General features: G+C 33.7%; 73 protein-coding genes, 1 other RNA gene and 3 pseudogenes. 7 read left to right on the forward strand and 70 right to left on the reverse strand.

What is annotated here, in order from left to right:
* Positions 1-780: 780 nt before the first annotated feature.
* The 57 genes and pseudogenes from CD116_RS00305 to CD116_RS00580 form a co-directional block, all read right to left on the reverse strand.
* Positions 781-981, reverse strand: coding sequence for a hypothetical protein (locus tag CD116_RS00305; RefSeq protein ID WP_047551481.1), 201 nt, complete (start codon positions 979-981; stop codon positions 781-783).
* Between the two features lie 13 nt (positions 982-994).
* Positions 995-1,201, reverse strand: coding sequence for a hypothetical protein (locus tag CD116_RS00310; protein ID WP_047425008.1), 207 nt, complete (start codon positions 1,199-1,201; stop codon positions 995-997).
* 464 nt (positions 1,202-1,665) lie between these two features.
* A complete protein-coding gene (locus tag CD116_RS00315) occupies positions 1,666-3,120 on the reverse strand; it encodes an N-acetylmuramoyl-L-alanine amidase (protein ID WP_047551478.1) in 1,455 nt (484 codons plus the stop codon).
* A 10-nt stretch (positions 3,121-3,130) separates the two neighbouring features.
* A complete protein-coding gene (locus CD116_RS00320; RefSeq protein WP_031872328.1) occupies positions 3,131-3,433 on the reverse strand; it encodes a phage holin in 303 nt (100 codons plus the stop codon).
* Positions 3,434-3,559: 126 nt separating this feature from the next.
* Positions 3,560-3,934, reverse strand: coding sequence for a hypothetical protein (locus tag CD116_RS00325; RefSeq protein WP_000340977.1), 375 nt, complete (start codon positions 3,932-3,934; stop codon positions 3,560-3,562).
* A gap of 55 nt (positions 3,935-3,989) precedes the next feature.
* Positions 3,990-4,277, reverse strand: coding sequence for a hypothetical protein (locus CD116_RS00330; protein ID WP_031763773.1), 288 nt, complete (start codon positions 4,275-4,277; stop codon positions 3,990-3,992).
* A gap of 46 nt (positions 4,278-4,323) precedes the next feature.
* Positions 4,324-4,476, reverse strand: coding sequence for a hypothetical protein (locus CD116_RS00335; protein WP_047447729.1), 153 nt, complete (start codon positions 4,474-4,476; stop codon positions 4,324-4,326).
* Entirely contained in the window at positions 4,469-9,076 is a 4,608-nt protein-coding gene (locus tag CD116_RS00340) for a phage tail spike protein (RefSeq protein ID WP_047551475.1), read from the reverse strand. Before CD116_RS00340 ends, CD116_RS00335 begins: the two co-directional genes overlap by 8 nt.
* 15 nt (positions 9,077-9,091) lie before the next feature.
* Complete coding sequence (locus CD116_RS00345) at positions 9,092-10,576, reverse strand: phage distal tail protein (protein ID WP_047551472.1); 1,485 nt, start codon at positions 10,574-10,576, stop codon at positions 9,092-9,094.
* Positions 10,576-15,102: a phage tail tape measure protein gene (locus CD116_RS00350; RefSeq protein ID WP_047551469.1), complete on the reverse strand. Its 4,527-nt coding sequence runs from the start codon at positions 15,100-15,102 to the stop codon at positions 10,576-10,578. Before CD116_RS00350 ends, CD116_RS00345 begins: the two co-directional genes overlap by 1 nt.
* 56 nt (positions 15,103-15,158) lie before the next feature.
* On the reverse strand, positions 15,159-15,296 hold the full coding sequence (gpGT, locus tag CD116_RS13790; protein WP_001549167.1) for a phage tail assembly chaperone GT: 138 nt from the start codon (positions 15,294-15,296) through the stop codon (positions 15,159-15,161).
* Positions 15,297-15,346: 50 nt separating this feature from the next.
* The gene (gene gpG, locus CD116_RS00355; RefSeq protein WP_001096355.1) at positions 15,347-15,697 is read right to left on the reverse strand and encodes a phage tail assembly chaperone G; all 351 of its coding nucleotides are present in this window, start codon (positions 15,695-15,697) and stop codon (positions 15,347-15,349) included.
* A gap of 49 nt (positions 15,698-15,746) precedes the next feature.
* Positions 15,747-15,986: an Ig-like domain-containing protein gene (locus tag CD116_RS00360; protein WP_103325144.1), complete on the reverse strand. Its 240-nt coding sequence runs from the start codon at positions 15,984-15,986 to the stop codon at positions 15,747-15,749.
* A gap of 26 nt (positions 15,987-16,012) precedes the next feature.
* Positions 16,013-16,654 carry a major tail protein gene (locus CD116_RS00365; protein WP_047551463.1) on the reverse strand — a complete coding sequence of 214 codons (642 nt, stop codon included), beginning with the start codon at positions 16,652-16,654 and terminating at the stop codon, positions 16,013-16,015.
* Positions 16,655-17,062: a hypothetical protein gene (locus tag CD116_RS00370; protein WP_047551460.1), complete on the reverse strand. Its 408-nt coding sequence runs from the start codon at positions 17,060-17,062 to the stop codon at positions 16,655-16,657.
* Positions 17,059-17,463: an HK97 gp10 family phage protein gene (locus tag CD116_RS00375; protein WP_047551457.1), complete on the reverse strand. Its 405-nt coding sequence runs from the start codon at positions 17,461-17,463 to the stop codon at positions 17,059-17,061. The genes CD116_RS00370 and CD116_RS00375 overlap by 4 nt, the downstream gene beginning before the upstream one ends.
* The gene (locus CD116_RS00380; protein WP_047551454.1) at positions 17,460-17,822 is read right to left on the reverse strand and encodes a head-tail adaptor protein; all 363 of its coding nucleotides are present in this window, start codon (positions 17,820-17,822) and stop codon (positions 17,460-17,462) included. The genes CD116_RS00375 and CD116_RS00380 overlap by 4 nt, the downstream gene beginning before the upstream one ends.
* Positions 17,806-18,090, reverse strand: a complete 285-nt coding sequence (locus CD116_RS00385) for a hypothetical protein (RefSeq protein ID WP_047551451.1) — start codon at positions 18,088-18,090, stop codon at positions 17,806-17,808. Before CD116_RS00385 ends, CD116_RS00380 begins: the two co-directional genes overlap by 17 nt.
* The gene (locus CD116_RS00390; RefSeq protein ID WP_047551449.1) at positions 18,080-18,364 is read right to left on the reverse strand and encodes a Rho termination factor N-terminal domain-containing protein; all 285 of its coding nucleotides are present in this window, start codon (positions 18,362-18,364) and stop codon (positions 18,080-18,082) included. Before CD116_RS00390 ends, CD116_RS00385 begins: the two co-directional genes overlap by 11 nt.
* Before the next feature lie 20 nt (positions 18,365-18,384).
* A complete protein-coding gene (locus CD116_RS00395; protein ID WP_047551446.1) occupies positions 18,385-19,530 on the reverse strand; it encodes a phage major capsid protein in 1,146 nt (381 codons plus the stop codon).
* Between the two features lie 23 nt (positions 19,531-19,553).
* Positions 19,554-20,291, reverse strand: a complete 738-nt coding sequence (locus CD116_RS00400) for a head maturation protease, ClpP-related (protein WP_047551443.1) — start codon at positions 20,289-20,291, stop codon at positions 19,554-19,556.
* The gene (locus tag CD116_RS00405) at positions 20,275-21,462 is read right to left on the reverse strand and encodes a phage portal protein (protein ID WP_047551440.1); all 1,188 of its coding nucleotides are present in this window, start codon (positions 21,460-21,462) and stop codon (positions 20,275-20,277) included. The genes CD116_RS00400 and CD116_RS00405 overlap by 17 nt, the downstream gene beginning before the upstream one ends.
* Before the next feature lie 15 nt (positions 21,463-21,477).
* On the reverse strand, positions 21,478-23,139 hold the full coding sequence (locus tag CD116_RS00410; RefSeq protein ID WP_047551437.1) for a terminase large subunit: 1,662 nt from the start codon (positions 23,137-23,139) through the stop codon (positions 21,478-21,480).
* Entirely contained in the window at positions 23,136-23,480 is a 345-nt protein-coding gene (locus CD116_RS00415; protein WP_000402904.1) for a hypothetical protein, read from the reverse strand. The genes CD116_RS00410 and CD116_RS00415 overlap by 4 nt, the downstream gene beginning before the upstream one ends.
* 129 nt (positions 23,481-23,609) lie before the next feature.
* On the reverse strand, positions 23,610-23,909 hold the full coding sequence (locus CD116_RS00420) for an HNH endonuclease (RefSeq protein ID WP_000988332.1): 300 nt from the start codon (positions 23,907-23,909) through the stop codon (positions 23,610-23,612).
* Between the two features lie 231 nt (positions 23,910-24,140).
* Entirely contained in the window at positions 24,141-24,557 is a 417-nt protein-coding gene (locus CD116_RS00425; protein WP_000590126.1) for a hypothetical protein, read from the reverse strand.
* Positions 24,558-24,584: 27 nt separating this feature from the next.
* A complete protein-coding gene (locus CD116_RS00430; protein ID WP_047551428.1) occupies positions 24,585-24,785 on the reverse strand; it encodes a DUF1514 family protein in 201 nt (66 codons plus the stop codon).
* Complete coding sequence (gene rinB, locus CD116_RS00435; RefSeq protein WP_047551425.1) at positions 24,785-24,934, reverse strand: transcriptional activator RinB; 150 nt, start codon at positions 24,932-24,934, stop codon at positions 24,785-24,787. The genes CD116_RS00430 and rinB overlap by 1 nt, the downstream gene beginning before the upstream one ends.
* Entirely contained in the window at positions 24,931-25,317 is a 387-nt protein-coding gene (locus CD116_RS00440) for a phage protein (RefSeq protein WP_047551422.1), read from the reverse strand. The genes rinB and CD116_RS00440 overlap by 4 nt, the downstream gene beginning before the upstream one ends.
* The gene (locus tag CD116_RS00445) at positions 25,310-25,513 is read right to left on the reverse strand and encodes a hypothetical protein (RefSeq protein WP_047551419.1); all 204 of its coding nucleotides are present in this window, start codon (positions 25,511-25,513) and stop codon (positions 25,310-25,312) included. The genes CD116_RS00440 and CD116_RS00445 overlap by 8 nt, the downstream gene beginning before the upstream one ends.
* Positions 25,510-25,716 carry a DUF1381 domain-containing protein gene (locus CD116_RS00450; RefSeq protein ID WP_047551416.1) on the reverse strand — a complete coding sequence of 69 codons (207 nt, stop codon included), beginning with the start codon at positions 25,714-25,716 and terminating at the stop codon, positions 25,510-25,512. The genes CD116_RS00445 and CD116_RS00450 overlap by 4 nt, the downstream gene beginning before the upstream one ends.
* The gene (locus CD116_RS00455) at positions 25,713-25,958 is read right to left on the reverse strand and encodes a hypothetical protein (RefSeq protein WP_001282074.1); all 246 of its coding nucleotides are present in this window, start codon (positions 25,956-25,958) and stop codon (positions 25,713-25,715) included. The genes CD116_RS00450 and CD116_RS00455 overlap by 4 nt, the downstream gene beginning before the upstream one ends.
* A 36-nt stretch (positions 25,959-25,994) precedes the next feature.
* The gene (locus CD116_RS00460) at positions 25,995-26,531 is read right to left on the reverse strand and encodes a dUTP diphosphatase (RefSeq protein ID WP_001066447.1); all 537 of its coding nucleotides are present in this window, start codon (positions 26,529-26,531) and stop codon (positions 25,995-25,997) included.
* Complete coding sequence (gene higB, locus CD116_RS00465; protein WP_047551412.1) at positions 26,531-26,773, reverse strand: type II toxin-antitoxin system toxin HigB; 243 nt, start codon at positions 26,771-26,773, stop codon at positions 26,531-26,533. The genes CD116_RS00460 and higB overlap by 1 nt, the downstream gene beginning before the upstream one ends.
* A gap of 304 nt (positions 26,774-27,077) precedes the next feature.
* Positions 27,078-27,389, reverse strand: a pseudogene (locus CD116_RS13745) (hypothetical protein); the annotation flags it as partial.
* Positions 27,386-27,895 carry a hypothetical protein gene (locus tag CD116_RS00475; protein ID WP_047551409.1) on the reverse strand — a complete coding sequence of 170 codons (510 nt, stop codon included), beginning with the start codon at positions 27,893-27,895 and terminating at the stop codon, positions 27,386-27,388. The pseudogene CD116_RS13745 and the gene CD116_RS00475, both read right to left, overlap by 4 nt.
* Entirely contained in the window at positions 27,892-28,281 is a 390-nt protein-coding gene (locus CD116_RS00480; protein WP_047551407.1) for a YopX family protein, read from the reverse strand. The genes CD116_RS00475 and CD116_RS00480 overlap by 4 nt, the downstream gene beginning before the upstream one ends.
* Entirely contained in the window at positions 28,278-28,748 is a 471-nt protein-coding gene (locus CD116_RS00485; RefSeq protein WP_047551405.1) for a class I SAM-dependent methyltransferase, read from the reverse strand. The genes CD116_RS00480 and CD116_RS00485 overlap by 4 nt, the downstream gene beginning before the upstream one ends.
* Entirely contained in the window at positions 28,745-29,149 is a 405-nt protein-coding gene (locus tag CD116_RS00490; RefSeq protein ID WP_047551402.1) for a hypothetical protein, read from the reverse strand. The genes CD116_RS00485 and CD116_RS00490 overlap by 4 nt, the downstream gene beginning before the upstream one ends.
* A 13-nt stretch (positions 29,150-29,162) precedes the next feature.
* Complete coding sequence (locus CD116_RS00495) at positions 29,163-29,405, reverse strand: SAV1978 family virulence-associated passenger protein (RefSeq protein ID WP_047551397.1); 243 nt, start codon at positions 29,403-29,405, stop codon at positions 29,163-29,165.
* Positions 29,406-29,408: 3 nt separating this feature from the next.
* Positions 29,409-29,768: an SA1788 family PVL leukocidin-associated protein gene (locus CD116_RS00500; RefSeq protein ID WP_047551395.1), complete on the reverse strand. Its 360-nt coding sequence runs from the start codon at positions 29,766-29,768 to the stop codon at positions 29,409-29,411.
* Positions 29,769-29,954: a DUF3113 family protein gene (locus CD116_RS00505; protein WP_047551394.1), complete on the reverse strand. Its 186-nt coding sequence runs from the start codon at positions 29,952-29,954 to the stop codon at positions 29,769-29,771.
* Positions 29,955-29,958: 4 nt separating this feature from the next.
* The gene (locus CD116_RS00510; RefSeq protein WP_047551388.1) at positions 29,959-30,363 is read right to left on the reverse strand and encodes a DUF1064 domain-containing protein; all 405 of its coding nucleotides are present in this window, start codon (positions 30,361-30,363) and stop codon (positions 29,959-29,961) included.
* A 9-nt stretch (positions 30,364-30,372) separates the two neighbouring features.
* Entirely contained in the window at positions 30,373-30,594 is a 222-nt protein-coding gene (locus CD116_RS00515) for a DUF3269 family protein (RefSeq protein WP_047551385.1), read from the reverse strand.
* A 13-nt stretch (positions 30,595-30,607) separates the two neighbouring features.
* Positions 30,608-30,766 carry a hypothetical protein gene (locus CD116_RS00520; protein ID WP_000256589.1) on the reverse strand — a complete coding sequence of 53 codons (159 nt, stop codon included), beginning with the start codon at positions 30,764-30,766 and terminating at the stop codon, positions 30,608-30,610.
* Complete coding sequence (locus CD116_RS00525; RefSeq protein ID WP_047531224.1) at positions 30,760-31,539, reverse strand: ATP-binding protein; 780 nt, start codon at positions 31,537-31,539, stop codon at positions 30,760-30,762. Before CD116_RS00525 ends, CD116_RS00520 begins: the two co-directional genes overlap by 7 nt.
* Before the next feature lie 9 nt (positions 31,540-31,548).
* The gene (locus CD116_RS00530; RefSeq protein ID WP_047551383.1) at positions 31,549-32,352 is read right to left on the reverse strand and encodes a phage replisome organizer N-terminal domain-containing protein; all 804 of its coding nucleotides are present in this window, start codon (positions 32,350-32,352) and stop codon (positions 31,549-31,551) included.
* The gene (locus tag CD116_RS00535; RefSeq protein WP_047551377.1) at positions 32,324-33,019 is read right to left on the reverse strand and encodes a putative HNHc nuclease; all 696 of its coding nucleotides are present in this window, start codon (positions 33,017-33,019) and stop codon (positions 32,324-32,326) included. Before CD116_RS00535 ends, CD116_RS00530 begins: the two co-directional genes overlap by 29 nt.
* Before the next feature lie 11 nt (positions 33,020-33,030).
* On the reverse strand, positions 33,031-33,465 hold the full coding sequence (gene ssb, locus CD116_RS00540; protein ID WP_047551373.1) for a single-stranded DNA-binding protein: 435 nt from the start codon (positions 33,463-33,465) through the stop codon (positions 33,031-33,033).
* Positions 33,465-34,088 (reverse strand): Sak single strand annealing protein, encoded by a 624-nt coding sequence (locus CD116_RS00545; protein ID WP_047551372.1) that lies wholly within the window; start codon positions 34,086-34,088, stop codon positions 33,465-33,467. The genes ssb and CD116_RS00545 overlap by 1 nt, the downstream gene beginning before the upstream one ends.
* Complete coding sequence (locus tag CD116_RS00550; RefSeq protein WP_047551369.1) at positions 34,081-34,302, reverse strand: DUF2483 family protein; 222 nt, start codon at positions 34,300-34,302, stop codon at positions 34,081-34,083. The genes CD116_RS00545 and CD116_RS00550 overlap by 8 nt, the downstream gene beginning before the upstream one ends.
* A complete protein-coding gene (locus CD116_RS00555; RefSeq protein WP_047551366.1) occupies positions 34,274-34,546 on the reverse strand; it encodes a hypothetical protein in 273 nt (90 codons plus the stop codon). The genes CD116_RS00550 and CD116_RS00555 overlap by 29 nt, the downstream gene beginning before the upstream one ends.
* A 9-nt stretch (positions 34,547-34,555) precedes the next feature.
* Positions 34,556-34,816: a DUF1108 family protein gene (locus tag CD116_RS00560; RefSeq protein ID WP_047551363.1), complete on the reverse strand. Its 261-nt coding sequence runs from the start codon at positions 34,814-34,816 to the stop codon at positions 34,556-34,558.
* Positions 34,817-34,820: 4 nt separating this feature from the next.
* Complete coding sequence (locus CD116_RS00565) at positions 34,821-35,123, reverse strand: DUF2482 family protein (protein WP_047551362.1); 303 nt, start codon at positions 35,121-35,123, stop codon at positions 34,821-34,823.
* Between the two features lie 93 nt (positions 35,124-35,216).
* Entirely contained in the window at positions 35,217-35,378 is a 162-nt protein-coding gene (locus tag CD116_RS00570; protein WP_047531239.1) for a DUF1270 family protein, read from the reverse strand.
* A 12-nt stretch (positions 35,379-35,390) separates the two neighbouring features.
* On the reverse strand, positions 35,391-35,600 hold the full coding sequence (locus CD116_RS00575) for a hypothetical protein (protein ID WP_000455728.1): 210 nt from the start codon (positions 35,598-35,600) through the stop codon (positions 35,391-35,393).
* Positions 35,601-35,612: 12 nt separating this feature from the next.
* A complete protein-coding gene (locus CD116_RS00580) occupies positions 35,613-36,350 on the reverse strand; it encodes a BRO family protein (protein WP_047551357.1) in 738 nt (245 codons plus the stop codon).
* A gap of 56 nt (positions 36,351-36,406) precedes the next feature.
* On the opposite strand from CD116_RS00580, the gene CD116_RS00585 reads away from it, so the two are divergent.
* Together CD116_RS00585 and CD116_RS14135 are read left to right on the forward strand one after the other, a co-directional pair.
* Positions 36,407-37,039 (forward strand): hypothetical protein, encoded by a 633-nt coding sequence (locus CD116_RS00585; protein WP_047551354.1) that lies wholly within the window; start codon positions 36,407-36,409, stop codon positions 37,037-37,039.
* Positions 37,030-37,122: pseudogene (locus CD116_RS14135) on the forward strand (DUF2513 domain-containing protein); the annotation flags it as partial. The gene CD116_RS00585 and the pseudogene CD116_RS14135, both read left to right, overlap by 10 nt.
* On the opposite strand, the gene CD116_RS00590 reads toward CD116_RS14135, so the two are convergent.
* The 4 genes and pseudogenes from CD116_RS00590 to CD116_RS00605 all read right to left on the reverse strand — a co-directional run bounded on the left by CD116_RS00590 (position 37,109) and on the right by CD116_RS00605 (position 38,110).
* Entirely contained in the window at positions 37,109-37,306 is a 198-nt protein-coding gene (locus CD116_RS00590; protein ID WP_001148861.1) for a hypothetical protein, read from the reverse strand. The pseudogene CD116_RS14135 and the gene CD116_RS00590 sit on opposite strands and share 14 nt — an antisense overlap.
* Before the next feature lie 40 nt (positions 37,307-37,346).
* Positions 37,347-37,655, reverse strand: coding sequence for a hypothetical protein (locus CD116_RS00595; protein WP_047551351.1), 309 nt, complete (start codon positions 37,653-37,655; stop codon positions 37,347-37,349).
* 14 nt (positions 37,656-37,669) lie between these two features.
* The gene (locus tag CD116_RS00600; protein ID WP_047551489.1) at positions 37,670-37,939 is read right to left on the reverse strand and encodes an SA1804 family transcriptional regulator; all 270 of its coding nucleotides are present in this window, start codon (positions 37,937-37,939) and stop codon (positions 37,670-37,672) included.
* Positions 37,936-38,110: pseudogene (locus CD116_RS00605) on the reverse strand (transcriptional regulator). The gene CD116_RS00600 and the pseudogene CD116_RS00605 overlap by 4 nt, the downstream one beginning before the upstream one ends.
* Between CD116_RS00605 and CD116_RS00610 the strand changes: the two are divergent.
* The 5 genes from CD116_RS00610 to CD116_RS00630 all read left to right on the forward strand — a co-directional run bounded on the left by CD116_RS00610 (position 38,073) and on the right by CD116_RS00630 (position 41,541).
* A complete protein-coding gene (locus tag CD116_RS00610) occupies positions 38,073-38,786 on the forward strand; it encodes an XRE family transcriptional regulator (protein ID WP_047551348.1) in 714 nt (237 codons plus the stop codon). The pseudogene CD116_RS00605 and the gene CD116_RS00610 sit on opposite strands and share 38 nt — an antisense overlap.
* A gap of 17 nt (positions 38,787-38,803) precedes the next feature.
* On the forward strand, positions 38,804-39,418 hold the full coding sequence (locus tag CD116_RS00615) for a hypothetical protein (RefSeq protein ID WP_047551346.1): 615 nt from the start codon (positions 38,804-38,806) through the stop codon (positions 39,416-39,418).
* A gap of 168 nt (positions 39,419-39,586) precedes the next feature.
* Positions 39,587-40,069 (forward strand): hypothetical protein, encoded by a 483-nt coding sequence (locus CD116_RS00620; RefSeq protein WP_047551344.1) that lies wholly within the window; start codon positions 39,587-39,589, stop codon positions 40,067-40,069.
* Positions 40,069-40,413, forward strand: coding sequence for a DUF3969 family protein (locus CD116_RS00625; RefSeq protein WP_047551341.1), 345 nt, complete (start codon positions 40,069-40,071; stop codon positions 40,411-40,413). Before CD116_RS00620 ends, CD116_RS00625 begins: the two co-directional genes overlap by 1 nt.
* A gap of 78 nt (positions 40,414-40,491) precedes the next feature.
* Positions 40,492-41,541 carry a tyrosine-type recombinase/integrase gene (locus tag CD116_RS00630; protein ID WP_047551338.1) on the forward strand — a complete coding sequence of 350 codons (1,050 nt, stop codon included), beginning with the start codon at positions 40,492-40,494 and terminating at the stop codon, positions 41,539-41,541.
* A gap of 59 nt (positions 41,542-41,600) precedes the next feature.
* Here CD116_RS00630 and ssrA read toward each other — a convergent pair.
* The 9 genes from ssrA to tpiA all read right to left on the reverse strand — a co-directional run bounded on the left by ssrA (position 41,601) and on the right by tpiA (position 50,624).
* Positions 41,601-41,962, reverse strand: a transfer-messenger RNA (tmRNA) gene (gene ssrA, locus CD116_RS00635).
* A gap of 90 nt (positions 41,963-42,052) precedes the next feature.
* Positions 42,053-42,517, reverse strand: coding sequence for an SsrA-binding protein SmpB (gene smpB / locus CD116_RS00640; protein WP_047551331.1), 465 nt, complete (start codon positions 42,515-42,517; stop codon positions 42,053-42,055).
* Between the two features lie 21 nt (positions 42,518-42,538).
* Entirely contained in the window at positions 42,539-44,911 is a 2,373-nt protein-coding gene (rnr, locus tag CD116_RS00645) for a ribonuclease R (protein WP_047551328.1), read from the reverse strand.
* 33 nt (positions 44,912-44,944) lie between these two features.
* Positions 44,945-45,685 (reverse strand): alpha/beta hydrolase, encoded by a 741-nt coding sequence (locus tag CD116_RS00650; RefSeq protein WP_047551325.1) that lies wholly within the window; start codon positions 45,683-45,685, stop codon positions 44,945-44,947.
* 115 nt (positions 45,686-45,800) lie between these two features.
* Positions 45,801-46,034: a preprotein translocase subunit SecG gene (gene secG / locus CD116_RS00655; RefSeq protein WP_000556760.1), complete on the reverse strand. Its 234-nt coding sequence runs from the start codon at positions 46,032-46,034 to the stop codon at positions 45,801-45,803.
* A 66-nt stretch (positions 46,035-46,100) separates the two neighbouring features.
* A complete protein-coding gene (locus tag CD116_RS00660) occupies positions 46,101-46,559 on the reverse strand; it encodes a hypothetical protein (protein WP_047551323.1) in 459 nt (152 codons plus the stop codon).
* A gap of 349 nt (positions 46,560-46,908) precedes the next feature.
* Entirely contained in the window at positions 46,909-48,213 is a 1,305-nt protein-coding gene (gene eno, locus CD116_RS00665; RefSeq protein WP_047447852.1) for a surface-displayed alpha-enolase, read from the reverse strand.
* A gap of 129 nt (positions 48,214-48,342) precedes the next feature.
* Entirely contained in the window at positions 48,343-49,860 is a 1,518-nt protein-coding gene (gene gpmI, locus CD116_RS00670; RefSeq protein WP_047551319.1) for a 2,3-bisphosphoglycerate-independent phosphoglycerate mutase, read from the reverse strand.
* A 2-nt stretch (positions 49,861-49,862) separates the two neighbouring features.
* A complete protein-coding gene (gene tpiA / locus CD116_RS00675; protein WP_047430080.1) occupies positions 49,863-50,624 on the reverse strand; it encodes a triose-phosphate isomerase in 762 nt (253 codons plus the stop codon).
* Between the last annotated feature and the right edge of the window lie 60 nt (positions 50,625-50,684).

Here is a 50,684-nt window from a genome sequence, read left to right on the forward strand (position 1 = left end):
ACTAGCATTAATCTTTCAATCACCACCTTGACTTACTACCACAAGTCTTATTTTATTTGCAAAATTTTATCAAATGATAGTTATATCTTATATTATCATCTATATAATTTTGGTAACACCTGAACTTAAAATTTATAATCCCTTTTAAGTAAGCTACTATAATACAAGTATGAAATCGTCATTCTTAAAATGACTCGGATAAGCCTTTACGCATAGCATGGAGACTTTTTACGCAGAAATCTTTTTTATTCAAGAAATATATAAACTTTTAGTTAATGTAAAAGACAACATTATATATGTGAAATGATTTCTACTAATTAAATACTATTTAGTTAATTTTTCTTATGATCCTTTCTTAACTTAATTAATTTTATAAGTACTATTTATATTCTAAAAATCAACTTTTTTGACACTTATTTGACACGCATCACTTTCATCCTTAGTCCAAAATCTCAAATATAAGTACTTATTTATCTTTTATTTATAGGAAATGAACCTATACAAACCCTAACATATCAATGCTTATAACGACTTTCGCAATTCAGTATATCTTTACAAATACAAATCAAAAAAGCCTACAACCACATGGGTTACAGGCTATATAATGGAGACGGCGGGATAAATCTTATCTTGGTATATAGCTGAAAAGCCTATAACTATGCGGTTTACAAGCGATTAACTTTAGAAAGAAAACTAAAGAAATAGAACTAAATTGACACACATTTGACACACGCTAAGCCAAAATTAACCACGTCCAATGGGACGTGGTTTTCTAATTATTTAGCTTACTAATTTTCTTTTGATATATTTCGGGTATGCTTTTTGCGGGTACAAATCGTCTTTTTTATGGTCTAGTACTACATATCTATCATTTACCCAATATATTGCATGTCTTCCATCTATAATTTTTATAAAGTTTTTACCTGATTCGAATACTTCTTTTACATTCAAATTTTTAAATTCTTCTTTTGTGACAAACATATTTTTCGCTCCTCTATTTATCTTCTTTGTTTTCTAGCGATCTTTGATACTCGTACAACTTAATTATTGTTCTGAATCTAGCATCTGATAAAGATGCTTTTCCATTCCTTAAATCTTGTACAGTTTGATATGGTAATCCGGAATTTTTAGCAATTTTATAGCCCGTTTCTTTTTCGAATAACTTTTCTATTGCTTCAATTATTTCTTTTATTGGTGTCATGTTTATCCCTCTTCCATAAATTGATAAGCAGTAACGTAGTAAACAGTGCAACAACACCTTTACTTATATCGTTCCCTAAAAATACGTTTATCCAAATAAGAATAATTAAAATAATGTAAATTGTTTTCATAGTATTTTAGTGTTAGAATTTATATATAGACAGCCCTTTCGGGCTTGTCTAGTTACTTATCGTCTTTTATCAATGTTTTGGCTACCGCAATTGCTGACACTGTATAAAAGGCGATTTCTGCTATAGTTTTAAAATTCTCTAACACTTTTTATCCTCCTCTCAACTGGTATACCTTATTATAACACGGTTAAGCGTGATTCTCAATACTTTTTGTAAACTTTTTTTGTTTTTTTGCATAAAAAATAACCGCATCATTAAAGATACGGTTATCTATATAACATAAAAAAATAGGCAAGTACCGAAGTACCTGCCAAAGATTCATCATATCCAATTATCAAACTGCACTAAACTTACCAAAACTACTTATTCTATTACCTGCCTTGTCTACCTCTCCTGTCGCGATATAACGACGTTGTCCACTATTAGCTATATAAGTAATCCATCTATACCCATTGATACAATAAGCACCGTCATATGTGATTGTTGCGTTGTTGGGTAATACCCCCGTAATTCTTGAATTAGTTGAATAGCCATCTCTTACGTTATTACCTTTAACATTAGCAACTGTGTAATTGCCTTGTTCTTTTTTATAAGGGACATTATTCTTATCGAGTGTATAACCTGCTGGCACTGGTGGATTTTTTTGATTTTTAGCTGATGTTTTAACATTACCAGCTACCAAACCACCTATAGGCTTACCATGAATCGCACCAGCTATTAATTTAGAATACAAGTCATAATTCTTCTTAATCCAATCCATATCTTTTTTATTAGTAATAAAACCTAATTCAGATAAACGATAATTGATATTTATTTCTGCTGATACATTAACGTTTAGTAAATCATTACGAGGTGTTACACCTCTTATTTGTCCTAAGTTATTTTTAATAACATCTTGTATACTTTTATCAATAGTATCTGCATTGAATTGACTTGAGATAATAACATGCCCACCACTTGCACTTTCTCCTGCTGCGTCTAAATGAATCTCTAGAACAATGTCATACCCCTGTGATTTAACCCAATATAAGCCATAATCTTTATTATTTCCTACATTAACACCGTAAGCAGTATCTTGATACATATCTTGTGATTGACTTGAGCCACCATATAATGCAACTTCGTGACCTGCATGTCTTAAATACTTAGCGATATTTGGTGTTATATATTTACGGATAAAATCACGTTCATTTGTTCCGTTTCCGACTGCTCCAGGATCGTTATAACCATGACCGGCTACAAGCATAATTTTTTTAGGTTTAATTACTGCTTGCTTTTTGGCAGTTGCTTGCTTAATAACGCTTTTAGCTTTATTCCCAACACTTACTTTATCTGGGAAATTTAATCTAATGAAATACATTGGGTCATCATAATAATGAACATGTCTTGTAACAGTTTCAGGACCCCAACCAGGTTGCGCAACGCCATTTGTCCAACCTTTACCATTCCAATTTTGCCCAAACGATGTGAAAGTATTTAGATTTGCACTTTCAACAATTTCAACATGTCCAGCTCCACCACCATACTTTGACGGGAAAACGACAATGTCCAACTTTTGCGGTAAAAAACTATCATAGTTTTTGATTATTTGCCCATATTTTTCAATCCTTGCTTTATTATCGAATGGAATATTATAAGCGTATAAACCTTGTAATCTTTCGCCTGTTGCCAACATAAAAAACATATTTGCGTAATCGTAACATTGAAATCCATACCACAAATCAGGATTGAACTGCTTCCCTAATGAATTATCAAACCATTTTTCTGCTTGGTTTTTTGTTATCAACATTGGTCAACACCTACCCTAAATCATTTGTGTCGTTCATATTCGTAGGTGTCATTACTTCTTTAATTGGTGCTTGTCCTGTTGCTTTTCTATACTTGTTTTCAGCTTTATATTTCTTTAGCTTTTGATTTGCCCATTTACCTTCTTGAGATGTTGGATTGTCTTTATACGTAGTATATAAAGCAACAACAGTAAGTATTATTGATGATATAGTCTCATCGTCTACTGGAATCGGGCTAATACCTTTGTTCGCTAAGAATTGATTTACTAATGCTAAAATTAATACAATATATCTCGCTATTACTTTTGCATCCATTTGCTCACTCCTTTTTTATCAAAATAAAAAGCCAGTGCCGAAGCACTGACCAAAAAGATTATTTACATTTACGACCATACAAATAACATGATAACCATCTTGCCCAACTCATTATGTCCACCTCCCTTAAGGTAATAACGCAGTAATTGATGCAGTAATGACTGCAATCATAACAATTGTTACAAGCGCCCATATGGCACCTACGAGCCATTTATTTTGGGCGAGTGTCTTTTCTTCGTTTTTTTGCGCAACATCTACTTGCGTTTGATATCTTTCTTCAATTCTGTTTAATATCTTTGTTTGCTCTAAATTCTCATCTACAACTTTATCTTGCTTATCTTTAAGTTCTTTATGAGATTCTCTTAGTTCATTATGATGTTGCTTATGTTCCTCTCTAAGTTCAAGCACATGATCAGCTGTTTCATTTGCTAGTATTTCAACATCATCCACACGTTCAACTAATTCAGAAAGCTCTTTTTTTATTTTCTGAATATCATCCAAAACTACACCTACTTTCTAAGAAAGCTATGAGCGTAATGCTCATAACTTAGTATAGTTACATTGTTTCACTATCAACTGATTTATCAGATGACAAGTCAGTTCTATCCACAACTTCTTTAACAACTTTCACGCTGTTTTGATTGCCTGTTAGTTGATACAAAAGATTTAAAGTTTCAGCAATCTTTTTAGCATTCTCCTCAGATTTAAAATCTTGCGCATAACTAGCTGAATCGGATGTTGTAAAACTGCCAACAAAATCTTGATACAAAACACGCTCTGTTCCCTCTTTGTCAATTTGTACTAAAATAAATCTCTCTGTTTTTTTGATAATTTCATTTGCCATATTAAATGACCTCCTTAAATTTTTTGTATAAAAATAGTGCCAAGGATTACTCTTCCTCAGCACTTTTGCTTTTTTCATTTTGTTCTTGTATATATGCTTTTAACATTGCATTTTCTTGTGTTAGTCTTGTGATTTCTTGCGATAAATAGTGAATTGTATATTGTGGATTGGCTTGTAAACCTTGATTGCTATCATCCATTTATTAATTCCTCCAGTTTTTCGATTTTTGATTGCTGGTTTTTAATAATAGGTATTAAATGAACCCAAAGTCTATCGTATGCGATACCTTCAATTTCTCCGTTGTCATCATAAATAACAAATTCATTAAACCCTAGTTCTTCAACCTCTTCCGCTATTAATCCGGTATGTCGACTAAGTTTAAATGTATCATCTGATAGTTTTTTGCCACTTTCCAATTCTTTTGCCATTATTTCCGATTCGTATTTGTCAAACCATGTTCGAATTGGAAGTTTTAAAATTTCTTTCGAATGATTGAACTGTTCATCTTCATTGATGTATTGGTTTTCGATTGAAATTTTATACTTTTTGGCAGAAGTAGCACGCCCAATTGTTCCTGCTGAAGTAATGTGTAAGTTAGCAGGTGCTGAATAAGTACGCTTATAAATAGAATTAGAGGCAACTCTATCCCCTGCATTATCAGAACCTACCGCCAATAAATCATAACTTTGAATGCTTACGTAGCTATTACCATCTCTTCGCTTAACTAAGTTGAATTTGCCCATACCTGATTCAATTGTGGTGTCTCCACCAGTAGCATAGTCACCATTAACAACTTGAACTAATCCTTTATTACTACGTTTAGAAAATCTTAATCCAGCACCGTATTTATAGTTTTCATCTGAACCAAACATAATATAACCGTCAGTTTCGTATGCACTATCAGCGTTTGATAATGTAAATGCGAAGCGGTTCAATCCAGGTTTATTTTTGGTATTTGGCGACAAGTATATCGGTGCTTCTCTACTTTCAATATTTGCTGAAGCGTATGAATCGATAATAATTCGATTGTAGTCAGATGTTAAAGCAACTACACCACCATAAGAATTGATCGTTATACCATTCATACCGCTATCACTGTAAGTTTTATCCCACCATTGAATAGTACCGGATGAACCACCGTCTTCGCCCTCTCCATCAATATATGTTGAAATACCAAAATGTGACATATAAAGTGAACCGCCTGCGGTATTATTTCTAAACCTTAGATGTCCATCTTTAAGACGTGTAAATATATCATCGGTTGATCGTTTCCCTTTCCAAGTTCTTTGTACAATACCGCCTAACTCAATAGAATCATTTTGAACTTGTACATAACGATTAGCATTTCCGCCCTTAATACCGATTCTATTTACATTGATGTCAAGACCTTCATTCGATAAATTCAAGCTATTTACAATGTCATTTTTACCAACTTTGTTATTGATATTATTTGCGACCACATTAAATTCTTTGTTCGCTGTAATATCTACTTTGTCGCCACTGATTTTTACACCATCTTTATCAATCGTATGTGAAGTAATCGCGCCATTTTCGTCATACCTTAAATAGATGCCTTTCATAGCATTTACGGTGATATCTGCTAACACTCTTGATAGTGTTCTTTTAGAAGCATTAAACTCATCTTTAGTAGCTCTCAAATTAATGTCATGACCGTTTTGCGCAATTTTAGTATCATATTGAGATAAAATTTGGTCTCGCTCTTTATTTGCTTTTTGAATTTGGCTATTTGTATAAGTGCTTGCTATCCTACGTGCATCCATTACTTGAGTATCTGCATATTGGTTCGCAATCCTTTGTGCTTCATCTGCTTTGTTTTCAGCATGTGATTTAGCTTCTTCGAACTTTCTACGAGCTTCTTCAATGGCTCTTTGCTCTTCTTCAGAAATTTTATTGTCAATATACGCGTTTGCTTCCTGTAATTTGAGTTCGTCTTGCGCTCTGACATATTCTCTTAATGATTCTTGAGCTTGTTCATTAGCTTGTTTAATACTTTCTTGTATTTCTGGGGTGTTCGCCACATCTCTTAATTTATCATCTGCATAGCTTTTAGCTTCTTCTATACCAGATTGATATTTCTGTATAGATACTGTGTCATTAATTTTATTCGCCAAAGTTTCTCTTTTAGCTTCTTCAGTTTCTAAACGTTTAACTAATCCAGAAATAGTTGTCTCATAGATTTTTTTAGATACTGTTTCTGTCAATCTGTCAGGCAATAGTTCGATTTGTGACGTTTGTTTTTTGATGTCATTTTTAATTGGTTCTAGCTTCTTATCAAGCGTTTGTGTTACTTCAGTTTTGTCAGCTTTAAGATTTATTTTGTCTTCAAAAGCACTTATCTTTGCTGAGTTTTCAATTACTTTATTATTAACATTTCCAAATACATCATCTTGATCACTTGAGTTCATTTTATGGCTAGTTGCCACATCGCCTTTTTCTAATTGGAAATCTTTTATCCATACTTTTCCTATTTCTGTCGAACTACCTAACCAGCCTGTATACCATGCTCCAGTACTAGCAACATCTAAGGTTAAAGTAATGCCATTATCTGCTAGTGAATAAGTAGGTGTAAATGTTATAGATTTTCTAGCCCACTCATCTTTTTTTAGTTTAATATTGCATTGATGATTATAATATCCGTCGTTTAACTGGTTAATTGTTACACCGTCAGTATCTGTTTTTATTGTAAAACTAAAAGTATACTTCTCGTTTTCTTGCCACTTATGATAGTTCAGTGTTCCGAAATTGATAGATTTCTTTTTGTTATAAGCAATGGCTTTATCATCGCCTGATGTTATTAAATCAGCTTTGTAATAGCTTGCTTCTTTAAAAACTGATGGTGATGAATATCGGTATAAATTGCCATTATCGTTAATCTCTTGAAGTTTCTTTTTTATAGCAATTTCTATACCATTTTCATAGTTTTTTATTTCTTTCTGCATTGATTCTATCTTTTTATCAATTGGTAACAATGTACCTTTTTGCTGAGCGATTAAAGCATCTCTCATCTTTTCCAAATCTTGCTTGTTTGGTATTTCGGCACTTAATTGCTTTTTACTAGAGTCCCAATGACCACCAATAATTTCGGCTACTTTATCCATTGCTTCATTAAATTTCTCATCTGTATACTGCGACTGTAATAATTTAAAACGATCATCAATCGAGATTTTCGCATTTTCAATAGCATTGTATAAAGCTTGTAACTTTTCACGATATTCCAAGAACAAAGCTTGGGTATCAACAAGTTTACCAATAGTTGCAGTTTCTTCTGTCATACTATCCAAATTCTCTTTTATTCTGTTGAAAACTTGCACAGTGTCATTTAATTTGTCATTAACTTCTTTTTTTAGGTCAGTATCAATTAAGTACTCTGATTCAATGACTTCTGACACTTCTCTCAATAACCTACTATGCTGAATCGTTAAATTAATAAATGTGTTTTTCAACTCGCTATATAATGCTTGTTCTCTACTAATTGCCCCAATATCTCCAGCTTTTTCAGGAGATGCTTTTATCCATTTTCCATTCCAATATCTGCGTAATACAGCTACTTCTGGGTTGCTTGTATCAAGCCAAAGCATATCATTTACAGGGTTTTCGGGTGGTGTGTCAGATTTAATTATTTTACGTTCAAAATATTGTAATTCTCCCTCTAATGTTTCAGCTACAATTGTGTTAATGTTTGAAATATTATCGGATAATTTTTGCCTTATTACATCTAAACGTTTATTAAATTCTTCTCGTAATTCTGATTCTTTGAACTCTTTTGAATGTCCAAAAGTGTATTTGCTATCATCCGAAATCATATTATATTCTTCGGCGATAACTTCTGCCTCAACATACAACGGAGGATTGAAGTCTCTGTTTTTAACTCTAACTGTATCGCCAATAGTTATAATTTCATGTGGATATGCATCTTCTAAATCAATTGAAGTAATTTCATATGACATAACTGCCGACTTACGTTTATTTAATTCTGTTCTTGCTAAAGAACGCAAACGATCCTCTGTCATATTTTGTGTATCTGTTTGAGGTTCATAGATTCCCCAAATATAACGAGTAGGTAAATTAAACTGTTCTTGCGCTTTGTCATCTGTTACAACTACTTCAGTTCGCACACCTTTTTCATTTTCAGGACCTATAGCAATCAAGGCTGTTTTAATCCCTGACATATCAATCTTTCTAGTTAATCCGATTAAATCCTTGCCGTATTCAATTTCTTTACCTTTAAACAAACTATTTTTCTTTCTTAATACTACATAACGCCCTTTAACAGTATTAGCACCTAATTCAATATAAAAATCTAATACCATTTTATAAGTTGTACAAAGTTGCTTTAGCACTTCATATCTAGTTTGATAGGAAGTCCATGAAGTAGTACGTAAGCCATCGTATTCGGTTTGTTCTGAAACTTGCCAACCCGTATCGTTTAAAACCTCTTTCAACGCTTCAGTAGTTGTTTTTTTCTCAAACTTTCCAGGTGTGAACGGTTTTGCCGTTGTTATGTCTGTTAAATATGAAGCTGTACACTCTACTTCAGTGTATCCGTCCAAAGTATCTTGCACCCAATCAATGATGAATTCACGCCATTGCTTATTTGAGTCTCTTATAATAATTCTATGTCGTTCTCTAAAATGTTCGGCACGACTGGATAAAATTAGTAAATCTAATGTTTCAGAATTATCATTAATGTTTCTTTTGTGCTCAGCTCTTATTAAAGCTGTATCGTCGTTTGAAAGGAAATCAATGATTTTGTCATCAAAATCTAAAACATGTATCAAGTTATAACCTCCTTTCTACAAATATCTATCTTGCCATTTCACTTTTGTATCAAATATATTTTCAGGTTGTATAATCAACTCTGAATATCCCGATGCAATGTTAAAGAAGTTGCTACCAAATGTTTTTTGTGACAGCATAGGTTCTTCGTTTATAACAACATTTTTTGTGTGCATGTCAATTTTAACTAAATCGCCTTTTTGAATTATCATTTCTTTAGCACCTTTTGGCTTCGGTAGAATCTCGGTATTAAATGAACCTAGCCCGTTCATCTCCATCCACTTATAACCATTATATTTAGCGCTATAAATCGAAATTGCACTAATTTTACGTTGATAGAATTTACCTCCATCAATCCACACTTTTTCGTTAACATCTAAAGGCTTCAATCTATCAGGGTCTTTTATATGGTCGAACTTCCATGTTTTTATATAAAAAGTGGTTCCGATTCTTTTCAACCTTATATAAACGACAATTCTATCTTTTTTATACAACAAAGGCTTGTTTTGATAATCATAAATTTTTAATGGGTCGCCATTTTGATTAAATAAAGTAACTACGATATGACCTATTTTTCTGTCATGGTATTTATTTTCATAACCAATAGCAGCTATTAGTTTGTTATCAGTATCATAGATATGTTGCGCTGTTCGTCCTGCTCCTTTATCTCTTTGCTCTACAATGCACTTATATGTGATTTGAAAGTCACTCACTGCTCTTGGAAGCCCTCGTTTCGTTCCAGCGCCTACCCAACCTTTTTCATTTGGGAAGTTAGTGGCTTTATAACTTTCTCCGGCATTAGATATTACAAAGTCGCCTCCGACTTTCCCACCTAGATATTTATCTGGAATATCACCAGTTTCCATCTTATTCCACCCTTTAAAATCCCTGAATTCAGTATGGAATATTTGAGGCATATAGTCTTTTGCTTCATTTGTGACTTCATCGTCTCCAACCATAAAATAATCTTCATCGTTTTTAGTAATCATAAAGTAACTACTTGGCTTGAGCGCTCGAGCTTCAACAATAATTGGTGTGTCAGCAGTCCCACTATTAACAACAGAAACTTGGTCAGATATGGCTGTGTTTACATTACGTGATTCATGGTATTTATATGGATCAGTAAGAACAACTTTTATTGTAAATTGTACAGGTGTAGTTAATTCTTTAGGTAAGTTTATTGGACCTTCAAAATAAGCATTCCAGTACCATTTTTTCGAACCAAATTGTAACTTAACAGATTGGCTATAATTAAAAAACTTCACTAGTTCATGTAAAATTTCATCATGATTTTTAACACCACCAGATGACAAATAATCATTACGCACACATAAAGGCAACTCAAAACTATATCCCTCTAATTTTCTACCTTTATAAACAGAGCCTGAACGCCCTTCAACGTTTTCTGTTTTTACTACATAATTAAAAGAGGGTATTTCAAACCCTCTTTTGATATATAACCACGGTAGTGTTTTGTTGTTTACTTTAATAGTATCTATCATTAAGTGACAACGCCCCCTTTCCTAAACCTTACTTTTACATTTTCTTTTCTTTCCCTTTTATCAATAGACGAGTTCACTTTTTTATCAAAATCATTTTCATTGATAATAGGTTGATAATCTTTGTTTGCAATAACATCATTAGATTGTGCAATTTGTAACAATATGCCTATTTGTTGCTGTTGTTGTTCAATCATTTTCAATAATAAGCTAGGATCATCAAACCCGTTTAAGTCTGATAATTGGCTAGGACGCTTATTTTTACTCGCTTTTTTCCCTCTTACTTCTGCTGCTGCATAATGCAACATCTTCATTGCATCATTTCTACGAGCTGGATCTGTTGGAATAATCCATTCTGGATGACCGTCTTCACCTAAGTTATACCAACCATCAAAAACTTTTCCACCTGTAGCATATGCGTAATCACCAGCACGTTTAAAACCACCCCAACCATATCGTCTAACAATGTACTGCATTGCTGAGATACCTTGATGTACTGGATTATTATAATTAGTGTACCCTCGTTTAGCGTTAGCTCTAAAAGTTGAGCCAATAATTTGGAATAATCCTCTAGACGGGTCTCCTCTTTGAGCATTAATGTCCCAATTATTCACTGCATTTGATTGATAGTTACTTTCGCGCTTTGCAACTCGCATCATCTGGTCATGAATCCACTTACCTTTATAACGTCCTCCTAAAATACTTTGCGCTTGTCGGATTACTCGACTGGCATAAGTTGCGCCACTTCCAGAAGTAGCACCGCCACCACCTATTGATAATCTTCCTTTTTTCTTAGCATTCCTTAAATCAGGTTCGGGGTCAAAATGTTGTCCGTTTCTCCTCATTTCAAAATGTAAGTGTGGTCCTGTACTAAATCCGGTATTACCAGTTAAACCAACAACATCGCCGGGCTTTACCATCGTGCCACTAGGTGGTGATTTGCTAAAGTTTTTCAAATGCGCAAACAGCATATCGATAACTCCACTAGTAATTTTTACATAGTTGCCATAACCACCAGACATAAATGGCATTCTTGTAAGTCTACCACCCATCGGCGTTCTAACTTCTTGATATACAAATGGAAAATCGACACCTTCATGAAATGGTCTTCCAGTTGCAGCGGTATATGCTGCGGTACGTCCATAATGATAGCTGATTTTGTCAGGATCTAATATTCCGCCGACTAAATCACCACCGGCCATAGCTTCTAAATTTTCTTTTATCCAATCAGTAGCACTTTTCTTAATCTTAGACCATGCAGCTTTTGTTATATCGCCTGCAATCCCCATACCTTTAGTTAAAGAACTGAAATCAATTCCAAAAGCTTCAAGTATATAATTTAAAAGTTTGCCTGGATTTTCCATAAAATCTAATACGTCGCCTACTTTATCGCCAAGCCATTTGGTACCTTTACCTATTTGATCTTTTGTCCAGTTAAATGCCGATGATGCACCAGATTTAATATCTTTCCACATAGTACCTAAACTAAATCTTGGAAGCGTTCCGTTTAACATTGAATAAGTTTGTGCACCGTTGTATACTTTTGAGCCTTTAGGTAAATAAGCGGTAGTATCTGTATTAGGTGTAATTACACGTTTACCATTAGGGAATTCAATCATTTCATTTCTGAAACCATTCGGACCATTTCCACGTCCTTTATCCCCAACCGTAGCGAACGTATCCCGCGCAATCTTACCATTCTTAACCAATCTTGTAGTAGTATGTGTGTGCTCTGTTCCAGTGTGTAACTTAGGTATCTTTTCCATTCCTAATTTACCACCAACCCAGTTTAAACCTTCAATCAATTTATTAAGCCCTTTTTTAATTGCGCTTACCATTCCACCGATATGACTTTTAATTTTGCTGATAATACTTTGTAAGCCGTCACGCATATTTGTAAAAATTCCACGCACTTTACTCCATAGACGACTTGCAATTCCAACCGTATTATCTTTAATGGAATTCCAAATATTTGCCATCCAATTTCTTAGATTACTAAAAATATCTTTTGTCGCATTCCACAAACTAGTGAATTTTGATTTGACGCCACTAAATAATGACTGCGCTTTTCCTATCGTATTCGTACGGATACTGCTCCATGTATTAGATAACCAATTTTTCATATTCGTGAAAATTGATTTAACACTATTAAATAAGAATCCAAAAATACTTTTTGTCGCATTCCAAATTGCTGATAAAGATTTACTGAATATACTTTTTATTACGTCCCAAATACCTGCTATTAATCCTTTTAGCAATCCGCCAAAGTACCTAACAACTCCAAGTATTTTGCCTACAAACCATAATTGAATTAAATTCCATATTAATTGAACGACTCCTTTAAGAATCATAACAATTGCGTCCCAAACTCCTCGCCAATCTCCAGTAAATAAACTTGAGAAGAACTTAATTAAACCTAGTATGATATTTAAAGCACCTTGTATTACACCTTTTATATTCTCCCAAGTACTGACAATCAAGGCTTTAACCGCCGGCCAAATAAATTGCATCACTTGCCAAATCGCGAACATAATTGGTTTAATTACAAAATTTAAGATGAATTCAAATATAGCTTTGATAAAATTGCATATATTCTGAAGTGCTTGAACAATAGAAATTCCATTCTCGTTAAAGAAACTATTGATTTGGCTCCAAATATCTTTAGCAAAATCAACTATTGCTGATATCGCTTGTTTAAAGATGTTTTTAACAGAATCAATGAAAGGTTGAATAAATTGAATAAAATTACTAAATGTTTGTTTAACACTATCAATTGCACCATTAACAAAATTTCTGAATGTTTCAGATTTCTTATAAGCAATTGTAAATGCAACTGCTAAACCAGCCAACACACCTAATACAATACCAATTGGACCAGTTAAAGCTGTGAAGACAGTACCTAATATAGGCACTTTAGTCGATAAAAAACTAATTAATCCACCAGCCTTTGCAATACCAGCTAATAGTGGGGCTAATACAGTTACTGCATTACCAATTGTGCTTATAAATGCACCTAACCCAAAAACTACAGGACCAATTGCAGCAGCAATACCACCGAAAATAACAATTGATCTTTTAGAACCATCACTTAAATTCGAAAACCAATCGACAGCGACTGATAGCTTTTTTATTAATTCTTCCATGACTGGAGCAAACGCACTTTCAATAGAAGCCCATACATCAGCACCTACTAATTTAAGTTTATTCATTGCTACTTTAAATCTTTCTGAACCACTTTCAGAATCTTTAAATGTTTGGTTTACAGTTCCTTGAGAATCTTCGATAGTTTTTAAAAATTCTTGATAACTAAAACGTCCACCTTTAATAGCATCAGCTAAATCTGGACCCGCTTTTGCTCCAAACGCTTCGATAGCTAAACTTGTTGCACTAGCAATATTTGGTGTCTTTTCAATTTCAGCTAATGTCTTCTTAAACTCTTCTCTTGGGTTTTTACCAGCTTTACCCCAGTTTGATATAGCTTTCTTCAAACCACTGAATGCTATTTCAGTATTAACACCTGACTTTTCCCATTGAGAGAATAAAGCAATTGATTCTTTCATCTCAAAGCCCATAGCTCTCATAGGAGCACCGTACTTAGTAATACTATCAGCTAAAGTGTCAACACTTATACCGCTAGCTTGAGCTGCTTTGGCTACCATATCCAAAACACTTTGATATTCATTTGCTTCAATACCTGCATCGCCCATTGCACGCGTAATTAACTGAACGGCTTGTACGCCGTCAGAACCTGTTATATGACTAAATTTTAAGAATGACTGTGTTGCATTTTCAAGTTCTTTACCGGTGAAACCTAATCTTGTATTAACTTCCCCTAAAACACCGCCTACAGTCTCAGCATCTGCCGGAAAATTGCCATAGACATCTTTAAATGAGTTCTGCAATTTTTTTAATTCACTGCCCGTTGCGCCTGTTGCTTGAGTAACAGTATCTAAACCTTTATCAACTTCCGCAAAAGCTTTTCCTGATGCTGCTGCAATACCTAAAACAGGTGCGGTAACACCAATCATCATACCTTTACCAATAGATTTTAAACCATCACCCATTTTTGTTAATTTAGGTCCCATACTTTCAAAAATTTTACTGGTTTTCCCCCAGCCACTTTCTGCCATTCTTTGAGCTTCAACTTGGGCTTTTTTGAACTCTTCAAACTCAGCCGATGTTTTTTGCAATTCTCTTTCTAAATAATTCAGCTCATTTGCTTGTTTGTTATATTCTTGCCGTAATTTTTGAGCTTCTGCACTGTTTTCACCCTGTTCTTGAGATACCTTGTCATATTGCTTGGCTAAATCATCAACATTTTTCTTATAACCTATGATAGTTCCGTCAAGTTCTTTAATCCTTTGTTTGTAACTATCAGTTGATTTTTCGGTATATTTGAAGTTGTTGCCGGTTAACTTTAAGTCAGAATTTAAAGTTTTAAAGTTTCGTTTGATTTCTGCAAATGATCTATTTAAATTTGCTGCATCCAAATCCAAACCTATAGATAAACCTTTTATTCTTTCTCCCATTTTTTACCTCCTTTCTAAAAAAGTTCAAAAAAATAACCCTAACCAAACGGTTAAGGTTAAAATGCATCAATTAAAGCCTCTGCTTTTTCTTCAGAAATGTCATTGTTTTTATTTTGATATATGGAAAGTACATAATGAAATGGCATTTTTAAAACTTCGTTAGCGTCTTTACCATTTTCAATTAAGTCCATCATGAGAGTATCCATATTTTTCAACATTGCTTTATATGTTAAATCTTCAGGCTTTATTTCATGTTCTGGATAAAATTTCTAGTTTCCTCAGTTTGCTGACCTTGAGTAATGAAAATTACTTGTTCACGAAGTGCATTCATTCCATCAGGTGCATGCATACGTTCTTTTAAGTCTTTAACTGTGAATTGGTTATCGTAAATTTTTACAACCATATCCATCAATCTGTCAGCGATTTCTCTTGGCTTCATTGTGCTATTTTCATCCTCAATATCATCGATTAAATCCATTGCTTCGTATACGATTTCAAATGAAATGAAGTGCGGTGTTAAGTAGGTTTGTAATTTAATTTCATTTGCCTTTGGGTCTTCTACTAATTGAATAATGTTACGTTTTAATTTTGCCATTTTATAATACTCTCCTTATTTTCAAATAAAATAGAGGGGTTGCCCCCTCTTATGCTTCTACATTGATTGTTATTGTATCGCTCATATTACCGACAGTTGCTTTAACCGTGGCAATACCTTGTGCTTCCGCAGTAACTTGACCATCACTATTGATTGATACAATATTCGTTTGATCTGTTGTGTATTTCAATAACTTACTTTGATTAGATGGCTCTACTACAACATTTAAATCGTATGTGTTGCCAACTTTAAGTGTTTTAATGCTTTCTGGTATATTAACCGACTTTATCGCAGTTTCCGATGAAGCCGGTTGCGTTACAAAGTTTCGCCGTTATCCTCTGTCACGTTTCCAGTATATTCTTCGCCTAAAATTTTCTTTAAGAAAGCCTCTTCACCTTTTTCACCGTTGCCATCATGATTTGTCATATTAGCTGAATCAAAGATATATTTACGTACTGACTTTTTATTATCAATTAAAGGGAAAAGTGCCTCACCTTCAACCTCTTCGCTTGAGAAATTCCAATCTTTCTCAGCCGTTTCACCGTCAATTTTAGGATTTGTAAACATAACTTTAGGTAATAACACTGTTCTAAATGTGCCATCTCGACGCTCTTGTCTAAACCAAATAGCTACATAGTTGTTTTGTTTACCTTGAGTTTCCTCATAAACACCGTCTTCATTGTACTTTTCATTGAATACAATTTCACGAATTTCTTTAGGGAAAGCATGCATTTGTAATGATATTTTACCTTCTCCGTCTGTATTCCCTGATTCGATTGGACCACCATCAGCATATGCTGTTTTTAAGTCTCCTCCAGTTTCAACACCAATTTTTTGTAATCCTCTTGTTTTAATAATATCACTGTATTTCAATTCTTCGCCTTCTTTTGTTAATTTAGCGAAACCTAAACCAGTAATGTTAAAATACGCTTTCGGCGCACTTGCATGTTTTACCATTTAATTTTCCTCCTCGTAAAAAATGCCCTCGTAGACACGAGTGCTTCTATATGTTTTGAATTCTTCTATATATTCAGGTTTTCCATTTGATACATTTCCCATTTTCAGTTCAGACCATAATAACTTTTGAATACGATTAGATATCTTATTTCTTATGATTCTCGCATTATACTTATTGTTAAACTTTACAAATACATCTATTTGTACAATGTAACTATATGCGCGCTCATCTCCGTCAGTATAAGTTGTAGGTATTGGGTCGTCTATATCGTCAATAACTATGAAAGGTACATCCGTATCTTTTACGTTTGGGTATTTATTGAACTTAATATTATTGATATTTACGTGCTCTCTAATAATTCTGTCTTGACTAATCACTTCATGAACTTTGTACAAAATATCAATCACAATTTTTTCAACTCCCTTTTTAGCGTCTCAAAATACTTATTTTGCCCTTGTCTTATTGCTCTATTAACGCCACCCATAGCTTTAGGTTTGATAAACTTACCCGTGCCTTTTTGAACATGACCATTTTCAATCAAATGTACGATTTTATAACGGTCTTTAGAACCTCGCCAATGAACAGTAATTGTCCGTTTTCCGTTTATCCATTCAGGTTTAGTAAAACTTACCTCATTAATTAATGCGCCCGTATCTTTTGATGGCTTTAGTTGATTTTTAACTTCTTCAACGATTACTTTAGCACCAGCAATTAATGCCCTATCTTGAATTTTCAACATCGCTTGAGTTCCGAAACGCTTTTCTAATTCTCTATCTAAAGACTTATCACCACTAACTTTTATACTCATGATATATACGCTCCACGAATCATAATAAAATCTTTGTTATCTAAGTCCGGAGATACCTGCTTAATGTTCAAGCGATTTGTAGCATACTTTGATTCAATTTCAAAATAATGCTCTTCATTAGGCAAATAATCGCCTTGTGGGTCACGAATGTATAACTTGACGTCGTTATGCGTTCCATTTGCAATAGCTTGCTCTAATTCGCGCAACCAAACACCATCAATGCTAGCCCAACAACTATATAAAAGTTTTTCTTCACTTTCTCCAGCTTCAGGACCATCATTTTCAATATACTTATAAAAGTGAACACGTGTCTTTAAACGCCGAGTTGTTATTCTGGGTTTCTTAAATACTTTCTTCACTTTCTGATACCTCCATGAGAGATAATGAAAAGTCTATTAAATCAGCTCTATAATTTTCATTGAAATGTTCTAATAAATCTTGATAAGCATACCTTGTGCGGTTCAATATCAATTCTTGACCTGTTAAGTCATCTAATTCAAATAAACCACATTGATTTTTTAAACGTGTGTATGACATTTCTAGCAATTGTTTTAAAAACTCGTCCTCTGAACTATGGTCAATTTTTTCAAGAGCTTTAAATTTGACGAGTAATTCATCAATCGTCATTATCTTCACCATTCAATAGCTCAATAATTTCACTTTTAACCATCGAACTAGATGCTTTTATTTGTAATGATTCGCATAGTTCCAATAGTTCTTGTTTTGTCAATTTTTCTAAAGGTACAATATAAACTTTGTCATACTTATTTTTAATTTGATTTGTTAATAATTCAACGCGTGGATTGCTGTATCCTTTAGCCGGATACAACTCCCCCACTTTGTATTTATGATAATTATGTTCTGAATCTTTAAATTCTCTAACAACTTTGAACTTTACCATCAGTTTTCACCTCCAAGAGTTTATAACGTTTCAGAGTCTTCATTTACCACTGATTTTTGAGCTTTTAAATCCAATTTCCAAACAGCAGCAACTTTATTATCTTTCGCTTTGCCGTAAGCAAATTGTTTTGCAGTGTATAAATCCATATCATCTAACGCAAGTGTTTCTTTAAATTTCTGAACATTAATACCACCAGCTAAATAACCATCATATAAACCTTTAACGTACGTTAAAACCTTACCTGCTTCTTGAACTGTAGACTCAATAACATTCAAATTAAATGGTAAAGCAGTAACATATACGCCATTTGCATTTAAATGTGTATACTGTGCTTGAACCTCAAAAGCATCGGACGGATTAACAACCATTGTTACATTACCTTTAACCGCTACTGATTTACCTTTCTCGTTAGTTGAGTGGTATTTAAACACTTGCGTCAATTCATTAACCGTAGCGCGCGGATTAGCGAATGTAAGCGTACCTTGTTCTTCTTTCTCTGGATAAGCACCATCAGTTACCGATACACCTTTTTGTACTTGACGGTTTAAGCCGATCGGTTGGTCTTTACCAGTACCTTTTAAGAACGCAGTTTCAAGCGCCACTGCAAATGCTTCTTCGATTTGAACACGAACAAATCTTTCAATCCACGCAGGACCAAAATCATTTAAATCTTTTGGTAAAACAACAAACGCTGTCAATTTATTTTGAATTGCTGTTTCTTCACTGAACGCAGCATCTAATTGACCTTTAATTTCACCATAGATTTTACCCCAAACGGCTACACCAGAAGTTTCGGATTTTAAGAACTTCAAACGCAAACCAGCATTTTTAATACCTAAGTCAGCTAATAATGGATGATTCGTTGTTAAATCTTCGAAGATTCTATCAATTGTTTCTTCTGGTAAAAGTTTTTCTTCTTTATATCCAACACTCTTATTGATATCCATAAAGAAGTTTCGTTGGTTTGCACTCAAAGATTGTGCTGATTTAGGCAAACTAGAAACTCTTTCAGCTTCTGCTTTTGCTTGTAATTTAGTTTCTTCAAATAGTTGGTTAATCATGTCACCGTACAATTCATTTTGTCTTTCTTGCGGTTCACCATTGTTTACTGCATTAATAAATTCGTTTTTCGCATTTGCGAATGTTTCAGATAAATTTATAGTCATTTTATGACCTCCTATTTTTTGTATTAAAAAAGGAATCTTGAAAATCCATTTGCTGATACTTTACTATCTGCAACATCGATTTCTGATTCCTTTTCTTTCATATTTATTTTTTCAATTACTTTATTTGCTATTGCGTCAATATCAATGTTAACCTCTGGTGTTTTACTTACTAAAGCTGTTACACGATTTAATACATCTTTCGATAACACTTGTGTATCGCTTGCTACAATTTGCATATTGTCGTTTTCAAACATTTTACTATCCGCAAAACCTTGTTCAATGGCTTCATCAGCATTTAGCCACGTTTCCTTAGCCATCATTTCTACAAGTTCTTGTTTGTTTTTACCAGCTCTAACCGCATATGCCTCAGCCATTATTTGACCAACATGTTCTAATGTTTCTGCAGCATGATTTAGATCTTTCACTTCTCCTTGCGCAATACTTGAAGGATTGTGAATCATCATTCTAGCAACTGGACTCATTTCGATGTGATCACCAGCCATTGCGATAAGCGATGCTGCACTTGCTGCTATTGCTGTAATGCGAATATTCACCTTACCTTTATGAGCTCTTAAGTGTGTATATATCTCTGAACCAGCTACTAAGTTACCACCGTTAGAGTTAATTACAACATCGACATCTTCATCACTCGACTCCAATGACATTAGGATCTCTTTAGGACATGTTGAATCCATACCAAGCATTTCATAAACCCATTTGTCTTCGTTAGAAACGATTACACCTTTAATCTCTACTTTCATCTTCTTCACCACCTTTCAAATCCTCCTCAATATTTTCTTTATCACTATTTTCATCACCGTTAGCCTTTTCATAGTTCTTCGTAATTAAATACTCATCTAACTCTGGGTTATCGGATGGTTCTTCACCCAGCATGATGCGTACTTCATTCCTTGTAAACGATCCAGAGCTCACAAGTTTGTCTATCGCTTCCGCATATTGAAGTGGGTCTTTTTTGTTCACACCGACAATTTCTATTCTCGTATCTTTTAAATACTTGTTTTGCGGTATAAGTTTTGCGTTTAATTCATTTTGAATCTTTTTTAACAAAGGAGCTAAACAGAATTTTTCAAATACTATTGTGTTCTTTTCTAAATCAGCTGTTTCTCCATAAATCAAACCAGGAGGTATACCAATCATCAATGCAACGTTTTTTATTGCATCTCTCATTAGTTCGCTTAATTCAGAAAAAGGCATGTTAGTATTTTTGCCACCGTTCGACAACTCTTGATAGTCAAACCCTTCTATCAAGGGAGCAATCCCAAGTTGATTTTTATTAAAAGTATTAAATAATCTATTTGTGAAAGCTTTTAATTTCTCTATATGTTTTTCATCATATGAGTTAGAATCTGACTTAAGAATTCCTCTAATTTGATAGTTTTTCAATTGAGCACCTATCATTCTACCGAATATTTGCCCATAATCTTCAAACAAACTTTCTACAAAGTGCGTCACTTTATTATTGTTGTACTTTAAATATATAACTTCTTGCATTGTAAACGTGCGTTGATAAGTAAAATCCTTAATCGTCACATCTTTGAATATATCGTCATACAAAGCATATTCTTCTCTGTAAAAGCTATCTGCAATAAGCAATTCTTTACTGTCACTAACTACAATTAATACTTCATTATCATAAATAAGTTTATATATCACTCGTTGCCAAAAACTATCACTTGATAAATCAGTATTGGGTTTTATATTCAACTTGTAGTAAACATCATTTTTTTGAATTCTATTACCTTCCAATACTTTAAAATGACTTTGTGCTACAGCTCGTGCGACAAATTCAATACAACTATCAATCGCTAACCGTTTCACATATGCTTGTTGCGATAAGTCTTCTATCATTTCCAAATCAAGCATATAAGAAATGTCTTTTCTGGTCTTAAATACCTTTTCTAGAATATTCATGTCTCACCTCCTCTGTTAAAAATCTATGCTCATCAACGCATCAAGAGCTTTAGATACATCTTTATCTACTATATCGTCCGCTCTATATAACGCATGCACAAAAGCCATGAAACCGTCAGTTTTTCGTCTTGTTTCATCTTTCTTAATATACTCCTTATTTCCATCTGATTTAATTTTTACGGCAACATTATTTGTAAACCAACGCATTAATGGATCATCTCCATAAATCACGTTATGTTTAGCAAACATTGTATCTATACGAGGGGCTAATAAGCCATGTATTGCTTTTGGGTTTCTTATAACATCTAATTCGATACCTGCCGCTTCAAATGCACGCCTTACAATGTCAGTTCTGTAGTTATCAGCTACAACTTTTTCAAGTCCGTATTTTTCTTTAGCTTTTAAAAACCAATCAACTATATATTCAATTTCAATAACATCATCATCGACAATGGTCAGTAATCCCATTTTTTCCCATTCTTTAATGGGCGGTTCTAATTTGACATCATCCAAAAACCCTTGTCTTACAAACGAATGTCCTAACCAAATGTAATCATCATTTTTTCGGAATAATAGCCCGACACTTGCAAAATCTCGGATATTTGCAAAGTCTAAACCACCTATACACATTTGATTATCTAAATTTGGTATCTCTCTATTTGTCGCTAGTATTTCTTTCCATGGTGCTATGACTTTTTCAAGGTCAACTTCAGGCAAATTCATTCGCTTAGTCATGAATTCGGGCTTATTTGAACGGTTAAATGGTAAATCGTTATACTCTTCTTCAATTGTACTTAGTAGCGTTTTAGCGTATTCTGACAACGGTTTATGTAACATTGGGTTCGCCTTTTCCCACATATTTCTGTCATCAACTTCTTTTGGATTATCTAACTTACAATAAAAAGGGAATAACCTACTATTTTTAACCTTGCCACTTAATACACTCGCAATTTTGTGCTTCATTGAATCGATATAACCATCTCTAACAAAGCCATCAGTGCTAATATAAAATGTTCGTCGGTTTTTCTTTTTACCTAGTCCACCACGTTTTACGTTTACCATTTCAGGACCAAAGAAATAATGAATTTCATCAAAAATAACACACCCCTCACGTCCACCATCTTTGGTTTTTGTGTTTGATGTGTTATAACGAATAACTGATTTAGTTGCACGGTTTATTATTTTTGTTTGACTAACTTCATAAGGAGCTTTTGGCGTTTTACCCGTCTTATTTCGTTTGTTTTCCATTAAAACGTTTCTGATTTCATCAAACGATGTTTTTGCTTGTTCTTCACTATTGGAAACAATAGAGATGTGATATTCTTTAACTCCATGTAGGGGCGTAGAAAGAAAATCACTAATTGCACTTATTAGACCGTTCTTCCCGCCTCCACGTCCCATGAAAATAGCAAATTCTGTAAAGAAAGCTTCATCTGTATTTTTATCTGTAAGAAATATATTAGCTATGATAAACCTTTGAAATGGTAATGTTGGAAAATACCATTTTTCAATAAATTTGATACAATCCTCGATTTTCTGTTCATCAAAATATACATCATCTCGTGAATATATATGCGTTTGTAGATAATTAAATAAATCAATTCTTTCTTTATTTAAAATTATCTTTCCTTGTTTCCACAAATTTATATATTCATCAACGTATTTATTACTAATCATAGGTAATCATCAGATGGTGTTTCTGTGTCTTCTTTCTCTTCGGGCAATAAATCCGATAATTGTTTAATTATTTTTTGATATGCAGCATCTCTAGCATTAAATAGTTTGGCTACTGGTCGTTCTCTTTCATATGGTGGCGCTTTTTCAGATTGAGTAAATAAATCATAGTCACCTTTTTCTTTTATGTCTTCCCACATGTAATCAAGCATTACACGTAGCCTTGCTGCTTGAATAATTAAACCATCAACTACTTTTAATTTATTGCTAGGTATGTCTTTATATAATACTTGCAGCCTTTCTTTTTCTTTAAGCACTAAGTTTTCATCAACTATAATCTCCATTTCATCACCTGCCTTAAAATGGTTATAAGAGGGGGGTTATACATGGATTTTTAAAATTATCGCGAAGTCGAGCCCCTCCCCGTTCCCCAAACGTTTTGGTCGCTTTTGATTTTTTTGACCCGGGGGTGTTTACCATTTTTCATCTTTCCATTTATTTTCTTTTTTTATAAATCTCTTTTCTTTTTTGTTGTGACATTTAATACACAGTGTTTCTAAATTGTTTAAGTCATGAGCAAACTCCGGATGATGTTCTAGCGATAATATATGATCTACATCCAACGACTTATGTTTGCTTTTGTCATATGTCGTTAACTTGCCGTCTCTCTTACATTGTTGGCATTCATAATTATCTCTTTCTAGTACTCTTTTTCTTGTTGTTTGCCATTCTTTAGACTTATAGAATCGTATACGTTCGTCTTTAGTCATCATAATGTTTCACCTTATATAACTTAAGTAGTATCAAGACGCATCTATACTTGATGTGTAGTAATGTATTTACAATTAGTTTGAACATGTTCATACCTCATAAATAAAAAGACACATCACATAGTAATGCGCCTCTTGTTCATGCGTCGTATTAGCATTTAATAACTTTAAATATTAATCTGATACTAACATAATAAACTGTTTTAATGCGGACTTACATAGGGTAAAAGTCCGCTACACATAACCAATATACTTTGCTAACTTATCGATCAGTGCATTCCTTCTACGTAATATACTTGTCTTACTTGTACCAAAGTAATGTGCTATATCTTCCCATTCATAACAACCAATAGGACAATCCCAATATCTAAACCTTAATAACTCAAGCGTATCCTCATCGCTCTCATCTATCAGCCTATCTACACCATTAACTATATTTCTTAATGTATTGTATCTGTTATCACTAAACTTCTTTATTGCACATCGTTCAATCGGATTACCTGGCAAATTACTTTTGCTGGCTCCTGCATTATCTGGTTCATGACTTTCAAGTAATTCATATTCTCGCATCTTCAACTCTCTTCGATAGTTATCGATGTGCTGAATGTATTCTTCAAGCTTTTTGATATCATGTTTCTCAATCTTTATCATTCAATGCAATACCTCCGATAATATAAATTACTTTTTAATATCGTTATTCATTCGCTTCAATTCAATCCTGTATTCTTCTAACCCGTTGTACCCTTTAGTTTTAACTACTTCATCAAGTAGATAATCATTCATATATCTGAGTGCTTGTATCTCTCTTGCACGATCACTATTAATACTAATACAAACTAATAGCAATATAGCAAATACAATAGTTGTAGCAATCCACATCACTCACTTACCTCCGCCCGAAAGACATAATCACTCGGCGCCTCTACATCATCATTAGCCGTCATCATAATATATACTTGCTCAGTTACATGCTTACCTAGCTCATACATTGCTAGTAAGAATAATAGTCTTAATATTTGTTTAATCATTGTTTATCTACCTTCTTTACTTCATATAAGACTGGATATAAATTTAAAAAGTGTATTCTATATCCAATCGTCTTAACTTCTACTTTGTCGCCTACTTTTAACCTAGCTTGTATGTCTGCGCTATCAAATTTCTTTTTGAATAGTAAGTCTGAGTTTTCAATGACTTGTTTGTTGTCTAATACAATATAGAACTTGTCTTCTTTATCTTGTCTCTTGTTATATTTATCTGTAATAGTTCCTTGATGTACTTCTTTGTGTTGGTAACTAGCCACTGTATAGATAGGTAATGTGATAACAAGTAGCGATGCGAATATACCGAATAATGACAGTATTCCAACAATAAAGATATCGGACCCATCCATATTTTTAAGTTTTTTAATCATCGTTTACCTCCTTAATAAATGTAAATGATTCAATCTCATCTCTTTTAACCCACACTTCATTGTTGAACACATCTTTGACCGGAAGAAAATCCTCAATCACTAGCTTCATAACAAGATTAATATAATCACCAGAAGCTAGATCTGTTGTTGTGTAATAAACTCTATCTGAAATAGTTTTAATTTTAACCTCCGTCATTTCTCACACTCCCTTATATTTTGAAACAACTGACCCACTTTAATAATTGCATCTCTTTTAACATGTGCCTCGTACTTCTCTTTCGCTTCTTCTTTACTCTCTGCCTCAACAACTGTAAACCTTTGGTTATTCTTAGCTCGAGTTATGTGTGTATGTTTACGTCCTGTTGAATCTTTGAATGTTGTGACTAAGTATTGTGTCATTCCTCATAGCTCCCTTGAACTTGTTTGAGCTTACTCATAAAAAACATTACTAAAAATGCTATTAAGATATGCGTCTTTTGATGTTTATAAGCAAATGTAGATATCATAAAGATAGTAGCAAGCATTAACATTTCATATATGTTTGTGTGTATAGTCTTTTTACTCTTAAGAAAAATAATTGCTATGCGATAAAAGAGATAAACGCCAAACCCTATTAAAAATATTTCTAACATGTCGCTCACTTCCCCAAAACCTCCTTGACTCGATCTAATATGTCTTTACACGTATCCTTTTCCTGCGTCTGCTGTTCCATCTTGTCTTTCGTGGTTCCTTTTCATTTTCTTTTTGTATGCGTCAATGAGTTGGTCGATAGAATATAAGTTGTAAGCTATGTCTATCACTATAACAATTGCTTGTTGGTCGGGATAAAATTCTTTGAATATTATCTGTGGTGTACTAACAACTGCGTCTTGAGCAAATTCTTTATCTTTAAAATTAAACATTTTGTGAAATTCTGTATCTTTAAAACTTGATTCAATCGCTTCTTTTATCTCTTCTGATGACACTCCTACTTGATTCGCAATACTCAATCCAAACGCCAACATGTCAGCTAATTCATCAAGTTGTACGTCTAACGGCTTACCTGGTTTCTTCTTCCAGTTCTTAAACGTTTCCAATGTATTAAACCATTCAAAGAATTCAACTACATATGCTATTTTGCTATCTCGTAAGTTCAGCGTTGGTATTCTATCGTCGAACTCCTTTTGTATTTGTAATAACTCTTGTAATTGATCAATTGTTAATGTGTTATTCATTATTCTTCACTCTCCTCATATTTATAGACCACTTGACCCGTCATAATCCCTACTGCTTCATCAAGTTCAATACCTTCTTTAACTGAATGTTGAATAGCATTTGTCATTCCCTCAATTATGTCATCAAACGCTTGCGCTTTCTTATACACGTCCTCAATCTCTTTTAGCAATCCCTCTGTGTCATTGCCGTTATACGCACTAGCACTTATAACTGATTGTTCGATTTGTTCGCGATTATTCATTATTAAACAACTCCTTAAATCTCTCTTCGCTAATCTCAACGTCTACTAAGTTGCATATTTCAAACCATTCACTCGGTTTGAAGTTTCGGTTTTCCTCTCCGGATACTTCTTTTAAAAGATCGCTATGACATTTTTCTCTTATCAGAAAAAATTCTTTAGCTTCCTTTTTGTCTGGTTTACTTCCATCTTTATTCACATATAGTATTGCCTCATCTGGTTCTTGGCACCACGCATCAAGTAAACCAATGTATAAACCTACCTTGTCTTTATTCTCAAATGCTAATGCTGGGTATGTTTTAGTCGTTTCCATAAAAATTTTATTGTTTAATTCCATTCCAAATTTAACTCTTTCATCATCTTTGCCAAATTCGTTTATTAAATCTGTTTCAACGCTCTTGCAATACCTATCCCATGCGCTTGCTTTCTTCTCCAGCTCTTTGTTGCGTTTTTCTAGTTTATCGATATTTTCAGAAAGTTTTTTGTTTTCTTCTCTATAGTAAAACGCCTTAGTTCTAAAATGATGTATTGCACTTTCGTCGTCAGTAATAGAGTCTACTCTCTCTACTCCGTATTTTTTAAAGTAACTTAACAATTCCTCTCTAGTAGGTCGTGTCATTGTATCCCCTCCGAAATATTTAATAATCTTCTGGCATAACTATATGCGCCATCACTATTTAATCCGTTGCCAAAGCATCTATACATGTATTCATAATCCTTTTTTGTTAAACGTTTACCAATATAAAGTTCGAAACCTGTTTGTAAAAAAACCTGTGTTCTTTTAGGAGATATATTTTCAATACAACATCTGCTAACCCAATGAATAAATTTAACAACTAAATCTAATTTGTTAGCGCAATCTTTTAGTGAAAAGAAAATATTTGATTCTCTATCGAGGATAAGCTCTTTATTTTCATTGATAAAACTGTATTTAAAGCAATTCATCATTTCGAACACTTCATAAATCAGATTATCTATCTCATCAAATGCTTTTGCTCTTTTCTTAACCTCCGTCATATCCCCAATAAGCTCATCTCGTTGCTTCTTGTACTCATCACGTTGTTTTCTCATCTTCTTCAACCTAGCTTCCATCACACCTAGTTGAAATCCTGTATCGTAGTTCATTCTGTTACCTCTAATAAATGAGATGATTCAAATATGTTGCCTTTAACCTCACAGTCATATCTAAGGAAGGATTTTTTGTCTATATACTCAAAGTAATCATTTTCAGAGACTGCGCCCTCAAACATAAAATCTTTTAATTGAATGCCATTTACAATATCAATAGATATCACTGCTCTATTAATTGTTCCTACTATAGATTCATCGTCGCCTGCTATTGCTAATACTTCATCTTCAAACTCAATAATATCGCCGTCATATATTTTGGTGTTGTTTTTGTCTTTAAGTCCTGTGTATTGCAGTAGTTTTATATCATCATCAAAATTAATTCCATGAACATCTAACATTGTTTTTTCATCTTTATCCCACGCTCTAAATTTCGGCATCATTCTGTTACCTCCGTCTTTATAAAAACTAGCCAATGTGTTTTAGCTCTCTTATTTCCAAATAAGGGCAATTGATTAAAACATTTCAAAATTTGGCTAAGCTTTATTTGTTCTTCATTCCATTTAAATATTAGTGTTCCATTGGGTTTTAAAACTCTCATACATTCGTTAAAACCTTGTTTAATATCTTCTGGCCAAGTTTCATTCAAACGCCCATACTTTTGAACTAGCCAACTTTTATCTCCACCTGTTTTTAAGTGTGGCGGATCAAATACAACTAGATGAAATGTATTATCATCAAATGGCATATCTCTGAAATCGGCCACAACATCAGGGCTTACTAATAAGTTTCTTCCGTCACTCAATTTTGTATCTAATGTTCTGTTATCCATGAACACTACATCTTGATTTTCTTTATCAAACCAAAACATCTTACTACCACAACACGCGTCTAATATTTTAGCCGTCATTCTACCAACTCCCCATCTTTCCAAATGAGTGTCATCGTCATATCATCGTTTAAGATATAGAATGCTTTGGTAGGAAAAATGTTGTCGTCTTCAAAACGTTCGTTCAAACTGATACCTTTGTGTAATGCGGATTTATAGACTCCTTCTTGAATCTCATATACTTCAAACAACCTATCAAACTTAGTCTCTTCAGTGATTTCCTCTTCAACTTCGACTATGAAAGGAGTATCAATCGGCACCAAACCTGATGTCATACACTTATTTGTATTTGAATCAAAACGAACGACTCCATTACCGTAATTCTTTGTAAAAAAAATTTTTCCTTTTGATAGCTCCGGATTTTCTCGCGCCCATTTAATTAATTCATCTAATCGCATTTCTTTTTTAACTTTGATTTTCATCATTTCCATCTCCTCAAAATAAAGTTAGTTGCTTCTGTTCCTCACATTCCAAACCATGTTGCTTTATATATGTTTCAAACTCTTCCGCTGTATCAAATGTCTTTTTCACACCTTGCCAACCTGGCACGATATGCCCGTGAAAGTAATAAGTGTCATTTACCACATGGATATGTGCCACTCGCTCGTTATCCTGATACAGATATCTCTTAGAGCCGAAAAATTGGTTTAAGTATTCTTTGCGTGCGCTACCTGTCATGGTCTACTTCTTAACTTTCACGAATATGTCGTTTTCCATCAGGTAGCACGCATAACGTCCTCTTGGATGTTTCTGAGGAACATTAAATAAATGTGGCTTCTTTCTTCTTAGCTCAGCCTCTTTCTTTCGCTCTCTTTCCAATTTGCGTTCGAGTCTAGCTTGTTTAACCTTTTCCATTTGTTTCATTTCTCTATATTCTTTTAGGTGCATACCATAGGGCGCATCTAAAGCTTCTGAAAACTCCCAACGACCTCTTACACGTTTAGAAACAATTCCAGCGTTTATCCCTCGCTTTGCCATTAATTCTTTTTCAAAATTATTAAATTTATATGGTTTGTTATTAATGATTACAACACTGCCCATTTATTCCACCTCTATATTTACGTTTCTAATTTTCAAATTGTCATACTTTAGTAATTCATCCGGATTGTTATATAAGTAATCTGCCAATGTTTCTTTTTCGTTATCCACATCATCGAAATGCTGATATTCAACTTCTGTAGGTATTCTTATATCAATCATCGCGTTTATATATGCTTGTTGTTGCATTAAATCACTTCGTTTCTCTTTTGCGTTCTCGTCTTGCTTTAATTAATTCCTCGTACGTAATCCATGCTTTACCTGTATACTTAGGTGCTTTACATATCCAATTTAGCTTTATGTTTCTGTATTTATGTCTGAAAATCTTAGCTTTAAGCTTTGCTACTTCGGTTGGCATTCCTTTAATGTCGATAACTTCAATCAGTTTGCCATCGAGATATAACGCAAAGTCTGCAATGTATTCAATCTTTCGTTGTTTATCTAATTTTGGTAATAATTCAAATTTCGGTTGTATTTCGATATGATCATAATTAGTGCCATTCATATTACTTTCTAAATATTGGTAATATTCACACTCTACTTTGCTATCAAATACAATTCCTTTGTGCTCAACTTTCTTAGCGTTGTATTTACTCATCGTCCACCTCTAAATATCAAATATCGTCGCTTGTAACCCTAGCTGATGCTCATATAGAAGTCCGTGAGCGCCTTTGAAGCGTTTTAGGTCGCTATCAGTCATGATTTTCTTTTCGTCACTGAAATGGCCTCCTGTGAGCGAATAGACTTCATTTTCGTTATCTTTATACTTAATGACTTTAATAACTTCTGTGCCATCTTCTCGGTATAAGTAATATTTTTCTTTCGGCATTTTTTAACACTCCTTAATATTCGACGATAGCGGGGCGTGTATGGCGTTCTGCAAGTTTTTGGATAAATAGGTCGTATAACTTGTTTTCGTCTCCCTGTGCCTCGTCTATGAGTTTCTGAGCGTACATATCTGAACACTCAAGTTTTATTTTTAAAAATTCTTTGGTCACCATGCGTCTCGCTCCCTGAAATCGTCTCCGATTACCCTTACTTTTCTTGCGTTATGTTTCATTCTCGAATTGATTCGTTGCCAGTTCATATTTTGATTTAGTTCTTTATCACTAAAGTTAGTTGTAAAGATGTTGTTTTTACCTACTCTGTTATCGACAATGCTGAAAAGTTTATTTAAAGTGTGTTCTGTGTTTTCTACACCCATATCATCTAGTACAAGTAAATCAATATCACTAAGTAATTTGACTAGTTCGTCTGTAGTCTCTACTGCATTTTTGTTGTATGTCGCTTTGATACGATCCATCAACATTGGTATGTGCATAAAAGCAACCGTATACCCTTTAGTTTTAACTGCTTTTGCGATAGCGTATGCTAAGTGGCTTTTACCAGTTCCGTATGAACCTTGTAGTATTAATGATTTCGGTTCTTTTGTAGAGAAGCCTTGAACGTACTCTATTGCTGTTTGTTTAGCTTGTACTTGTTTTTCATTCTGTGGCTTATAGTTGTTGACTGTTGCATCTCTTAAAGACGGATTAACGTTTGATTGATTGAATATGTTGTTTATCTTCCGTTGCTTGTTTCGCTTATACTCCTCATAGATTTCACATTTGCAACCGTCTTTATACTCGTAACCATTCGGGTGTTTTTTAGTAGGAGCGAACTTATATAGGTCGTATTCACTTCCACATTTCTCACATTTCAATCCTTTTTCGACATGAGTAGGTTGATATTTTTTCAAGCTTTCGTTTATCTTTTCGCTGAATAGTGGTTTCATAATATCCCCCTAATCCCAATAACTTTCGTCGTACTTCATACGTTCCAATTGATCTATGCCAGTTTCTTTAACCTCTTCGCTATAATCATTCATATAGCTTTCGTTAGTTAAAAACGTTTTGGGGTACTTTTGATATTGTTTGTCTGTAATAGTTTTTAAATACTCTCGAGTGCCTTGCATGATTTGTTCAAAAGAATGTTTCTTTAAGCATGATTTGAATTTAGTAAAAGACATCTTCTTATCTTTCTTCTTGTCGTAAAGTTTCCACCATTCCTCAAATTGCTCATGCGTAACGTCAGTTGCGCTATTATTTGAACTTAAGTTCTTATCTATATCTTTTTCTTTATCTCTTTCTAATTCTTTATCTAATTCTTTATCTTCTTCTGTTGCGTGACTGTCACGTGACGTCACGTGACCATTTAGCAATTTTCTGTTGTTTTCTCGTTGCTTTTGTTTCCTCAACCTGTTCTGCGCCCTGATTTTCTCGAGTCCTTCGATGTTTTGGTGCTTTTCCCAATTTGTCACTTTTATGACACCATTAACTTTTTCAATCATGCCCAATGTCTCAAAAGTTTGTATTGCTAACCTTATTGAGTTGATAGGTCGACTAAACTCATTCGCTAACATTTCTTCGTTATACGGCAAGTTTTCAGATAACATAATGTAACCTTGTTCGTTGTACTTTCCTGATAAAGTTAGCAACTTAACCCAAATAGTTATGATCGTATCTCTTTCGGGTAAAGCTTCGATATATTTGATTTTGCTGTCATCAAACATGCCAACTTTAAGTTTTATCCACGATACTTCTCCCATTGTTTTCTCCTTTCAGCATTTTGTTGAGCCTCTCATCAACTTTTATCCATGAGTCACGCAAGTGATATTTATCATCAAACGACTTAACGCCCATCGCATGTTGCTCGTTGTGATGTTCGCGACATAACGCTAATACATGTTTGTCGTAGTGGTTCATCTTGTTTCTGTTCATGCCTCTACCTACTGCCTCATAATGTGCCAAATCAGCGTGAGGCTTTCCGCAAATTACACAGTTGCGGTTGATAGTTGACCAGTATAAGAATGATTTATCTTGTTTCAGTAGGTCGCTTGTTTTGTAGCTAAGCGGTATATCATTGTGAAATATCCAATCAAGTGTTACTTCAATAATTTGATTCGCTTGCATACGTGTGCAGTCACTTAACGAAATACTCTTGTCGTAGCCGTACAGAACCGTTACATATTCTTGGAACAAATACCTCATATAGTCACGCGGTTGCCCTGTGTGGCTCTCTATGTCGTTACATAGTGCAAATATTTTTCTTCGTTGCTTGTCTGTTATTTTGAACGGGTCTTCGATTCGTAAATCACATTCGACTTCGTAGCCGTTATCTAGTAATAACGTTTCTTTGTCTCCTAGCTCGGCACCCTCGATAACGACCGTTGTTGTGCCGTCATCTTGAGTGATATAATTTTTGATTTGAGCCATTTAATCACGTCCTAGAACGGTAAATCATCATCAGTAATGTCTATTGGACCATTAGCATTAGCGAACGGATTATTTTGTTGTCTATTCTGTGGTGCGTTATATGAATTGTTTTGTTGTTGGTTGTTACTCTTCGGTTCTAAGAATTGAACACTGTCCGCTACTACTTCTGTAACAAACACACGTTGTCCGTCTTTGTTTTCGTAGTTACGTGTTTGTAGTCGTCCGTCTACACCAGCCAGCGATCCTTTAGAAAGGTAGTTTTTAACGTTTTCAGCTTGTTTTTTGAACACTACTACGTTTATAAAGTCTGCTTCACGCTCGCCTTGAGCATTCGTGAATGTTCTGTTTACTGCTAATGTGAATGTTCCTACATTTACGCCATTTGGCGTGCTTCTTAATTCTGGGTCTTTTGTTAAGCGTCCTACTAATACTGTTCTGTTTAACATTATTGTTTCTCCTCACTATCCAATTGTTTTAATCCCGCATCTAATTTTTGGTGTGCTTCTGCGATTTGTTTTTGACTTAATTTATTAATGTTAGATATTTTTAGCCATCTCATAGTTTTGTCGATAGTTGCATCTCGCCCTTTTTCTTGAGATAAGTTCACAAACTGATTGATACGCTCCTCTAGTTCTGTAATATCATTGTCACTTGCACTTGGAAGTTCCTCGCCGTTGTAGATATATAAACCTAAACCGTGTAAAGCCGAAGCTTTAACGAAACATCGTTTTTGTGCTTTATTGATATCAAAAGTTGTTGCACTACCTTTAGCAAGCGATTTATTTCTAAAATCCAATACTGGTAGCCATTCAGTCTCTGTACTACCTTTCACAGTCACAGATACCTGTACAAAATAGCCCTCTGGTGTAGCCAAATAAGGTACAAAATAATTTTCTGTGTTAATATCTGGATGTGGAAACTCGTGCACTCTTACTGTGTAGTTTGGGTCAATCTTTTTCAGCTCTTGATGTGCATATGACCATGCTAGATAAGTTAATCCATTTTTTTGTTCTGTATGATCATTCACATTTTTACTGTTTAACTGTTCGAATAATGTTTGTTCAGTCATGTTCTACCTCCTCATATTCAATTGTTTCTGTCACTGTTTTCTTAATTACTTTGTGCTTAGACATATCGATAACAGTTTTGTCTAGTCCGTCGAATTCCCTCGCGTCTCTTCTATCGGTTGAATATTTTATTGTGTCGTAAACTTCTGTTGGGCGATTTGTGATATATAAATCTTCGCCTTTGCGTTTAATTAAATACGTTACGGTCTTCTTCATTTATTAACGCCTCCCCTGCAATGACACGTTTCATTTGCTCGTATACTTCTTGGACTTCTTCGTTGGAACAGTTAGTACTAATGTATAAATGACTAGCACCTACTTCGTAACGATTATCAATATGGAACAAATAAACTGTAATTATTCCACTTTTACGTCTTGCAAATTGGCACTCAACTTTTACATCAGAATGCAAAATCAGTTCATTTAATTCGTTAGCTATTCTTAATAGTTTATGGTTCATATTTGCCTCCTACCATTTCATGACTAAGTTAATTAATCTGTCTTGTTCGTCTGTGTTAAATTCAATCCATTCATAAATTGTTTGTTTTAAAATATCTAACGCTGTGTATAAATCGTTCTCGTCAGAAACTATTATTCCGTCAATCGAATTATCTTCGTGGTCTAAAACAACTATCTCGACGCTAAAATTATGTCTCTTAACTCTTAATTGAAAATCAAACCCATCTACATTAATTATTTTTCGACATACGTCACCCGTTTTGTAATACATTGTTTTAGCCCTCCTTGTTGTTATCTATAGTAAGAAATTTTTGTAGTTTACGTTTTTGAATGGCGTTAATGACATCGTCGAAATTAGTAGCATTATCCAATAATTCAGCAAGATTAAAAGCATTGCCAAGCGCAGAACTTGAACTTTTTATGAAATCTCCGTCGCTAACTCCTATTGCTGAGAAAAACAAAATATCAAATTTACTTTCTCTCTTAATTTCTTTCGCTAAATCATACAGTTCTGAGGTTTTTTCACCTAATAAACCCCTTAATTCGTCCTGAGTCATGTCTTTATAGTTTTTAGTCATAGTTGACTTCCTCCTTGTTTAGTTTTATATTGAACGTAAGTTTATATTTCTAATTACTTTTCTGTTACCTGTTGGCGCATGTAACAGAATTTTTTATTTTTTATAAAAGCATTCTTTAAAAAATTGGAATGTTGCGATACTTGCGAATCCTGCAATTGACCACGCTGTAGTGAAGTATAGAAACGGCATAAGTACAATCGCTAAGACCGTAAAGCATAGTACTGCTAATAGGTAGCTTTTATAAATATTGCTCATTTGATAATCCTCCTATAATTCGTATTCATTAATCATTAAATTGGTACCGATAAATTGAATAGCTTTGTCAATTTTTATATAACGCTTTTGTCCTCGACCAAATCTGTACATGCATTCTTTTTGAAACTCTTTGTTCGAGTAAACTTTTTTCTCTAGATCATCTTTTGAAATGCCACTTATTTTTACAAACGCATTTGCGTCTGCATATCCGATGTATTCCATATTCAACCCCTCCTATATTTCGTTTTCAAATTTCATTTCAATTTGCTTGATTCTGTATAAAGTAGCTTGTGACGGGAACCAATTAGCAATCATTTCAATTACATCGTCGAAATGTTTTTGTCTTACGTTCGTTCTTGAACTCGCGCCAGTCATCTTTTTCACTTCTGAATTAATATCCCTGAATAATTCGCTACGTTGTTTTTGGTTTGTTATCGCATGTAGCCTTTGGATATGTGCAACTCTTTGATTAATAGTTCTAGTTAAGAAATTGTAATCTCCCGCATCCAGTTTTTGATTTTCTTTCAAATCAACAACATCATCTTTCACGTTTTTAATTTCTTGTTTAGTTTCTTCTGTAGCTTCAAACATTAATCTCAATGCTTGCATTGGGTCGCTAGGTACTTGGTACGCACCAGTTCTTCTTAAAGTTGGTAAAACTTCCGATGTTACCCAGCGTTTGAATTTCCTAGCGGTTTCTCTAATGTTTTCGTTTTTACTTTGTTTAGAAGCGTCAAAGATTAAACTGTATAATCCAGATTCGTTGATGATGATCATATTTCTGTTTTGACCTGACGCACTAATTTGGTGCATCAGCCTATCTTCGCTATCAACATGATTGCGTATGGCGTTATCTGCTCGTGCATACCCTAAAATTTCAGCAACATCTTTACCTAAAAAGAAGGGTTCTCCTTCCACTTCAATTTTCCTTACTGGTAATTCTTCAAAATTAAATGTTTGTAATGCTTGCATATTGTTTATGCTCCTTTCGTGTATAATTTAGTTATCAACCTAAGGAGGTGATATTGGTGTATATTGACCCTTTAAAAGATGTTCGTTTATCTATTAATAACGTAATTAGTAATGTTGAAATTTCTAAAAGTATGGCAATGAAACAGTCTTTAAAACTTAAGTACCAATTAGATATAATTAATAGAAACAACATAAATTTATTTTCTGACTTCAAAGTAGACTTTCATCTAAACAACTTAATTGAAATGAATTTTAATTTGCGTAATTCTTTTTCATCTCTAACATTTCAAAGAAATTTATTTTCTGAAGAAGCGATAAAATCTTTTAAGGAACTCTATAGGTTTGATGATGAAATAGTGCTTCAAGCTCAACAGACCATTAGAGATTTTTATATCAATCCAACTGCTGTCTCTACTTTGGCTGAAACCATCAATTCGACCTATCCAGTAAATGAGCAAGATACCTATAAAAGAAACGAGAAATTTGTCAATCGTATCAAAAATGATTTTCCACATCCTTTCAAAAGTTTTATCAGGTTCTCTAGTGGATTTGTGGCAAGTGTTGACACTCAAAACTTTGTAACAAACTATATAAACGAGAATGATTTACATATTCAAAACTCATTGATAGTCGCTATAGTTTGTTTATTTAGTTTTTTATCAACTTATTGTTCATATTTAAAAAAGTAGAGAACAAAACCACTAGTATGTCCGTAACATTGCTAAGCAAATTAGCTTTTAATTATCTAACACAAAAATTTAATCTAACTTAAATTCTTTTCCATCTATTAATCCATAAAAGTTATTTTTTAAATGCGGATGTCTTTCAAGCGTCATTTCAATAAAACGCGGGTCTATCATTAAGTCGTAGCCATCGTTGTATTGAATATTAACGGGTCGTCTATTACCTTCTTCGTCATAGTAGTAATAGATGACTTTTTTGTTTTGAGCTTGCATTTGTACGCCTCCTTTAAATTTTCTAATAGGAAAGTGAACGTCACTGATTCACTTTCCGCCACTCTGTTAAATCAGTAACTTTGTTATCACTTTCAACACCGTTAAGCTTGTCTAATGCTTTCACTACTTTTTGGAACTCTTTGATAGCACTTCGTAGCTTGTCAGTAATTTCATCTTCTACCATTTCCAAACCTGCGAATGCATCATCACTGTTCATGCTTAGATGTTTGTTGAAAAGATCTCGAGTGTATCTTATTTCTTTAAGTGATTTATCATAAGCTTCAATTTGTCCTGAAAGGTTATGATATTTTAGTTGTAGTTTTACTAATTTTAATGATTGGTCTTGCATTTGTTGTGCCTCCTTCAAGATGTTTGTTTTTCTTTTTCTTTAAATGCTAAAATAATTGATTTCTTCTTATCATTCATGAATACGAAATTTTCGTATTCATTGCCCAAAAAAATATCATCGTATTTAACATTAAAAGCTCTTATATATTTAGAAAGTAAACTGTCTTTAATATTAGTAGAGTCTTTTTCCATATTTTGAATTGTACGTGATGAGACCTTAAACAAATCCCCTAACTCTTCTTGAGTCAATCCGTAATCAGTCCTCAACTCTTTTAATGTTTTCATGTTGTCACCGCCTTTCGGTAACACTAATATAATACGAAATTTTCGTATTGTCAACATTAAATACGTTTTTTTCGTAAAAAACTTTACTATGATATGAAATTTTCGTATAATAAGAAAAAAGGAGGTAAGTAATATGAACAAAGAAAGAAATATTATCATAGCCAAAAACATTAGAAAATTTCTCAACGATTCAAATATGTCTCAAAAGAAACTTGCTGAACTCATTAACATAAAACCATCTACTTTAAGCGATTATTTAAATTTACGTTCCAACCCCTCTCATGGCGTTATACAAAGGATAGCTGATGTTTTCGAGGTTGGTAAAAGCGACATAGATACTACATACAAAGACGATAACGACATCACTTCCATATACAACAAACTCACACCTCCACGACAACAAAACGTACTTAACTATGCAAATGAACAATTAGAAGAACAGAATTCTAAAGGCGATAACATTGTTGATATTAATTCATATAAACAGGATAAAATTGCAGTTAACGTCAATGGCTGTGTCTCTGCGGGTGTGGGAGAACGCCTACACGGTGAAACATTGTTCACTGAAATGGTTAAAGCCCCTGTTCCTCCACATGATTTAGCATTAAAAGTTAATGGCGATTCTATGGAGCCTATGTTTAAAGATGGCGAAATCATATTTGTGGAGAAAACTCACAATATAAAGAATGGGCAAATAGGTATATTCATCATCGAAGAAGAGGCTTATGTTAAGAAAGTCTTCGTTGAGGATGACAGATTGACTTTAGTTTCACTGAATAAAGAATACCGCGACCTTCACTTTTATAGAAATGAAAGTGTGAGGTTGGTTGGAAAAGTTATTTTATAGTTAAAGGAGAAATGAGAATGAAAAGATTGTTGAGTTTATTATTAGCAAGTGCAGTAGTTTTAAGTGCATGTGGTAGCGATGATAATGAGAAAAAAGAAAAGAAAGAAAATAACGAAACAAAGAAAGAGAACAAAAAACTTAATAGTAACAATAAGGAAAAAGATGTTACAAAAACACCTGCAAATAACAACGTTGATAATAATCAAGTTAATGTTAATGAAAAGAATATACAGAAAATAAACTTTAATAACATTACGGACAGAAATACTTTAAAGTCAATTATTTATGGAAATTATAATGAATTAGACAAAATCAATGCATATAATAGCGCAGTAGCAAACGGTGTGATTCCGCAAGGTAATGTTATGGAGGGTCCAGCTATTGCAGCTTTCGAAAGTTCCTTAAGAGTTGAAAGTGGAGCAGAAAAATCAATATATTCGTCAGCCCCTGAAAAGAGAGATTACGATAATAATGGTGTATATCGTACTGAGCAAGAGCAAAAGGCTCATGAAAATTGGGTGAATGATCAAGTTGAGTGGGCAAACGCTTCAGAAGCTGAAAAAGAACAAATTCGTAAACGAGATGCTGAGAAATATGGATATGAATATAATCCAGATGATTATAAAGAGTAATAGTATCAATATGCAACTTTGATAAAAAGCCACTACTACGATATACGTTAAAAGGAGGTGAAATCATGTGGATTAAATACAAATTATTTAAACAGATGTCATACCCATAATAATTATTGATTTATCAAGTTTAAAAGTCATTATCTAATAAAACATACGAGGTTTAAAATGAAAAATAAGATTATTGTATTTATATTATTATTAACTTTAACAATTTCATATTCAACAAATTCTGCAATAGCTTTACAAGAGGAAAGTATCGATTCTATTGGATACGAAGATAACACAATCGATGATTCTACATTAGACAATATGCCTGATTACACTATAGAGGAAGAGGATGTAATACAACCTAGAGTTATAGGACCTCTTGTTAGATACGTAGTTAAAAATGGTATGACATTTTATAAAAGTATTAAATACGCACCAAAATTCCCTCGAAACTTTAAAGCAGTTAGTGGAAAGACCAAGCATCATAACGTGACAAATAAATCCTTACTAGCCAAACTTAGAAAGGTCGAAAAAGGGACATGGAAAAAAGTTTATAAAGATGGATACATTGGAAAGAAAAAAGTTTCAGTTCATTATTTCCAAAGCAAATCGGGTTTAGTCTTCGATGTAAAAACTAAGACAGGGTGGAGTAATAAATAATGTTAGTATTCGAGAACAAAGAACAAATTGAAAAATTCACTTTAATAACTATTCATGGATTATTTTATCAACTTAAACATGATCTTATTTCAATAGAAAATGCAGAACATATAATTTTCACACCCTATATTATGGATCAACTTTCTTCTTTAAACGTAAATTCAGAAATAATTGATTTAATTCATAAAGGTACTGAACTGGAAGATTTAGAGGCATTTGATTTATCTGTTAAAGAAGCTGTTTCGGAATTTTTAGATTCGACAGAAAAACTATTAAAAAAATATGAGGGTATAGAATTTAATGAAAAGGTACTGAAAGATTGGAATTTAGAAAGAAGTAATTAAGGAGTTATTAACACATTCAAATAAGGGTAGCCCTCCTACCCTTATTATTTTTTGCCGATTTTGAGGAGGAGAAGTAAAATGGCATCATTTACAATTAGAAAAAGAAAAAACAGAACAACAGTTACATGGCAATATGATGTTAAACATCCATCGTTCAAATCAGGAAAGAAAAGAAAGTCAGGATTCAAAACTAAAGCTGAGGCAACCAACGCTGCGCAACAACTGCTTAGAGATTTGGATGATGGAAATAATTTAGATGAAAATAAAAAATTTGAAGAGTATTACAATGATTGGTTAGATTCAAAAAACAAAAAACATGTCGCTTCACAACAATTCTATTGGTATCAACGTTCATTAAAATTATTTAACGAATATTTCGGGAGTGATTTTTTAATAAAGAACATCAAACGTTCCGAGTATCAAAAGTTTTTGAACGAATTCGGTCGAGGTCGTACAAATGAAACGGTTCGTAAATTAAACAGTTGTTTATCACAATGTTTCAGAGATGCAGTATATGAGGGCTATTTAAAGAAAGACCCTAGCTATCAAATAGATATTCGTGGTACAAAAAAATCAAAAGACGAATACTCTAAATTCATCACCATAGAACAATACTTGCAATTGATAGAATACTTTAAATCTAGAGACGAACCAAGTTATATCTTTTTATTCATCCTAGCTATCACTGGTGCAAGATACAGTGATGTAATTAATATGTTGCCTATCGATCTAAACGAAAAAGAGGGTACAATACATCTTCGTGGTACAAAAACAGTTAACGCAGACAGACTTGTGGAAGTACCCAAAAAGGATATACAACATATTAAAGCTAAATTATCAAAATTACCCAAACGTACAGATAATAAGTTATTTAAATTGAGTCATAATGCCGTTAAAAAGTCATTTAACCATGCTAAGAGCCAAATAGGACTAAATGATACTAAAATAACACCTTATTCATTAAGGCACACACATACATCTTTCCTACTTTCTAAAGGTATCCCTATTGAATATATAAGTAAAAGGTTAGGGCATTATAATATTTCTATAACTTTAGACACCTACTCTCACTTACTTGATGAACATAAAAAAGAGCAAGGTCAACGTGTCAGAAAATTATTTTCTTGACACACATTTGACACTTGCTAGAATAAAACCCCATTATATCAAGGTTTCCAAGCATATTTCTATGGAGACGGCGGGATTTGAACCCGCGTCCAGAGGTCCTGATACACATCTTTCTACGTGTGTAGTTTATCGAAAGTTTTCGCATCATGAAAAGTGATAAACAACCAACATGATGCTAGCTTGATTAAGTTTCTTCTAAACAGACTTCAAACGGCAGTGTTTAGCATATCCTATTAAGGTTGAATCGCGTTAACAGCACATAGGAAATGCTGTTAGGCGATGCAGAGTGCGATTAGGCAGCTACTGCGAAATTATTGTTTGATTTGCCAGTTATTATAAACTGTGTGTGTTGATGACGAAGACAACCCTCCGACACGCTTAATGAGCTCGGGGGACCCCTGTCGAATCCATGAACGTCCCCGAAATAATAAATCAAACAAATCATACTTTTGTAATTTACAAAAGCATATATAACTATATCAAATATAGCCCGATTAAGCAACCAAATCGCTTAATAACGGGCTTTCATATCGCGCGCAACATCTCGTTTGACTGCTTTTTCTTTTAAAGCTTGACGTTTATCATATTTTTTCTTACCTCGTGCGACACCTAGTAATACTTTACAATGCCCATGCTTCAAATAAAGCTTTAACGGCACAATCGAATAACCAATTTCTCGAGTTTGTTCACCCATCTTAATGATTTCACGTTTGTGTAATAATAATTTTCGAGAGCGAAGAGGATCGTGATTAAAACGATTCCCTTCTTCGTATGGTGCTATATGCATATTATTCAAATACATTTCACCGTTTTTAACTTGCGCGTAACTATCTTTAAGGTTGGCACTACCTCGGCGAATTGATTTTATTTCTGTACCTTGTAATACAATCCCCGCTTCAATCGTATCCTCTATATTATAATCATGTCTTGCTTTACGATTTTCCGCTAATGTACCTGGTGATTTCTTCTTAGCCATTCATACTCACCTCATTGTTGCTTATTTTTTCTTACGACGTGCTTTCTTTTTCACACTTTTATCTTTATAAAATGGCTTATGCTTACTGTTTCCAGATTTGTCATTATTACGTTGATTTTTACCTTTACGTTGCTTACCTTTTTTCTTATGACCTTTATCATCAGATTTCGATTTATCTAACGATTTACCACGCGTTTTAGCTTGAATGGTCTTACCTCGCGCTGGGCGCTGTGATCGATCATTTTTCGGTAAAGGCATACCAACAATTTGAAAATCAATTAAGCGTTCATCTACATCTACGTGCGTCACTTTAACTTTCACTGTGTCACCAATTCTAAATACTTTAGCTTGACGTTCACCAATTAATGCCATTTGACGCTCTTCAAAACGATAATAATCATCGGTCATATTTGCAATATGAACCATACCTTCAATCGTATTTGGTAATTCAATGAACATACCAAAGTTCGCAACAGAGCTGACAATACCTTCAAACTCATCGCCAATATGTTGAATCATATATTCAGCTTTTTTCAATTCATCAGTATCACGTTCTGCTTCAATAGCACGACGTTCACGTTTAGAAGTATGCTCAGCTAACTCAGGCAATTTGTCTTCCCAACGCTTCACTTCTTTATTATCCATTGATTTTTCAATTAAATACTTACGGATTAATCGATGAACAGTTAAGTCAGGATAACGTCTAATAGGTGATGTGAAATGTGTATAATATTCAGCTGATAAGCCGAAATGACCTAAGTTTACATCATCATAATGCGCTTGTTGCATTGAACGTAACATCATTGTTGAAATGACCATTTGTTCTGGGCGCCCCTCTACTTCTTCTTGAACCTTTTGAAGTGTTGTAGGGTGTATATCTTCGCCAGTACCTTTAATCATAATGCCAAAGTTTGTAATAAAATCAAAGAATTGTCTTAAGCGATCTGTTTTAGGCTGCTCATGTACACGATAAATAAATGGTACGTCTAACTTACTAAAATGTTCAGCAACTGTTTCATTTGCAATTAACATAAATGACTCAATAAGACGTTCGCCTTCACCACGTTGTCTCAATTGAACATCTGTAGGTATACCATCTTCGTTAACTAGTACTTTCGCTTCGCTAATATCAAAATCAATTTCACCACGGCGTTTTCTCATTTGAATTAAACGATTTGATAAATCTTGTGCTAAATCTAGCATAGGCGTAATTTCATTATACTGCTCTCGAATCGTAGAATCCTTTTCAGTAATAATCTGATTTACCGCATCATACGTCATTCGATAATTAGAATGAATCACACTATCAAAGATTTCATGTTTTACAACGCGACCACTATCATCAATTTCCATGCGACAACTTAACGTTAAACGATCAACATTAGGATTTAACGAACAAATACCATTGCTTAATCGATGTGGAATCATCGGAATCACTCGGTCAACAAGATAAACACTTGTAGCTCTATCATAAGCTTCTTTATCTAAAGCTGAATCTTCAGTTACATAATAGCTGACATCAGCAATACTAACCGTTAACTCCGTATGACCATTTGACAACTTTTTAACACTGATTGCATCATCTAAGTCTTTAGCATCCGCACCATCAATAGTGATAGTCAATTCATCACGTAAATCATGACGACCTTTAATTTCATTATTTTCAATATGATTAGGTACTGCTTCAGCTTCATGTAATACATCATCTGGAAATTCAATTTCAATACCGTGTTGATAAATTATAGATAAAATATCTACACCTGGATCATTTTTATGTCCTAAAATTGCTGAAATATGCCCTTCAGGATTATCTGAACCATCAGCATACTTAGTGATTTGAACAAGCACTTTATGACCATCAACTGCACCTAAACTTTGGCCTTTAGGAATAAAAATATCTTGCATAATACGTTTATCATCTGGAATTACAAAACCGAAATGTCTTGCTTCACTATACGTGCCAACAACTTGTGTTACAGAATGTTTTTCAATTGATTTAACTTCCCCTTCAATCTTACCTTTATGTTCACCTTTAGATTGATGTATTTCTACAACTACAGTATCTCCATCTAAGGCTCTATTAATTTTCGTTGGGGGAATAAATATATCTTCCATTTCTTCATTTTCAGGTCTTAGGAATGCAAAACCTTTTTTATTTTGGCTTAATGTTCCTTTAATTAATTTCGAATGACCTTTCGAATTATGCTTTTTTTGGTATCTATCTGTTTTTGTACGTTCAATTAATCCTGATTGTTCTAATTCTACAAGCACCTTAATTAAATCTCTAAATGAGTCGGCACTACTTAAACCTAATGCATCTTGAAAATCTGACACAGACATCGGTTCATATTCAGGTTGATTAATAATGTTTTCTATTGATTGCTTTAAATTCATTATGCCCCTCCTTTCTAATATTAAAATCTCTTTTTATTCTGACCACTCTAGTGACTCTAAAAATTGATAAATATCTTCAAAAACTTGTTCCTTTTCTTTATCAATTGTAATAACATGTCCTGACTGACTATACCACTTGATATCTTTTTCATCAGAATCTACATGTTCATATATATAATTTGCGGATTGTGGATCAATCATTTTGTCGTTTTCAGCTTGAATCACTAAAATTGGATCAAACACCTCTTCAACTTGCCCTTTAATTGTATCTAATGCTTCACTTAGTTCTTTTAAAGTTTCTGTTGGTTTAAAATGATTCATTTCATTATCAATAGTCTCTTGATCTTTACCTTCATACTTTTTAAAATTACGTGCATACTCTAAAAAGCCTTCGTAAATGGTACCTTCAGTTTTGCCACCCATTGGTGCACACATCGTTACAATACCCTTTACATCTCGGTTTAAGCTTAATTTTAAGGCAAAATCACCACCCAATGATAATCCAGCTACAACAATTTCATCATAACCTTGTTCAACAAGATAATCATAACCATCTAACGCATCTTTAAACCAAACGAAAGGACTAGATTTCAGTATTTCCTCCGGTGGTGCTGCGTGACCTTCATATTGAGGTGCATACGAAGTATACCCCTTTTTTTGTAAAAATCGACCTAATTGACGTACATCAGACGAATTGCCTGTAAATCCATGTAATAATAACACGGCACGTTTGCCTTCTTCAAAAAAGAAAGGTTTTGGTAATTTTATCTGCATAAATCTAACGCTCCCTTTGCATACTTAACTAGGCTATATATTTTACATAGCTTATTATTAAACTATTACATTCTTAATTATAAATAAAAAAGCCCGACATTTACATCGCCGGACCTTACATACCAAGATAACTTATGCAAATCATAAGTACAAAAAATAATATTGATAAAATAATTGTTAATCTATTTAAGAATAAATCGACGCCACGTTGTTTTTGTTTACCGAATAACTGCTCAGCACCACCACTGATGGCACCTGAAAGTCCACTGCTTTTACCTTCTTGGAGTAGTACAACAGTTATTAATGCAATACAATCAATGATTAATAATACGATTAAAAATGTATGCATAAATTGTCCTCCGTTCCTTATATACGACAAGTAGTATATCATATTTTTATTGTTAAAATCAATTTTCTAGCGATTAAATGTACTTTTACGCTTAATTGAAACAACAAGCATATAAATTGCAAGTGCCGTTGATCCAATAATAACGATTAAGATTGGTAATGTTAAATATGCACCATGTGCTGCTTTTATAGCCTGTACTGTGATTGATAAATTTATAATAGTAAATAAACTATTTGAAACATATACCGCAAACATAAACCACCATACGTATGTGTGACGATTCCAAATTGTGATGAAGCCTGCTAAGTAAGCTAAAATGTACATAATTCCTGTGAATCTAAAACTATTTAAAATATAGTCAACAGCTTTGTCAGATGTGTTTTGATTCGTAAGACTGAGTAATGCTTTAGCTGTCGCATTATCAAGTGAAACAAAATAATGAATGATTAGTAGTATTGAAAATATGATTGAAGCTACTGCTATGAAGCGCCCTGTTTTAATTTCTTTATTTGTTATATCAGCCATCCATTTACTCCTCATCTATATTAATACCGTCTTTAAAAAGACAGTCCCTTATTTAAAATTTAAATAAATGATTAAAGTTCTCTTTACACCTATTTCATCTAAACCTAATTATACCAGTTTCATAATACAAGTTAAATATATGTTATGGGCTATCTCACGATTTATCAAGCCCCTAATGATTAATGATTTGATACTATAAAAATAAAAAACCTACCACAGTCTCAACTCTGTGGCAGGCTATAAATTTAAGCGTGAACTTATTTAAACGTGAACTCAAAATCTTTATTTATTTTATACCGTCATAATAATCCTCAACTAAAATTATGTCAGCATTTGATTATAAAGAAAATTATTTATCTAAGTTGTAGAATGATTTGATACCATCATATTTAGCAGTTTCAAATAATTCATCTTCGATACGTAATAATTGATTGTATTTAGCAATACGGTCAGTACGTGATAATGAACCAGTTTTAATTTGACCAGCGTTTGTAGCAACAGCGATATCAGCAATTGTAGTATCTTCTGTTTCACCTGAACGGTGAGAAACTACTGCTGTGTAACCAGCTTTTTGAGCCATTTCGATTGCATCGAATGTTTCAGTTAATGTACCGATTTGGTTAACTTTGATTAAGATTGAGTTACCAATTCCGTTTTCAATACCTTTAGCTAAAATTTCAGTGTTTGTTACGAATAAATCGTCACCAACTAATTGTACACGGTCACCGATACGTTCTGTAAGTTGTTTCCAACCATCCCAGTCGTTTTCATCCATACCGTCTTCAATTGAAATGATAGGATATTTGTCCACTAATTGTTCTAAATAGTCAACTTGTTCTGCAGCTGTACGTTTTGCACCGTGCTCGCCTTCGAACTTGCTGTAATCATATACACCATTTTCATAGAATTCTGATGAAGCACAGTCAAATCCTAAGAATACTTCTTCACCTGGTTTGTAACCAGCTGCTTCGATAGCTTGGATAATTGTTTCAACAGCATCTTCAGTACCTTCAAACTTAGGAGCGAAACCACCTTCGTCACCTACTGCAGTTTCTAATCCACGTTTGCTTAAAATTGATTTTAAGTTGTGGAAAATTTCAGTACCCCAACGTAATGATTCTTTAAACGTTGTAGCCCCTACAGGTAAAATCATGAATTCTTGGAAAGCGATTGGAGCATCTGAGTGAGAACCACCATTTACAATATTCATCATTGGCACTGGTAATTGTTTACCGTTAAATCCACCTAAATATTTGTAAAGTGGTTGACCTAATAAGTCAGCTGCTGCACGAGCTACTGCAATTGAAACACCTAAAATAGCATTAGCACCTAATTTACCTTTGTTTGGTGTACCATCTAATGCAATCATCATTTTGTCGATAGATACTTGATCTAATACTGAAAATTCACCTTCAATAATTTCTGGTGCGATGATTTCATTAACGTTTTCAACGGCTTTAGTAACACCTTTACCTAAGTAACGTGCTTTGTCTCCATCACGTAATTCAACGGCTTCATGTTCACCAGTTGAAGCACCTGATGGTACTAATGCACGACCAAATGCGCCACTTTCAGTTAATACTTCTACTTCAACAGTTGGGTTACCACGAGAGTCTAAGACTTCGCGAGCGTAAACATCTGTAATAATTGGCATGTTTATAATCTCCTTTAAATAGATATTCTATAATTATTATAGCTTTATTCTTTCATTTAACAAAATGATATTACTATTAATTTCAAAAAATAAGTGTCATTAAGCGTTTACTTAACATCTTTTACAACATTAGTGTTTAATTAATGATTCACCAGTCATATCTTCTGGTTGTTCAACATTTAATAAATCTAATAATGTTGGTGCTAAGTCACCTAGACGTCCAGTTTCACGTAATGTAACGCCTTCTTTTGTTACTATTACTGGTACTGGATTTGTCGTATGCGTAGTCATTGGTTGGTCATCATCAGTTAATACTTGATCTGAGTTACCATGGTCAGCAGTTATGATTGCATAGCCGTCCATTTCTAAAATCTTATCAACTACTTCACCTAAACATTCATCAACCGCTTCAATCGCTTTGATTGTAGGTTCAAGCATACCACTATGACCGACCATATCTGGGTTAGCAAAGTTTAAAATAATTAAGTCCAAGTCACCTTTGTTTAACTCTTCTATTAATGCATCTTTAACTTCGTAAGCACTCATTTCTGGTTTCAAGTCATATGTTGCAACTTTAGGTGAATCGATTAAACGACGACGTTCACCTTCAAATTCCTCATTACGTCCACCACTCATAAAGTATGTTACGTGAGGATATTTTTCAGTTTCAGCAATACGTAATTGTGTCAAATTATTATTTTGCGCAATTTCACCAATTGTATTATTTAAATCGACTTTTTCGAAAACAATTGCTGCATCAATATTGTCGTTATACTTAGTGAACGTTGCATAGAATAAGTCTTTAACTTGTTCAACTTTAAAACCTTCAAATGCTCTGTTTGCAAAAATTTCCGATAATTGAGCTGCTCTATCTGGTCGGAAATTATAGAAGATTACTGCATCTCCATCATTAACACCGTTATTTTGATTTTCAACGATGAATGGTACTACGAATTCGTCTGTTAAGCCTTCAGTATAACTTGCTTCTACACCTTCTTTTGCAGTTGCAAATGTTGGCGCGTCAAAGTTACGAATTGCATTGTAAGCTTTTTCTTCACGTTCCCAACGTTTGTCACGGTCCATCGCGTAATAACGACCAGACACAGATGCAAATTGACCAATTCCTAATTCTTTGAATTTAGCTTCAGTCTCTTCGATATATTTTAAGGCAGATTTTTGATCTACGTCACGACCATCTAAAAATGCGTGTACGTAAACTTTTTCAACACCTTGTTTTTTAGCAAGTTCTAACAAAGCGAATAAATGTTTGTAATGGCTGTGTACGCCTCCGTCAGACAATAAACCAAAGATGTGTAAAGCTGAATCATGTGAATTCACGTGTGCAATCGCATTATTTAAAACATCATTTTCAAAGAAATCGCCGTCTTCAATTGATTTATTGATTCGAGTTAAACTTTGATAAACGATACGTCCTGCACCGATATTCATATGACCTACTTCAGAGTTACCCATTTGTCCTTCAGGCAGACCAACATCTAAGCCACTCGCTTCGATTTGAGTTGTTGGGTATTTATTGTAATAACGATCAAAATTAGGTTTATTCGCTAATTTAACCGCATTACCATGTTCGCTTTCGCGGTTCGCAAAACCATCTAAAATAATTAACGCAGTTGGATTCTTAGCCATGATTATTTTGCACCTTCTAACAATTGTACGAAATCTTCAACTTTAAGTGACGCGCCACCTACTAATGCACCATCGATATCAGTTTGTGCCATATATTCTTTTATGTTGTTAGGTTTTACACTACCACCATATTGAATTCGTGTAGCTTCTGATACTTCTTTGCTTGATAGGTCAGCAATTGTTTGACGTACAAATGCACACATTTCATTCGCATCTTCAGATGTTGATGATTTTCCAGTTCCGATTGCCCAGATTGGCTCATAAGCAATTACAGTTGCTTTAAGTTGATCTTCAGATAAACCTGCAACAGCTTTCTTAACTTGTTCACCTACAACATCGTTAGCTTTGCCACTTTCACGTTCTTCATCTGTTTCACCAACACAAATAATTGGAGTCATACCATGTTTGAAAATCGCATGTGCTTTTTTATTAATTTCTTCATCTGTTTCATGGAATAATTCACGACGTTCAGAATGTCCGATAACAACGTATTTCACGCCTAAATCAGCTAATGCAACAGGTGATGTTTCGCCCGTAAATGCACCATTATCTTCGAAATACGTATTTTGAGCACCTATTTCTAAACCTTGTGCTTTTCCTTCTTTAACTGCAGTAGTTAATGCATCTAATTGAATTGCTGGTGCACAAATTACTGATTCTACTTCTTTTGAATCTGGTAATGTTGGCAATGCATTAACGAAGTCTTTAGCTTCTTTTACTGTTTTGTTCATTTTCCAGTTACCAGCTATTATTGGTGTTCTCATTAAAGACACTCCTCGTATAATAAATTTTAGTTTTCTAAATTAGTAGTTTGATTTGGATAT

This window comes from Staphylococcus schweitzeri (genome assembly GCF_002902405.1).
Lineage (GTDB): Bacteria > Bacillota > Bacilli > Staphylococcales > Staphylococcaceae > Staphylococcus > Staphylococcus schweitzeri.

Excerpts from the sequence above, each read along its gene's own strand:
- CD116_RS00350 (WP_047551469.1), bottom strand. The coding sequence starts at position 15,102 with ATGGGAGAAAGAATAAAAGGTTTATCTATAGGTTTGGATTTGGATGCA.
- CD116_RS00560 (WP_047551363.1), bottom strand. The coding sequence starts at position 34,816 with ATGTATTACAAAACGGGTGACGTATGTCGAAAAATAATTAATGTAGAT.
- CD116_RS00305 (WP_047551481.1), bottom strand. The coding sequence starts at position 981 with ATGTTTGTCACAAAAGAAGAATTTAAAAATTTGAATGTAAAAGAAGTA.
- ssb (WP_047551373.1), bottom strand. The coding sequence starts at position 33,465 with ATGTTAAACAGAACAGTATTAGTAGGACGCTTAACAAAAGACCCAGAA.
- CD116_RS00425 (WP_000590126.1), bottom strand. The coding sequence starts at position 24,557 with ATGATAAAGATTGAGAAACATGATATCAAAAAGCTTGAAGAATACATT.
- tpiA (WP_047430080.1), bottom strand. The coding sequence starts at position 50,624 with ATGAGAACACCAATAATAGCTGGTAACTGGAAAATGAACAAAACAGTA.
- CD116_RS00580 (WP_047551357.1), bottom strand. The coding sequence starts at position 36,350 with ATGCAAGCATTACAAACATTTAATTTTGAAGAATTACCAGTAAGGAAA.
- CD116_RS00430 (WP_047551428.1), bottom strand. The coding sequence starts at position 24,785 with ATGTGGATTGCTACAACTATTGTATTTGCTATATTGCTATTAGTTTGT.
- CD116_RS00620 (WP_047551344.1), top strand. The coding sequence starts at position 39,587 with ATGAAAAATAAGATTATTGTATTTATATTATTATTAACTTTAACAATT.
- CD116_RS00375 (WP_047551457.1), bottom strand. The coding sequence starts at position 17,463 with ATGAGTATAAAAGTTAGTGGTGATAAGTCTTTAGATAGAGAATTAGAA.
- CD116_RS00460 (WP_001066447.1), bottom strand. The coding sequence starts at position 26,531 with ATGAATAACACATTAACAATTGATCAATTACAAGAGTTATTACAAATA.
- rnr (WP_047551328.1), bottom strand. The coding sequence starts at position 44,911 with ATGAATTTAAAGCAATCAATAGAAAACATTATTAATCAACCTGAATAT.
- CD116_RS00410 (WP_047551437.1), bottom strand. The coding sequence starts at position 23,139 with ATGATTAGTAATAAATACGTTGATGAATATATAAATTTGTGGAAACAA.
- CD116_RS00650 (WP_047551325.1), bottom strand. The coding sequence starts at position 45,685 with ATGCAGATAAAATTACCAAAACCTTTCTTTTTTGAAGAAGGCAAACGT.
- CD116_RS00345 (WP_047551472.1), bottom strand. The coding sequence starts at position 10,576 with ATGATAGATACTATTAAAGTAAACAACAAAACACTACCGTGGTTATAT.
- secG (WP_000556760.1), bottom strand. The coding sequence starts at position 46,034 with ATGCATACATTTTTAATCGTATTATTAATCATTGATTGTATTGCATTA.
- CD116_RS00420 (WP_000988332.1), bottom strand. The coding sequence starts at position 23,909 with ATGATGACTAAAGACGAACGTATACGATTCTATAAGTCTAAAGAATGG.
- CD116_RS00530 (WP_047551383.1), bottom strand. The coding sequence starts at position 32,352 with ATGGGAGAAGTATCGTGGATAAAACTTAAAGTTGGCATGTTTGATGAC.
- CD116_RS00365 (WP_047551463.1), bottom strand. The coding sequence starts at position 16,654 with ATGGTAAAACATGCAAGTGCGCCGAAAGCGTATTTTAACATTACTGGT.
- CD116_RS00625 (WP_047551341.1), top strand. The coding sequence starts at position 40,069 with ATGTTAGTATTCGAGAACAAAGAACAAATTGAAAAATTCACTTTAATA.
- CD116_RS00500 (WP_047551395.1), bottom strand. The coding sequence starts at position 29,768 with ATGGGCAGTGTTGTAATCATTAATAACAAACCATATAAATTTAATAAT.
- CD116_RS00400 (WP_047551443.1), bottom strand. The coding sequence starts at position 20,291 with ATGAAAGTAGAGATTAAAGGTGTAATCGTTTCTAACGAAGACAAATGG.
- CD116_RS00555 (WP_047551366.1), bottom strand. The coding sequence starts at position 34,546 with ATGAACCATAAACTATTAAGAATAGCTAACGAATTAAATGAACTGATT.
- gpG (WP_001096355.1), bottom strand. The coding sequence starts at position 15,697 with ATGGCAAAATTAAAACGTAACATTATTCAATTAGTAGAAGACCCAAAG.
- CD116_RS00660 (WP_047551323.1), bottom strand. The coding sequence starts at position 46,559 with ATGGCTGATATAACAAATAAAGAAATTAAAACAGGGCGCTTCATAGCA.
- CD116_RS00315 (WP_047551478.1), bottom strand. The coding sequence starts at position 3,120 with ATGTTGATAACAAAAAACCAAGCAGAAAAATGGTTTGATAATTCATTA.
- CD116_RS00550 (WP_047551369.1), bottom strand. The coding sequence starts at position 34,302 with ATGAAGAAGACCGTAACGTATTTAATTAAACGCAAAGGCGAAGATTTA.
- smpB (WP_047551331.1), bottom strand. The coding sequence starts at position 42,517 with ATGGCTAAGAAGAAATCACCAGGTACATTAGCGGAAAATCGTAAAGCA.
- CD116_RS00570 (WP_047531239.1), bottom strand. The coding sequence starts at position 35,378 with ATGAGCAATATTTATAAAAGCTACCTATTAGCAGTACTATGCTTTACG.
- CD116_RS00450 (WP_047551416.1), bottom strand. The coding sequence starts at position 25,716 with ATGACACAATACTTAGTCACAACATTCAAAGATTCAACAGGACGTAAA.
- CD116_RS00615 (WP_047551346.1), top strand. The coding sequence starts at position 38,804 with ATGAAAAGATTGTTGAGTTTATTATTAGCAAGTGCAGTAGTTTTAAGT.
- gpGT (WP_001549167.1), bottom strand. The coding sequence starts at position 15,296 with ATGATGGACTTAATTGAAAATGGTAAAGACGCTAACGAAGTTTTAAAA.
- CD116_RS00310 (WP_047425008.1), bottom strand. The coding sequence starts at position 1,201 with ATGACACCAATAAAAGAAATAATTGAAGCAATAGAAAAGTTATTCGAA.
- CD116_RS00405 (WP_047551440.1), bottom strand. The coding sequence starts at position 21,462 with ATGAATATTCTAGAAAAGGTATTTAAGACCAGAAAAGACATTTCTTAT.
- CD116_RS00490 (WP_047551402.1), bottom strand. The coding sequence starts at position 29,149 with ATGAAAATCAAAGTTAAAAAAGAAATGCGATTAGATGAATTAATTAAA.
- CD116_RS00600 (WP_047551489.1), bottom strand. The coding sequence starts at position 37,939 with ATGAAAACATTAAAAGAGTTGAGGACTGATTACGGATTGACTCAAGAA.
- CD116_RS00520 (WP_000256589.1), bottom strand. The coding sequence starts at position 30,766 with ATGGTGACCAAAGAATTTTTAAAAATAAAACTTGAGTGTTCAGATATG.
- CD116_RS00475 (WP_047551409.1), bottom strand. The coding sequence starts at position 27,895 with ATGAACTACGATACAGGATTTCAACTAGGTGTGATGGAAGCTAGGTTG.
- CD116_RS00390 (WP_047551449.1), bottom strand. The coding sequence starts at position 18,364 with ATGGTAAAGTTCAAAGTTGTTAGAGAATTTAAAGATTCAGAACATAAT.
- CD116_RS00515 (WP_047551385.1), bottom strand. The coding sequence starts at position 30,594 with ATGCCGAAAGAAAAATATTACTTATACCGAGAAGATGGCACAGAAGTT.
- CD116_RS00590 (WP_001148861.1), bottom strand. The coding sequence starts at position 37,306 with ATGCAAGCTCAAAACAAAAAAGTCATCTATTACTACTATGACGAAGAA.
- CD116_RS00575 (WP_000455728.1), bottom strand. The coding sequence starts at position 35,600 with ATGGAATACATCGGATATGCAGACGCAAATGCGTTTGTAAAAATAAGT.
- CD116_RS00510 (WP_047551388.1), bottom strand. The coding sequence starts at position 30,363 with ATGAGTAAATACAACGCTAAGAAAGTTGAGCACAAAGGAATTGTATTT.
- CD116_RS00565 (WP_047551362.1), bottom strand. The coding sequence starts at position 35,123 with ATGACTAAAAACTATAAAGACATGACTCAGGACGAATTAAGGGGTTTA.
- CD116_RS00525 (WP_047531224.1), bottom strand. The coding sequence starts at position 31,539 with ATGAAACCACTATTCAGCGAAAAGATAAACGAAAGCTTGAAAAAATAT.
- eno (WP_047447852.1), bottom strand. The coding sequence starts at position 48,213 with ATGCCAATTATTACAGATGTTTACGCTCGCGAAGTCTTAGACTCTCGT.
- CD116_RS00330 (WP_031763773.1), bottom strand. The coding sequence starts at position 4,277 with ATGGCAAATGAAATTATCAAAAAAACAGAGAGATTTATTTTAGTACAA.
- CD116_RS00505 (WP_047551394.1), bottom strand. The coding sequence starts at position 29,954 with ATGCAACAACAAGCATATATAAACGCGATGATTGATATAAGAATACCT.
- CD116_RS00480 (WP_047551407.1), bottom strand. The coding sequence starts at position 28,281 with ATGATGCCGAAATTTAGAGCGTGGGATAAAGATGAAAAAACAATGTTA.
- CD116_RS00495 (WP_047551397.1), bottom strand. The coding sequence starts at position 29,405 with ATGACAGGTAGCGCACGCAAAGAATACTTAAACCAATTTTTCGGCTCT.
- rinB (WP_047551425.1), bottom strand. The coding sequence starts at position 24,934 with ATGATTAAACAAATATTAAGACTATTATTCTTACTAGCAATGTATGAG.
- CD116_RS00535 (WP_047551377.1), bottom strand. The coding sequence starts at position 33,019 with ATGGCTCAAATCAAAAATTATATCACTCAAGATGACGGCACAACAACG.
- gpmI (WP_047551319.1), bottom strand. The coding sequence starts at position 49,860 with ATGGCTAAGAATCCAACTGCGTTAATTATTTTAGATGGTTTTGCGAAC.
- CD116_RS00485 (WP_047551405.1), bottom strand. The coding sequence starts at position 28,748 with ATGACGGCTAAAATATTAGACGCGTGTTGTGGTAGTAAGATGTTTTGG.
- CD116_RS00545 (WP_047551372.1), bottom strand. The coding sequence starts at position 34,088 with ATGACTGAACAAACATTATTCGAACAGTTAAACAGTAAAAATGTGAAT.
- CD116_RS00445 (WP_047551419.1), bottom strand. The coding sequence starts at position 25,513 with ATGACGGAGGTTAAAATTAAAACTATTTCAGATAGAGTTTATTACACA.
- CD116_RS00610 (WP_047551348.1), top strand. The coding sequence starts at position 38,073 with ATGAACAAAGAAAGAAATATTATCATAGCCAAAAACATTAGAAAATTT.
- higB (WP_047551412.1), bottom strand. The coding sequence starts at position 26,773 with ATGAATAATCGCGAACAAATCGAACAATCAGTTATAAGTGCTAGTGCG.
- CD116_RS00415 (WP_000402904.1), bottom strand. The coding sequence starts at position 23,480 with ATGGAGATTATAGTTGATGAAAACTTAGTGCTTAAAGAAAAAGAAAGG.
- CD116_RS00630 (WP_047551338.1), top strand. The coding sequence starts at position 40,492 with ATGGCATCATTTACAATTAGAAAAAGAAAAAACAGAACAACAGTTACA.
- CD116_RS00385 (WP_047551451.1), bottom strand. The coding sequence starts at position 18,090 with ATGACGATTGATGAATTACTCGTCAAATTTAAAGCTCTTGAAAAAATT.
- CD116_RS00335 (WP_047447729.1), bottom strand. The coding sequence starts at position 4,476 with ATGGATGATAGCAATCAAGGTTTACAAGCCAATCCACAATATACAATT.
- CD116_RS00395 (WP_047551446.1), bottom strand. The coding sequence starts at position 19,530 with ATGACTATAAATTTATCTGAAACATTCGCAAATGCGAAAAACGAATTT.
- CD116_RS00595 (WP_047551351.1), bottom strand. The coding sequence starts at position 37,655 with ATGCAAGACCAATCATTAAAATTAGTAAAACTACAACTAAAATATCAT.
- CD116_RS00320 (WP_031872328.1), bottom strand. The coding sequence starts at position 3,433 with ATGGATGCAAAAGTAATAGCGAGATATATTGTATTAATTTTAGCATTA.
- CD116_RS00440 (WP_047551422.1), bottom strand. The coding sequence starts at position 25,317 with ATGATTAAAAAACTTAAAAATATGGATGGGTCCGATATCTTTATTGTT.